Here is a 47,177-nt window from a genome sequence, read left to right on the forward strand (position 1 = left end):
GCGAGATCGAGGGGCAGATGTCGATCGAGGACCTGCTCTACGGGGACGACGACGCCCACGACCACCCGCACGCCGCCTACGAGACCCTCTCCCTGGCCTCCGGCACCGCGCTCCACCCGCGCAGGCTCATGGAGTTCCTCGACTCCCGGCCCGAGGGCCTCTACCGCATCAAGGGCTTCCTCGACTTCGGCGCCGCCGACCCCGCCAACCGCTACACCGTGCACGCCGTCGGCAGGTTCCTGCGTTTCTACCCCGAGCCCTGGGCCCCCGGGCAGGAGCGGCTCACCCAACTCGTCCTGATCGGCTCCGGCATCGACGGCGACGCGCTGCGCAAGGAGCTCGACGGCTGCCGCGTGAACGGCCCGCAGGACGCCCCCGACGAGCACAGCATGTGGGGCGTCCTGCGGTACGTACAGGAGCTGGAGTCGGATCCGCAGCAGTCGGACCCGGACGAGCCGGGGCGGTCGGCCGACGAGGACTGACTCGCCCGGCCGACCGGTCCTAGCTCGCCGGGCCCGCCACCACCGAGACCGGCTTCGGGAGCGGGGTGCCCGAGCCGTCGCGGCGCGGGTCGACCTCGGGCAGGTCCACGGGCGTGCCGTTCTCCTGCGCGGCGTACGCCGGGGTCGCCCCCGCCCACGCCAGGATGAGGACGTCCTCGCCCTTCAGGAATCGCTGGCAGCGCACACCACCGGTCGCACGGCCCTTGCGCGGGTACTGGTCGAAGGGCGTCAGCTTCGCCGACGTACCGGCACCGTCGTCCAGCGTGCCCGTGGAGCCCGCGACCGTGAAGACCGCCGCGTCCGCCGCGGGGTCGACCGCCGTGAACGAGAGCACCTCGGCGCCGTCCGCCAGCTTGATGCCCGCCATGCCGCCCGCCGGCCGGCCCTGGGGCCGTACCTGCGAGGCCTGGTAGCGCAGCAGTTGGGCGTCGGAGGTGATGAAGACCAGGTCCTCCTCGCCCGTCCGCAGCTCGGTTCCGCCGACGATCCGGTCACCCTCCTTGAGGGTGATGACCTCCAGCTCGTCCTTGTTCGCCGGATAGTCCGGGACCACGCGCTTCACCACGCCCTGCAGCGTGCCGAGCGCCAGACCCGGCGAGGACTCGTCGAGCGTGGTCAGACAGACCACCGTCTCGTCGTCCTCCAGGGTCAGGAACTCCGCCAACGGCGCACCGCCCGCCAGGTTCGGCGCGGCGGCCGTGTCCGGCAGCTGGGGCAGGTCGATCACCGCGAGCCGCAGCAGCCGGCCGGCCGAGGTCACCGCGCCGACGTCGCCGCGCTGGGTCGCCGGGACCGCCGAAAGGATCACGTCGTGCTTCGCACGCTTGCCGTCCTCGGCGGGGGCCGGGACCTCCGCCGTCGCCGTACGCGCCAGCAGGCCCGTCGAGGACAGCAGCACCCGGCACGGGTCGTCCGCGACCTCCAGGGACACGGCGGAGACCGGCGCGCCCGCCGACTCCAGCAGGACCGTCCGACGGTCGGAGCCGAACTTCTTGGCCACCGCCGCCAGTTCCGCCGAGACCAGCTTGCGCAGCTCGCTGTCGGAGTCCAGGATCCCGGTCAGCTCGTCGATCTCGCCGTTGAGCCGGTCGCGCTCGGTCTCCAGCTCGATCCGGTCGAACTTGGTGAGCCGGCGCAGCGGGGTGTCCAGGATGTACTGCGTCTGGACCTCGCTCAGCGAGAAGCGCTCGATCAGCCGCTCCTTCGCCTGCGCCGAGTTCTCGCTGGAGCGGATGAGGCGGATGACCTCGTCGATGTCGAGCAGCGCGACGAGGAGGCCCTCGACCAGGTGCAGCCGGTCGCGCTTCTTGGTCCGGCGGAACTCGGAGCGCCTGCGCACCACGTCGAAGCGGTGGTCGAGATAGACCTCCAGGAGCTCCTTGAGGCCCAGCGTGAGCGGCTGGCCGTCGACCAGCGCCACGTTGTTGATGCCGAAGGACTCCTCCATCGGCGTCAGCTTGTACAGCTGCTCAAGGACCGCCTCCGGCACGAAGCCGTTCTTGACCTCGATGACCAGGCGCAGGCCGTGGCTGCGGTCGGTGAGGTCCTTGACGTCCGCGATGCCCTGGAGCTTCTTGGAGCCGACGAGGTCCTTGATCTTGGAGATGACCTTCTCCGGGCCGACCGTGAAGGGGAGCTCGGTGACGACGATGCCCTTGCGGCGCGCCGTCACGTTCTCCACGGTCGCGGTGGCGCGGATCTTGAACGTGCCGCGGCCGTTCTCGTACGCGTCCTTGATGCCGGAGAGGCCGACGATCCGGCCGCCGGTGGGCAGGTCGGGTCCCGGCACGAAGCGCATGAGCGCCTCAAGGTCCGCGTTCGGGTGGCGGATCAGGTGCCGGGCGGCCGCGATGACCTCGCCCAGGTTGTGCGGGGGCATGTTCGTCGCCATGCCGACCGCGATCCCGGAGGCGCCGTTGACCAGCAGGTTCGGATACGCGGCGGGCAGCGCGACCGGTTCCTGCTCCTGGCCGTCGTAGTTCGGCGTGAAGTCGACGGTGTCCTCGTCGATCGACTCCGTCATCATCAGCGCCGCGGCGGCCATCTTCGACTCCGTGTACCGCATGGCGGCCGGCGGGTCGTCGTTGCCCAGGGAGCCGAAGTTGCCGTGGCCGTCGACCAGCGGGAGGCGCATGGAGAAGGGCTGGGCCATGCGCACCATCGCGTCGTAGATCGACGCGTCGCCGTGCGGGTGCAGCTTGCCCATGACCTCGCCGACGACACGGGCGCACTTCACATAGCCGCGGTCGGGGCGGAGTCCCATCTCGTTCATCTGGTACACGATGCGGCGCTGCACCGGCTTCATGCCGTCGCGGGCGTCCGGCAGCGCGCGGGAGTAGATCACCGAGTACGCGTACTCGAGGAAGGAGCCCTGCATCTCGTCGACGACGTCGATGTCGAGGATCCTCTCCTCGAACGCGTCGTCCGGCGGCGGTGTCTTCGTGCTGCGGCGGGCCATCGCGGCTGCGGCTCCTTCACCAACAAGGTTGATCTGACGCGGACCATTGTGGACCGTCCCACCGACAACGCCGACCGCGACCCGGGCGTGAGCGGTTCGCGAGCGGTTCGTGAGCCGTCCGCGACGCCCGCGCGACCCGGAAGAGGGACGCGGGGAAGCTGTGGGAACTTCGCCAGGTGTCAGTGCGCTTGCATAGGGTGGGAAGACTTTTCCATATCGCGATCGAAGGGACGTACATGCCCATGGGTCACACGGCCACGGCAGAGGCCGGCTCAGGCGGCCTGACAGCGACCGAGCACCGGCTGGCCAACGGCCTGCGCGTGGTGCTCTCCGAGGACCACCTGACCCCGGTCGCCGCGGTGTGCCTCTGGTACGACGTCGGCTCCCGCCACGAGGTCGCCGGCCGCACGGGCCTCGCCCACCTCTTCGAGCACCTGATGTTCCAGGGCTCGAAGCAGGTCCACGGCAACGGACACTTCGAGCTGGTGCAGGGCGCGGGTGGCTCGCTCAACGGCACGACGAGCTTCGAGCGCACCAACTACTTCGAGACCATGCCCACCCACCAGCTGGAGCTCGCGCTCTGGCTGGAGGCGGACCGCATGGGCTCGCTGCTCGCCGCCCTGGACGACGAGTCCATGGAAAACCAGCGGGACGTCGTCAAGAACGAGCGCCGTCAGCGGTACGACAACGTGCCCTACGGCACGGCCTTCGAGAAGCTGACCGCCCTCGCCTACCCCGAGGGCCACCCCTACCACCACACGCCGATCGGCTCCATGGCCGACCTGGACGCGGCGACGCTGGAGGACGCGCGGACCTTCTTCCGTACGTACTACGCGCCGAACAACGCGGTCCTCTCGGTCGTCGGCGACATCGACCCGGCGCAGACCCTTGCCTGGATCGAGAAGTACTTCGGCTCCATCCCGTCCCACGACGGCAAGCTGCCCCCGCGCGACGGCGCGCTGCCCGACACCATCGGGGAGCAGCTGCGTGAGGTCGTCGAGGAGGAGGTCCCGGCCCGCGCGCTGATGGCCGCGTACCGCCTCCCGCACGACGGCACGCGCGCGTGCGACGCCGCCGACCTCGCCCTGACCGTCCTCGGTGGCGGCGAGTCCTCCCGGCTCCACAACCGGCTCGTGCGCCGTGACCGCACGGCCGTAGCCGCCGGCTTCGGCCTGCTGCGTCTGGCCGGCGCGCCGTCGCTGGGCTGGCTGGACGTCAAGACGTCCGGTGGCGTCGAGGTCCCCGAGATCGAGACGGCCGTCGACGAGGAGCTGGCCCGGTTCGCCGCCGAGGGCCCGACGCCCGAGGAGATGGAGCGCGCCCAGGCCCAGTTGGAGCGCGAGTGGCTCGACCGGCTCGGCACGGTCGCCGGCCGCGCCGACGAACTGTGCCGCTTCGCGGTCCTGTTCGGCGACCCGCAGCTCGCCCTGACCGCCGTCAACCGGGTCCTGGACGTCACCGCCGAGGAGGTGCGGGAGGTCGCCGCGGCCCGGCTGCGCCCGGACAACCGCGCGGTGCTGGTCTACGAGCCCACCGGTGCCGAACAGAGCGACGCCGAGCAGAGCGACAGCGACGAGGAAGAGGGAGCGGACCAGTGACCGACGCTGCCGCGTCTTTGACGAGCATGACGTTCCACCCGCAGCCGGAGCCGGGTACGGCCAAGCCCTGGGCCTTCCCCGCCCCGGAGCGCGGAGCCCTGGACAACGGCATGACGGTGCTGCGCTGCCACCGCCCCGGCCAGCAGGTCGTGGCCGTCGAGATCTTCTTCGACGCCCCGCTGGAGGCAGAGCCCGCAGGCCTCGACGGGGTCGCCACGATCATGGCCCGTGCCCTCTCCGAAGGCACCGACCAGCACACCGCCGAGGAGTTCGCGGCCGAGCTGGAGCGCTGCGGCGCCACGCTCGACGCGCACGCCGACCACCCGGGCGTACGGGTCTCCCTCGAGGTTCCCGTCTCCCGGCTGCCCAAGGCGCTCGGGCTGCTCTCCGAGGCCCTCATCGCGCCGGCGTTCCTCGACACCGAGGTCGAGCGCCTGGTGCGCAACCGGCTCGACGAGATCCCGCACGAGACGGCCAACCCGGCCCGCCGGGCGGCCAAGCAGCTCTCCAAGGAGCTGTTCCCGGCCGAGTCCCGTATGTCCCGGCCGCGTCAGGGCACCGAGGAGACGGTCGAGGCGATCGACGCCGACGCCGTCCGCGCCTTCTTCCAGGCGCACATCCGGCCGTCCACGGCCACCGCCGTGGTCGTCGGCGACCTGACCGACGTGGACCTGGACAAGGTCCTCGCCGAGTCGCTGGGCGCCTGGACGGGGAACAGCGCGGAGCCCCGGCCCGTCCCGCCGATCACGGCCGACGACACCGGCCGTGTGGTCATCGTCGACCGCCCGGGCGCCGTCCAGACCCAGCTGCTCATCGGCCGCGTGGGCGCCGACCGGCACGACCGCGTCTGGCCCGCCCAGGTCCTCGGCACGTACTGCCTCGGCGGCACGCTCACCTCCCGCCTGGACCGCGTCCTGCGCGAGGAGAAGGGCTACACCTACGGTGTCAGGGCCTTCGGCCAGGTCCTGCGCTCCGACGGCCAGGGCCACGGCGCCTCGATGCTCGCCATCAGCGGCTCCTTCGACACCCCCAACACCGGTCCTGCACTTGACGACCTGTGGAAGGTGCTGCGCACCCTCGCCGCCGAGGGCCTGACGGACGCCGAGCGCGACGTCGCCGTGCAGAACCTGGTGGGCGTGGCGCCGCTCAAGTACGAGACCGCCGCCTCCGTCGCGGGGACGCTCGCCGACCAGGTCGAGCAGCACCTCCCGGACGACTTCCAGGCGCAGTTGTACGCGCGCCTGGCCGAGACCGGCACGGTGGAGGCGACGGCGGCCGTCGTCAACGCCTTCCCGGTGGACCGGCTCGTCACCGTGCTCGTGGGTGACGCGGCGGAGATCGAGGAGCCGGTGCGCGCCCTCGGCATCGGTGAAGTGACCGTCGTCACCGGCTGATTGGGCCGACCGCCGCCGCGCTCCGGTGGCATGCGAGGACCCCGACGTCACAGTACGTCGGGGTCCTCCTCTTTGTCCGTATTGCCAGAGAGGGTGGCCGTATGCCCTGTGGCATGTCTTACAAACTGGCGTGTCTGTTTGGTGATTGAAAGACGGTCCGCATAGCGTCGGTCCGGCTGTTCGCCAGTTGCACCCGCCACATCCGTGGCATCGGACAGTCATCGCCGAGTCCCCGTCAGGCGCGAGCCTGGGGAGCCGGGGACCCACACGAAGTCCCTGGGGTGAATCGGACGCCTTCGCACCCGTGCGGAGGGGCCCGTAGGAGACCTTCCTGCTCCGAACCCGTCAGCTAACCCGGTAGGCGAGAAGGAAGGAAAGGATCAGCCACTACATGGCGTTCACCCGTGCCACCGGGAAGCATCGTGGTCCGAGCCGTTTGGCGCGCCGCAGCGCCGGCCTCGCCGGCGTCGCGACCCTCGCCACCACCGGCGTCATCGGCACCCTCGCCTCCCCGGCGCTCGCCGTCGACACGGACGCCCCCTCCCTGGAGGACACCGGCCTGACCCAGGTCGTCGTCGCCGACAACGCCCTCGCCGACACCATCGACGCCCAGGCCGCCGCCCAGGAGCGCGAGGCCGCCGAGGCCGAGGCGAAGCGCGTGGCCGAGGCCCGTGCCAAGGCGGAGGCCAAGCGCAAGGCGGAGGCCCGCGCCAAGGAGATCCGCGAGGCCAAGGAGCGCGCCGCCCGTGAGGCCGAGCGCAAGCGCCTGAACTCCTTCCAGCTCCCCGTGGCCGGCTCGTACGTCTCCACCGGCTACAAGACCGGCGGTTCCCTCTGGTCCTCCGGCAGCCACTCCGGCGTCGACTTCCACGCCGCCTACGGCACCAAGGTCGTCTCCGTCGGCTCCGGCACCGTCGTCGAGGCCGGCTGGGGCGGCGCGTACGGCAACAACATCGTCATCCGGATGAACGACGGCACGTACACCCAGTACGGGCACCTCTCGGCCATCAGTGTCTCCGTCGGTCAGACCGTCACCCCGGGCCGGCAGATAGGGATCTCGGGCTCGACCGGCAACTCGACCGGCCCGCACCTCCACTTCGAGGCCCGCACCACCGCCGAGTACGGCTCCGACATCAACCCGGTCGCGTACCTGCGCGCCCGCGGCGTGAACGTCTGACCGTCCGGCGAGGTCCCCCACCGCACGTCAGAAAAGCCCCGGCTCGTACTGAGCCGGGGCTTTTCGCTGACCAAAAGATATCCATGGTTCCTGAGGAGCCGTCGGAAATACCGCCCCGCTGCAATAGAGTCACCGGAGAACCGGTTTCGCGCGTATTAAGGCGGAGGTCGATCATGCGCATTCCCGCGCACTCGGTGTGCACGGCGATTCGGGACGACATCGTCACCGGCGTCTACGAGCGCGGCAGCCGGCTGACCGAGGAGCAGCTGGCCCGCCGGTACGGAGTCTCCCGCGTCCCGGTCCGCGAGGCGCTGCGCACCCTGGAGTCCGAGGGCTTCGTGATCACCCGCCGTCACGCGGGAGCCCACGTGGCCGAGCCGACCGAGCAGGAGGCGGCGGACCTCCTCGACATGCGGTCGCTGCTGGAGCCGCTCGGTGCGGCCCGCGCCGCCCAACGTCGCACCGAGGCGCACCTCAAGGTGCTGCGCGGCCTGGTCAGACTCGGTCAGGAGCGGGCCAGGCGCGGCCAGGGGGACGATCTGCGCTCGCTGGGCGGCTGGTTCCACGAGACCCTGGCGCAGGCCTCGGGCAGCCCGACGCTCACCGCCCTGCTCACCCAGCTGCGGCACAAGATCGCCTGGATGTACGCGGTCGAGGCCCCCGCCCAGCCCGTCGAGGCCTGGGCGGAGCACGGTGCGATCGTGGACGCGGTGGCACGCGGCGACGCCGAACGGGCCCGCGCCCTGACCGCGCTGCACGCCGAACGCTCCCTGCTGCTGCACCGGCTGAAGCGCCCCGACCGGGACGAGCGGCCGCGGCGCGGAGGGCGCGTGAGGAGTTCGCAACACGTCGTCAACATCGCGAGCGGCCGGAATTAACGAGCGGGCCGTATACAAAGAGCTGGAATTCGACGGGCTTTGTTTGCGCTGCCCCGGCGGAGTTGTGCGGACCGTGCCGTCCCGATGGCAGCGGAATGGTTCGGAAAAGGAAAAAGCCGCACCCGCCGTCATTTCGGCGTGTGCGGCTTCCCGCGAATTCGCCCGGACGTCGATCCGGCCGGAAATCCGTCAGACGGTCTCGGGGAGCTCCTCGAGCCCCTCGGCAACCAGCTTCGCCAGACGGTCGAGCGCGACCTCGGCACCCTCGGCGTCCGAAGCGAGCACGATCTCCTCGCCGCCCTGCGCGCCCAGACCGAGCACCGCGAGCATCGACGCGGCGTTCACCGGGTTGCCATCGGCCTTGGCGATCGTCACGGGGACGCCGGAGGCCGTGGCGGCACGGACGAAGATGGAGGCGGGGCGGGCGTGCAGGCCCTCGGCCCAACCGACGTTGACGCGGCGCTCAGCCATGGTGTTGCCCTTCAAGTCTCAAGCGGGTTGTCTAGACCAGTCTCTCACGGGTTGCGGTGTGCTCGACGCCGACCTTCGGCCCCTGTTCCAGGGCCGATCGGTCCTCCCTACCTTGCATGGTGCACACGTGCCGCGCGACCGGTGCTCGTGTCGTACCCCGGCCGTACGCTTGCCCCATGCAGAGCGCGTCGGAACGGCCGGAACAACCGGAACACGACTACCCCGACCACTGGGAAGCGGACGTGGTCCTCCGCGACGGCGGCACCGCGCGCATCCGCCCCATCACCGCCGACGACGCCGACCGGTTGGTCAGCTTCTACGAGCAGGTCTCGGACGAGTCGAAGTACTACCGGTTCTTCGCTCCCTACCCCCGGCTCTCCGCCAAGGACGTGCACCGCTTCACCCATCACGACTTCGTGGACCGGGTGGGCCTCGCCGCGGCGGTCGGCGACGACTTCATCGCCACCGTCCGGTACGACCGGATCGACGACCGGGGGATGCCCGCCCCCGCGCCCGCCGACGAGGCCGAGGTCGCCTTCCTGGTCCAGGACGCCCACCAGGGGCGCGGCGTGGCCTCCGCGCTGCTCGAACACATCGCGGCGGTGGCGCGCGAGCGGGACATCCGGCGGTTCGCGGCGGAGGTGCTGCCCGCCAACACCAAGATGATCAAGGTCTTCACGGACGCCGGGTACACCCAGAAGCGGAGCTTCGAGGACGGTTCCGTACGGCTCCACCTCGACCTGGAGCCCACCGACCGCTCCCTCGCCGTGCAGCGCGCCCGGGAGCAGCGGGCGGAGGCCCGCTCCGTGCAGCGGCTCCTCACCCCCGGCTCGGTCGCCGTCGTCGGAGCCGGCCGCACCCCGGGCGGGGTCGGCCGGACGGTCCTGCGCAACCTCCTGGAGGGCGGGTTCACCGGACGGACGTACGCGGTGAACCGCGCGCTCCCCGAGGAGACCGGCACGCTCGACGGGGTGCCGGCCTTCCGCTCCGTCGGGGACATCGGCGAACCGGTGGACCTCGCGATCGTGGCCGTACCCGCCGAGCGCGTGCCGGAGGCGGTCGCCGACTGCGGGGAGCACGGGGTGCGGGGCCTCGTCGTGCTCTCGGCCGGGTACGCGGAGACCGGGTCGGGGGAGGGGCGGGACCGGCAGCGGGAACTGGTGCGGCAGGCCCGCTCGTACGGGATGCGGATCATCGGGCCCAACGCGTTCGGGATCATCAACACCTCGGCCGACGCCCGGCTGAACGCCTCGCTCGCGCCGCAGTCGCCGGCCACCGGGCGGATCGGGCTCTTCACCCAGTCCGGCGCGATCGGAATCGCGCTCCTGGCCGGGCTGCACCGGCACGGCGCCGGGATCTCCTCCTTCATCTCCGCGGGCAACCGGGCGGACGTCTCGGGCAACGACTTCCTCCAGTACTGGTACGACGACCCGGAGACGGACGTCGTCCTGCTGTACCTGGAGTCCATCGGGAACCCGCGCAAGTTCACCCGGCTGGCCCGGCGCACGGCGGCGGTGAAGCCCGTCGTCGTGGTCAAGGGCGCGCGCCACAGCGGGAGCGCGCCGCCGGGACACCGGGTGCCGGTCACCCGGATCCCGCACGCCACGGTCTCCGCGCTGCTCCGGCAGGCCGGAGTCATCCGCGTCGACACGGTCACCGAGCTCGTCGACGCGGGACTGCTCCTCGCGGGCCAGCCGCTGCCGACCGGGCCGCGCGTGGCGATCCTCGGCAACTCCGAGTCGCTCGGGCTGCTCACGTACGACGCCTGCCTGACGGAGGGGCTCCGTCCGCTGCGCCCGCTGGACCTGACGACGGGCGCGACCCCCGCGGACTTCCGCGCCGCGCTGGCGGCGGCCCTCGCGGACGACGCGTGCGACGCGGTCGTCGTGACCGCGATCCCCTGGGTCGGCGAGAACGGCGCGGTGGAGTCCGGTGACGGCGAGGTCCTCGCGGCCCAGCTCCGCGAGGCGGTCGCCTCCGCGCCACCGCCGGCGAAGCCGGTGGTCGTCGTCCACGTCGAGATGGGCGGCCTGGCGGAGGCCCTCTCGGCGGCCACCAGCACGAGGCCGCCCGCACGACGCACACCCCGCGACACCCCGGCGGCGGCCCCGGCCCCGGCCCCTGCCCCGAGCTCGCCCATGTCCCAGGCCACCCCGACGGACGCGGCGACCCCGAGCACCACGCCCGGCACCGGACCCGCCTCCTCCACCCCCGCCGCCGGACCCACCTCCACCCCCGCCCCCACCGCCCTCCGCCCCGGCGCGATCCCCGCCTACCCCGCCGCCGAGCGGGCCGTGCGGGCCCTCGCCGAGGCCGTCCGGTACGGGCAGTGGCGGCGGCAGGCCGCCGAGCCCGGGCGGGTGCCCGAGTTCGAGGAGATCGACGAGGCAGAGGCCGCCGCGCAGATCGAGCGCGCGCTCGGCGCCCACGCGAACGCCGAGGGGAACGCGGTCGCGGACGCCCGAGGCGTGACCCTCGGCGTCGAGGCGGCGCGCGAGCTGCTCGGGCGGTACGGCATCGAGGTGCTCCCCACCCTGCCCGCGCCCACCCCCGACGCCGCCGTCCAGGCCGCCGCCCGGCTCGGCTACCCGGTCGCCCTCAAGACGACCGCCCCCCACCTGCGCCACCGCCCCGATCTCGGAGGCGTACGCCTCGACCTCGCCGGTGAGGAACAACTCCGCACCGCGTACGCCGAATTGACCGAGGCCCTCGGCAAGCCCGTCGAGCTGCAGCCGGTCGTCCAGGCGATGGTGCCGCGCGGCGTCGACACCGTCGTGCGCTCGGCCATCGACCCGGCCGTCGGCGCCGTGCTCTCCTTCGGCCTGGCCGGCGCCGCCTCCGAGCTGCTCGGCGACATGTCCCACCGCCTCGTCCCCGCCACCGACCGGGACGTCTCCGAGCTGGTCCGCTCCATCCGCACCGCCCCCCTCCTCTTCGGCTGGCGCGGCTCCGCCCCCGTCGACACCCCCGCCCTCGAGGAGCTGCTGCTGCGCGTCTCGCGGCTCGTCGACGACCATCCCGAGGTCGTCGCGATCGCCCTGGAGCCCGTCGTCGTCGCCCCGCACGGCCTCTCGGTGCTCGGCGCGACGGTCCGGCTCGCCCCGCCACCGCCCCGCACGGACCTCGGCCCGCGCAGTCTTCCGAGCTACTAGGGCCTGCGCGGCGGACAGGCCCTAGGGCAGCCTCGACGAGACGGCCGGACCGTCCCGGAGTGCCCCTTCCGACGGATTAGGATGGAGTCCATGGCGAAGACCGGTACGACGACCCAGGGGCTGCGCGCGGCGATCGAGCGCAGCGGCTATTACCCGGCCCTCGTGGCCGAGGCGGTGGAGGCCGCCGTCGGCGGCGAGCCGATCGCGTCGTACCTCGTGCACCAGGAGACCACCTTCGACTCCAACGAGGTCCGTCGCCACGTCACGGTCCTCGTCCTGACGGCCAACCGTTTCATCGTCAGCCACACCGACGAGCAGGCCGCCGACAGCAGCTCCCCGACCCCGTACGCCACGACCTCCACGGAGTCGGTCAAGCTCGACCGGATCTCCTCCGTCGTCGTCAGCCGGGTCGTCGCCAACCCGGAGTCGTACACCGTCGGCACCCTGCCCCGTGAGGTCGTCCTCACCATCGGCTGGGGCGCCGTCTCGCGGATCGACCTGGAGCCCGCCGCCTGCGGCGACCCCAACTGCGACGCCGACCACGGCTACACCGGCAACGCCACCGCCGACGACCTCAGCCTGCGCGTCAGCGACGCCGGCGACGGACCGGACACCGTCCGCCAGACGCTCGCCTTCGCCCAGGCGCTCTCCGAAGCCACCGCGGCGACCCGCTGATGGTCCAGCCCACGGCAGTCGCTTCCGGCTGGCCGGACGATCCCGTCCCGCTCGATCTCGCCACGGCGCCGATCCCCGAGTACGGCACAGGCTCGCTGGCCGACGTCCTCCCGACGCTCGTCGCCGGTCAGGGCGCCCCGGGGTTCGACGCCCGGATCGCCGAGCTCAGCCCCGCCGACCGGAACTGCCTCTTCCTGATCGACGGGCTCGGCTGGGAGCAGATCAAGGCCCACCCGGACGAGGCCCCGTACCTCACCTCCCTCCTCGGCTCCTCCCGCGGCTCCACGGGACGCCCGATCACCGCCGGCTTCCCCGCCACCACCGCGACCTCGCTCGCCTCGGTCGGTACGGGACGATTCCCCGGCGCGCACGGGCTGCCCGGCTACACCGTGCGCAACCCGGAGACCGGCGAGCTGATGAACCAGCTCCGCTGGAAGCCGTGGACCTCGCCCAGCGTCTGGCAGCCGTACCCCACGGTCTTCCAGCTCGCCCACGAGGCCGGCATCCACACCGCCCAGGTCTCGTCGCCGATCTTCCAGGACACCCCGCTGACCAAGATCGCGCTCAGCGGCGGAATGTTCCACGGCCGGCTCTCCGGCGAGGAGCGGATGGACTTCGCCGCCGAGCAGCTCGCCGGCGGCGACCGCTCGCTGGTGTACACGTACTACAGCGAACTCGACGGGGCCGGACACCGCTTCGGCATCGACTCCGACGCCTGGCGCGGCCAGCTGATGTTCGTGGACCGGCTCGTCCAGCGCCTCGCGGAACAACTGCCGCCCCGCTCGGCCCTGTACGTCACGGCCGACCACGGCATGGTCGACATCCCCTTCGACGACCAGCACCGGATCGACTTCGACGAGGACTGGGAGCTGCGCGCCGGCGTCGCCCTCCTCGGCGGCGAGGGCCGTGCCCGGCACGTCTACGCGGTGCCGGGGGCCGAGGCCGACGTGCTCACGTGCTGGCGGGAGGTGCTCGGCGAGCAGTTCTGGGTGGCGAGCCGCGACGAGGCGATCGAGCTCGGCTGGTTCGGCGACGCGGTCGACGAGCGGGTCCTCGGGCGGATCGGCGACGTCGTCGCCGCGGCCCACGACGACGTCATCATCACCGCATCCGTCAACGAGCCCCACGAGTCGGCGATGGTCGGTGTGCACGGATCGATGACGCCCGCGGAGCAGCTGGTACCGCTCTTCGAAGTCCGCTCCTGACCCGTCCCCGTACGCCCGCACTCCCTCCACCCACCCCGACCTGAAAGGTCCTCGACTTCCCATGCCCGAGCTGGTGTTCTTCTCCGGAACGATGGACTGCGGAAAGAGCACCCTGGCGCTCCAGATCGCCCACAACCGCGATGCGCGGGGCCTGCAGGGTGTGATCTTCACCCGTGACGACCGGGCGGGGGAGGGCAAGCTGTCCTCCCGCCTCGGCCTGGTGACGGAGGCGGTGGAGGCGCCGGAGGGCATGGACCTGTACGCGTACCTGGTCGCCCAGCTCTCCAAGGGCGGCAAGGCGGACTACGTCATCGTGGACGAGGCGCAGTTCCTCGCTCCCACCCAGATCGACCAGTTGGCCCGCATCGTGGACGACCTCGGCCTGGACGTCTTCGCCTTCGGCATCACGACCGACTTCCGCACCAAGCTCTTTCCCGGCTCGCAGCGCCTGATCGAACTGGCGGACCGCCTGGAGCAGCTCCAGGTGGAGGCCCTGTGCTGGTGCGGGGCCCGCGCCACCCACAACGCCCGCACGATAGGGGGCGAGATGGTGGTCGAGGGCGCCCAGGTGGTGGTCGGTGATGTGAACCGTCCGGCCGGGGAGGTCGGTTACGAGGTCCTCTGCCGCCGCCATCACCGCAAGCGCGTGACCTCGGCCACGGCCCACGCGGGCGCCCTCTCCCCGGACGTCCTCCCGGTCAACCACGCCTGACGACCACGTCTGACGACCACGTCTGACGACCATCGCCTGACGACCACGTCTGACGACTCACGCCTGATGGTGGTCCAGCCCTGGGCCGGGAATCGTCGAGTCCGGAAAAGGCCCCCGCCGGACGGCGGGGGTCGATCCGGCGAGGTGCGGGGGAGGCTCCGGTCAGTTCGCCTCGGCGGCGAGCGCTTCGGCCGTGAGCGCCTCGACGGCCGTGGTGGCGAAGCCGTGGTCCTGGTCGGGGGCGCCGCCGCCGACGCCGACGGCGCCGATGAGACGGCCGTCCCGGTGGACCGGCAGGCCGCCGGCGATGAAGAGCAGCGGGCGGTCGAGGGCCGTCGTGAGGCTGTGGAACGGCCCGTCGGGCTTCACCAGGTCGACCAGGTCGGCGGTGGGGGCGTTCAGCTGGAGGGCCGTGTACGCCTTGCGGGTGCTGGTCTCGCCGGAGATCAGCACGGCGCGGTCGTCGCGGCGGAAGGCCAGCAGGTGGCCGCCCGCGTCCAGGACGGTGACGCTGACGGTGACTCCGGCGTCCTCGGCGGCGCGGCGCGCGGCGGAGAGCAGGATCTCGGCGTCCTGAGTGGTCAGCGGGGTGACGGCGGTGGTGGGGGTGCTCATGGTGCTGTCTTCCTTCGTTGGCGGTCGTGCGTAGGGGGTACGGGGGGAGTTACGGGGGTCAGCGCAGCCCGGCCGGTACGGGCTCGGTGGCCCGGGCCTGGTCGGACTCGGACCCGGGCTCGGAGCCGGACCCGGACTCGGAGCCGGCCCTGGACTCGGCGCCGGACCCCGCGGAGGCCGTCCGGCGGCGCCTGTCCAGGAAGGCGGCCAGGAAGGCCAGGAGCAGGGCCGTGCCGGAGAGCAGCGCGCCGACCCAGTTCGGGGCGGTGAAGCCGAGGCCCGCGGCGATGACGACACCGCCGAGCCAGGCGGCCAGGGCGTTGCCGAGGTTGAAGGCGCCGATGTTGGCGGCAGAGGCGAGGGTCGGGGCCTGCTTGGCCTGGTCGAGGACCCACTTCTGCAGCGGCGGCACGGTGGCGAAGCCGAGCGCGCCGATCAGGGTGAGGGTGATCGCGGCGAGCACCTTGTTGTGGGCGGTGGTCGTGAAGACCAGCAGGGTGAGGGACAGGGCGCCGAGCGACACGAACAGCATGGGCATCAGGGCGCGGTCGGCGAACTTCCCGCCGAGAAGGTTGCCGAGGAACATGCCGATGCCGAAGAGGACGAGCAGCCAGGTCACGGCGCCCTCGGTGTAGCCGGCGACCTCGGTCATCATCGGCGTGATGTACGTGATGGCCGCGAAGACACCGCCGTACCCGAGGACGGTCATCGCCATGGCCAGCCAGACCTGCACGTTCTTGAAGGCGGCGAACTCGGTGCGGACGTTCTCCGTCCTGGCCCGGCCCGTCTCGGGGATGAGCCTGGCCACGCCGAGGAAGCCGACCACGCCGAGCGCGGCGACGATGGCGAAGGTGACGCGCCAGCCGGCGGCCTGGCCGATGTAGGTGCCGAGCGGGACGCCGACGATGTTGGCGACGGTCAGGCCCATGAACATCAGGGAGATCGCGGAGGCCTTCTTCTCCGGGGCGACCAGGTCCGCGGCGACGACCGAGCCGATGCCGAAGAACGCGCCGTGGGCGAGCGAGGCCACGATCCGGCCGACCAGCATCATGCCGAAGGACGGGGCGACGGCGGAGATCAGGTTGCCGACGACGAAGAGCCCCATCAGGAAGAGGAGCATCTTCTTCCGGGACACCTTGGTGCCGAGCACCGTCAGGAGCGGGGCGCCGAACACGACACCGAGGGCGTAGCCGGTCACCAGCCAGCCGGCCGTGGGGATGGAGACACCGAAATCGCCTGCGACCTGGGGGAGCACACCCATGATCACGAACTCGGTGGTGCCGATCCCGAAGGCCCCGATGGCCAGGGCCAGGAGCGCGAGAGGCATGGCGAAGCACCTTCCAGAATGTTTGCAGGGGGGTCTTGCGTGCTTCGACAATAGTTGCAGACGCTGGTTAAGTGCAAGCGGAGGGTATTGCGTGGGGTGGCTACCGCCGTGTGCAGTTTTCCCTGTGCGCAGGTCTCCGCAAGGGGTCCCGTCCGCCCGGATCCGGGCGGCCCCGGTCGTCCCGTCCGCCCGGATCGCGGCGGCCCCGGTCGCAACATCTCGTGTTCACCTCCGGTGTGCCGGAAGCCCGCCTGCTGATCGGATTCGAGTCGTCCGGCTCGGCGGTAATGGCCCTCTGCCCGTGACGTGAACGTGAACACCGGGCCTACGCGACCGCGCAGCGCCCGAGAGACCCCGGAGGACGTGTGCCGCCTGCTGCCGAGACCGTGCCCGATCAGGGCGAAGGTGCGCGCACCGAGGGCGAGCGGCCGGGCGCCGCGGAAGGTGCGGGCGGCCACCCCCGCGAGCAGCGGTTCCTCGTGCGGGCCCGGCGCAGCATCCGCGTGCGGGCGGCCGCCGCGGCCGCCCTGCTGACCTTCCTCGTCCTCTGCCTCGCCGGTCTCATCGCCGGCAGCCATCCCTTCGGGCCCACGACCCGCAACACCGTCGACCTCGGCCAGCAGTACCTGCCCTTCCACGCCCACTGGCGGAAGGTCCTCCTCGGCCAGGCCGACGGCGACCTCTTCCTCAACTGGAGCGCGGGCTTCGGCACGAACTTCCTCGGCGACTACGGCACCTACCTGAGCAGCCCGTTCGACCTGCTGGTCGTGGTCTTCCCGGCCGACCGCATCGAACTCGCCCTCTACGTCATCACCGCGGCCAAGATCACCGCCGCCGGCGCCGCCATGGCCGTCCTGCTCCTCCGGCTCCGCCGGGGCCCCTGGCAGGTCGCCGCCGTCCTCGGCGCGGCGTACGCGCTGTGCGGCTGGACCCTCAACTACGGCACCACCGTGCCGATGTGGCTCGACGGGCTGCTCGCCTTCCCCCTTCTCTGCCTGGTGGGGGAGTGGGCCCGCACCGGGCGCCGCCCGGTCCTCGGACCGCTCGTCGTCGCCCTGGCCTGGTACGCCAACTTCTACACCGCGTACATGGCGACCCTCGGCGCCGCCGTCGTCCTGACGGTCCGCCTGCTCACCACCGAAGGACCGGCCCGCCGGCGCCTGGCCGGGCTGCTGCGCGCCTCCCGGTCCGTGCTCCTCGGCATCGCCCTCGCGGCCCCGCTCGTCCTGGTGATCTACCTCGCCACCAAGGTCGCCGACCCGACCCCCGAGGTGACGTTCACCGCCGTCGCCTGGACCGAGGTGTTCGCCCGGCTCCTCCCCGCCACGGCCGGCGTCGCCAGCCCCGCGCTCTTCATCGGCACCCCGGCGCTCGCCCTCGCGCTCACCCTGCCGTTCAACAGCACGGTGGCGGCCCGCACACGCATCGCCTGGACGGCCGCGATCATCCTGGTCACGCTCTCCCTGCAGTGGGGCCCCACCCACCTGCTCTGGCACGCGGGCGCCTCGCCGAACGGCATTCCGTACCGCCAGACCTTCGTGCTCTGCGGGCTGCTGCTGATCGCGGCCTGGCTCTCCACCGCCCGCGGACTGCCCCCGCTGCCCGCCCTCCTCGGTGGCGCGGCCGCCCTCGCCGCCCTCGCCTTCGGCGCCCGGGGCAGCCTGGTCGTCGACCGCTGGACCTACCCGGCCTTCGCCGCCGCCCTGGCCCTCGCGGCGCTCGCCGCCGTGGCCGTCCTGCTCGCCCGGCGGTACGCGGTCGGCGTCAATGTCCTGCCCGCCCTCGCCGTCGTCCTCCTCGTCGTCGCCCAGGTCGGCGAGGCCGCCGTCACGGGCGGCAGGATCGCCGAGCAGTCGCTGGCCCAGGTCCACTGGTCCCCGCGCGTCGGACCCTGGCAGGAGGACATGCGGCGGGCCGTCGCCGAGAACGACGCCTGGCCACGCCACCGTACGGACCCCGGCGAACTGCCGGGTGGCAACGACGTCCTGCTCGTCGGCGGCCAGGGCTCCGAGTACTACTCCAGCCTCACCGCGGAGTCGTACAACCGCACCCTCTCCGCGCTCGGCTTCGGCTTCTGGGCCAAGGGCCGCCACCTGACCACGCTCGACAACCCGGTGACCGACGCGATCTTCTCCATCGGTACCCGGATGCGGTCCCAACCCACCGCGCCCGTGACGGCCGACACCCTCCCCGAGGCGGACATCACCGTCACCGACACGCCCGTGCCGCCGCTCGTGACGGTCCGCCCGGACGTACGGCTGCCCGCGCGCGGGGCCGACTTCGGGGATTCCGCCTTCGCCAACCAGGAGTTGCTGCTCGGATCGAAGGTGTACACCGTGCCGCGGCAGGTCCGGCGCACGGACGGCCCCGGCGGTGTCACCACACTGACGGCCTCCTGCCCGGCAGGCTCCGGCCTCTGGTTCTGGGCGCCCGAACTCCAGGGCAGCGCGGCCCTGTCCGGTGAGCGGCCCGTCTCCTTCTTCGGCGGACTCCCGTCCGTCCAGGGCCCGATGCGGACGCTCGGCACCGTCCCGGCGTCCGGATCCGTACGCGTCGAACTGCGCGGCGACGAGCCGCCGTCCCTGCCGCGGCAGCCCCTCGGCTGCCTGGACCAGGAGCGACTCGCCACCGCCGTACGGGGGTTGACGGCCACCGGCGCCACCGACATACACGTCTCCGGCCACACACTGACCGCCCGACTCCCGGCCGGCAGCACGGGCACCGCCGTCATCGCCGTACCGCGCATCTCCGGCTGGAGCTGCGCCGCCGGAGACGCCGCCCCGGCGCCCGCCCAGCGGTACCTCGGCCTCCTCGCCGTCCCGCTCGACTCCACGACGACCTCGGTCAGTTGCACCTTCCGGCCGCCGGGGCTGCGGGTCGGCGGTGCGATCGGCGCCCTGGCGCTGCTCGCCCTGCTCGCGCTCGGACTCCGGACCCGGTTCGCCCGGAGGGCGACAAGAGTTCACCTGGAGTCCGCGTCGGGCTCGTCCGGCGGGAAATGACGGTGGTTACGCTGCCCGTCCGACCGGCGTTCGCCCATGTGAACGCCGCCGCGAGCGCGCTCGCGCGCCGAGCGACGCTCGCTCGTCCGCCGGCCCGTTCGCCTGCCGGTCCGAGTTCATCTGCTGGTCCGTTCGTCTGCTCTTCTGTTCGTCCGGCTTGAGTGTGGGGATGTCCGAGTGCCCAAGTTGTCCGTCATCGTGCCGTTCCACAACGTCGGGATCTACGCCTCCGACACCATGCGCAGCCTCGCGAGCAACGCGGACCCGGATTTCGAGTTCCTGTTGATCGACGACTGCTCGACGGACGAGACGCCCCACGTCCTGGACCGCCGGCAGAGCCGGATCCCGAACGCCACCGTGATCCGCCACGAGACCAACCTCGGCGTGGCCCAGGCGCGCAACACCGGCCTCGACGCGGCCACCGGCGACTACGTCACCTTCCTCGACGGCGACGACTGGTACGCCCCCGGCCACCTGCGCGCCATGGTCGACGGCATCGAGGCACTCGGCTGCGACTTCGCCCGTACCGACCACGTCCTCTCGACCGGCACCAAGCGCGCCATCCGCTACGCGCCCGCGAAGGAGCGCGAGACGGTGATGGACCCGCGCGACGGCATCGCACCCGCCAGCATGGTCACGATGGTCGACTACCCCTTCGTCCCCTTCGGCATCTACAGCGGCCGGCTCTTCGAGAACGGCGGCTCGCGCTTCGAGACGAAGCTGCGCACCGCAGAGGACAGGCTCTGGATCTGGCGCCTCCACCTGAACGCCACCACCTACGCCTCCCTCAGCATCCACGGGGTCTTCTACCGGCGCGGCGTCACCACCTCGCTCACCCAGATCACCGACAACCGCCAGCTCGACTTCATCCCCTCGTACGACCTCCTCCTGGAGGAGGTCTCCGCGGACCGCGACGCCGACCGCTTCCTGCCGAAGGCCGTGCGCACCTACTGCGCCATGATCGCCTTCCACATGGGCAAGGCCGACCAGTACGAACCGGCCGTGACCAAGCAGCTCAAGCAGAACGTGACGGACGCCCTGCGCCGGATGCCGCAGCAGGTGCTCGACGAGACCCTCGCGACGATGGACACCGCGCGCAGCACCCTGCTCCGCGGCCTGCGCGCCACCGGAAGGACCGCCTGATCATGACCGCGACGCCCGCCCACTCCCGTACGACGACGGCGAAGCCGCGCACCCAGATCTTCGAGGTGTCCACGCTCTACGGCGCCGCCACGCTCGCCGCGGCGATCGACGCCGGTCGGTTCGGCGCCTCCGAGGACGCCCGGCGGATCCTGCTGATCTCCAACAACGCCGCGATCCCGGAGACCGCGCTGCGCCTGGAGACGATGACCGGGTACGACCGGATCGCCACCCGCTTCGACGACGTGATCGACTGGAACGAGGCGATCCAGCCGCACCACCCCGCCACCTGGTCGCCGCGCACGGAGGAGGCCCCGCTCTGGCAGCGGGTGTTCCGCACGGCATGGGACCTGGGCAGCGCCCCGGTCGAGCTGATCGTCGAGTCCATCCAGGTCAACCCCGCCAAGGCGCTCGCCTTCGTCTTCGCCGAGAGCACCGTCCAGGTCTACGCCGACGGCCTGATGAGCTACGGCCCGACGCGCGAGGAGCTGCCGCAGTCGATCGCCTGCCGGATCGGGCGGCTGCTCCACCTCGACCTGGTGCCCGGCCTGCGCCCGCTGCTGCTCTCCGAGTACGGCGTCGAGCCCGAACTCGTCCCCGACGAGGCCTTCCGCGGGGTCCTCGCGGAGATCGCCGAGGCCGCCGAGGGCGACCGGATGGTGACCGAGGCGGTCGAGGCCGAGCCCACCGCCCTCCTCCTCGGCCAGTACCTCGCGGCGCTCGACATCCTCACCGCCGACGAGGAGGAGGAGCTGCACATCCGGATGATGCGCGGAGCCGCGGCGGCCGGACACACGTCGGTGATCTTCAAGCCGCACCCGACCGCGCCCGCCCGCTATTCGACGGCGCTCGACGAGGCCGCCGAGGAGGCCGGCGTACGGCTGACGGTCCTGGACGGCCCGCTGCTCGCCGAGACCTTCTACGAGCGGTGCAGGCCGCGTCTCGTCGTCGGCTGCTTCTCCACCGCGATGGTCACCGCCTCCGTCTACTACGGCGTGCCGATCGCCCGCGTGGGCACCGACACCGTCCTGGAGCGGCTCAAGCCGGTCGAGAACAGCAACCGGGTGCCGCTGACCGTCGTGGACCACATGGTGCCGGACCTGGAGACCGGCACAGGACCGGCCGTCCCCGGCGCGGGCCCGGAGACGCTCACCCCGCTCGTCCGCGCCGTGGGCTTCTGCATGCAGCCCAAGCTCTACCCACTGCTCCGCGACGAGACGGCCCGCTTTCTCGAAACCCACGGGGGCGACGCGGACATGGCGCGCTACTTCGACGTCGAACGTCTCACGAAGCTCGCCCTGCCCGGCGGAGGCCCGGCCCCCCGCAGCGGCGCGTCCCGGCTCCTCCGCCGGAGCCTGACCCGGAGCGGCAGGGGCTGAGGGGCCGGGGGCGGCCTCGGAGGTCGCGTCGTCAGTCGCGGTCGCCCGCCGAGTGGACGATCGTGAAGACCGCCCCCTCCGGGTCCGCCACCTGCGCGATCCGACCCGTCGCGCCCTCCCTCGGCGGCCGCAGGACCTGGCCGCCGAGCTCGGTGACCAGCCGGGCGGCCCCGTCGGTGTCGGCGACCTCGAAGTACGTCATCCAGTGCGCGCCCCGGTCACGGGGGAGCGCGGTGCCGAGGCCGTGCAGGGCCGCCACCGGGCGTCCGTCCAGGTGAAGGGTCAGATAGTCGAAGTCGGCGGAGACGACCGGCTCGGCCTCGTAGCGGAACACCGTCTGGTAGAACTTCGCGACCGCCGACGTCTCGTACGTCAGGAGCTCGTTCCAGACCGGCGTCCCGGGCGGTCCCGCGGTCGCCGTGCCGTGGTGCAGCTCGGCCTGCCAGACGCCGAAGACGGCGCCGACCGGATCCGAGCAGATGACGAGCCGGCCCGCCTCGCCCGCGTCGAGCGGGCCGACGGCGACCGTGCCGCCGCAGCAGCGGATGGTCTCCGCGGCCTCGTCGGCGTCGTCGGTGGCCAGATAGGTGGTCCAGGCGACCGGCAGGTGCCGGTCGGGCGGCAGCTGGCCGATGCCCGCCACTTCCTTGCCGTCGAGCAGGGCGCGGACGTACGGCCCGAGCTGCTGCGGACCGGGGACGAACTCCCAGCCGAAGAGCGCGCCGTAGAACTCCTGCGTCGCGTCAAGTCCATGCACCATCAAGCTCACCCAAGAGGGTGTACCGGGTGTGCGCCGAGTCGCCTCGGTCATCGTCACTCTCTCCTCGGACCATCGTCGTGGCCGTGCGGGGGACCCGGGCGTACGAGCTCGTACGGGCGGGTGGAGCGGGGGCCCTCGGCTTCCGCAGCGGGTTACTGCCCGCCGCACACGTGCCGTACACGCGCCTCGGGGCGCGCCCGTGCACGATGCTCGCACCAACGGGCGCCGTACGTGCCGCGGCCGCGCCGACTTTCCGTCGCCAGGCTGTCCTGGCGGATCGCCCCTGGCGCCTCTCGTTCGGATCAGGCCCTAGGGCGTGTCCGGCGGATCATGGCCGGGGCCGCGACGCCTGGCACGGCCCCTCGCCGCGTTGCCGAAACGCCCCGATAGCTCCGCTATCGAGACGCTCCGGCGCCTTGCGACGGACCGCACCAGACGCCGCGCCCTATCCGACCCTGATCCGCCGGACAGGCCCTAGGGCGTGGTCCGGTCCGGCGCGTGCTGCGCGAGGATGGCACCCATGAAGCCCATCATCTCCGCAAGCGATCTCGCGAGCGACCTGGCCGGGACGCGGCGCCCGGTCCTGCTGGACGTCCGGTGGCAGCTCGGCGGCCCGCCCGGACTGCCCGAGTACGAGGCCGGGCACGTGCCCGGCGCGGTCTACGTCGACCTGGACACGGAGCTGGCCGCTCCGCCCGGCCGCGGCGGCCGGCACCCGCTGCCGGACCTGGAGGTCTTCGGCGCGGCGATGCGCCGGGCGGGTGTCTCCGCGGGCACGCCGGTCGTCGTCCACGACGGCGGGCTCGGCTGGGGTGCCGCCCGCGCCTGGTGGCTGCTGCGCTGGACCGGGCACACGGACGTACGGGTCCTGGACGGGGGCCTCGCGGCCTGGACGGCGGCAGGGCACGAGCTGTCGAAGGAGACCCCCAGCCCGGAGCCGGGCGACTTCACGCCACACCCGAGCGACGTCGGGCTGCTGGACGCGGACGGGGCCGCGGCCCTGGCCCGCTCGGGCCTGCTGCTCGACGCGCGTGCGGCGGAGCGCTACCGGGGCGACGTGGAGCCGATCGACCCGGTCGGCGGCCACATCCCGGGCGCGGTCTCGGCCCCGACGGCGGAGAACGTGGACGAGCAGGGCCGCTTCCTCCCGGCGCGCACCCTCGCGGCCCGCTTCGCCGGCCTCGGCGCCCAGGGGGAGAGCGCGGTCGGCGTCTACTGCGGCTCGGGGGTCTCGGGCGCGCACCAGGTCCTCGCCCTGGCGATCGCGGGCATCCCGTCCGCCCTGTACGCCGGCTCCTGGTCGGAGTGGTCCAACGACTCCGCCCGCCCGGTGGCCAAGGGCGCGGACCCGCAGTAGCCCCGCCGGCCCCGCGTATACGGATGGGGCCCGCACCGATCCCGGTGCGGGCCCCACCCGTATACCTACGTGCGTCAGTCCTGCTTCTTCCGCCGCGTGCCGAAGACGATCTCGTCCCAGCTCGGGACCGCCGCGCGGCGGCCCGGGCGGACGCCGTCCGCTTCGGCCTGACGGTCCGTGGTGCCCGTCAGCCGATCGCGGTGGCCGGAGACCGCGCGGGGCATCAGGACGTCGGCGTAGGCCGAGCCCGCGCCGGCCGAGGCCGCGGGAGCCGGGGGCTCCTCCGCCTCGGGCTCCTCGCCGGGCTCGGTCGATGACGGCTCGGTGTTCCGGTCAGGGACGACCATGTCGCCGCGGAAGCTGGGCACCGCTTCCAGCAGGCTGGTCAGCGAGTCCCGTTCGTCCTCCGGCTCGGGAACCGGAGCCGGACGCTCCATCTGGCGGTCGAGCGCACGGTCCAGCGGCCGGTCGCGCGGCAGCCGGGCGATCCGGGGCACGAACGGGAAGCTCGGCTCCGGCGCTGCGGCGATCGTGTCGTCCGTCTCGCCGATCAGCGCGCGCGCCTCGTCGTCCACGGCCTGGACGAGCCGCCGGGGCGGGTCGTACGTCCAGCTCGCGGTGTGCACCTCGCCGGCGACGCGGTAGACCAGCAGGACTTCCCACGTGCCGTCGTCACGGCGCCAGGAGTCCCACTGCACGGTGTCCTTCTCGGCGCCGCGCAGCAGCAGTCGCTCCTGCACCGCCTCGCCGAGCTGGGGTCCGGTGTTCTCGCCGGGTCGGCGCACGGGCGTCTTGCGGGCCCGCTCGGCCATGAACGCCCGCTCCGCGAGTACGGGGCCCTCGAAGCGCCGTACGCGGTCGACGGGGATCCCGGCGAGCTGGGCGACCTCCTCGGCGGAGGCACCGGCACGTATCCGCGCCTGGATGTCACGGGGGCGGAGGTGGCTCTCCACCTCGATCTCGATCTGACCGAGCCGCGCGCGGTCGTTGCGCACGGCGGCGCGCAGCCGCTCGTCGATCGGAAGCGTGTACTCCGTGCTGTCAGCAGCCTTCAGCACCAGTCGTGTGCCGTCGTTGGAGACGGCCACGACACGCAGTTCGGGCATGGGGACCTCCCGGGTGGTGCCTGCCGACGTCACGTGCGTCGCTGCTTCCGCTAGTCGAGTGTGGCCTGCCCGGGTGCAGCCTGCCACAACCTTGCCGAGTTGCCCGGCGTGTCGGGCATGGATCTTGGATCGCCGTTATGGCACGGTTACCCTTTTACGACGCAGAGTGACTGACCGTCACGCTCCGCAGTGGATAGCCGTGCGGTGCCTCGGCGCCGCCGGTTCGAGTGCCACGTTCGGCCCCCTCCCCGTGACCCGACACCCATGAGGGAGCCCGGACCCGGGGATCGCCACAGTACTCCATTCGGGCCACCTGGGTGGACCGGCACGCCGCCCAACTTCACCGGGGGTACGGGAGTTGAGTCTCCGTGATCTCCGCGCTCGCGTGTCGCTCTTCACAGAAAACCCAGAAGTGGAACTTTTCCCTTCGCCCATTTGTCCCTTGTGGGTATGGAGCAGGAGAAGAACGGTGAGAAGAAGAAGCTCGACCTGAGCGTCGCTCAGGTCTCGGGCTCCGCCATCGCCGCCGTCGTGGCGGCGAAGCTCGCCTCCACGCTCGGTGTGTACGGCACGATCCTGGGCGCCGGTGTGATCAGCGTCATCGCCACCTGCGGCGGCTCGATCTTCCAGCACGTCTTCAAGCGCACGGGGGAGCAGATACGGGAGGTCGCGGTCCACGCCGAGCCGGCGAAGACCCCGGCGGGCCTGACCGCCCCGAACCGCACCCAGGTGCTCACGACCTTCGGCGGGCCCGCAGCGCCCCCGTACGACGAGGAGTTCGGCGAGGCGACCACGCACGGCACGCGCGTCCGGGGCTGGAAGCGATCCGCCGTCGGCGCCGCGCTCGTCTTCCTGGTCGCCATGGGAGGCATCACCACCTACGAACTGATCTCCGATCAGGACTTCAGCGGCACGAAGGGGACCACGACCTTCGGCTCGGTCGTCGGACACGGCGGCGACGCGAAGAACGAGCAGCCGTCCGACGACGCGCCCCACGGGCAGCAGCAACAGCGGCAGCAGGAGAAGGGCGACGACGGCACCCCCTCCGACAACGGGACGCCCGGCACGGGGAAGAGCACCCCCGACCCCACGCCGACCCCCTCGGGTTCCGCGGGCGGCGACCCGACGCCCACGCCGACCCCGCCGCCGACCTCCACACCGACCCCGACGCCCACCGGTTCGACGCCCACGCCGCCTCCGACGAGCACCCCGCCCACCGGCGCGGGCGCCCCGAACACCGGAACGCCCGCCGAGTGACCGGTGGCAGAGTGCCTCGCCGTACGAGCGGCGGAACGGTCTCCGTACGAGCAGCCGAGTGACCGTCAGTCGCCCAGCACGCGGCGCAGATAGTCGTTGGCGAACAGCCGGTCGGGGTCGAGCCGGTCGCGCAGCTCCGTGAACTCGGCGAAGCGCGGGTAGACCTCGGAGAAGTACGCCGCGTCCCGGGTGTGCACCTTGCCCCAGTGCGGCCGGCCGCCGTGCGCGGTCATGATGCGCTCCACCGCGGTGAAGTACGCGCGGTGGGGCGTGCCCTTGTAGAGGTGCACCGCGATGTACGCGGTCTCCCGCCCCGAGGCCGTCGAGAGCGCGATGTCGTCCGCGGGCGCCGTCCGTACCTCCACCGGGAAGCTCACCTTCAGCGGCGAACGCTCGACCATCGCCTTCACCTCGCGCAGTGCCGCGACGGCCGCCTCGCGCGGAAGGGCGTACTCCATCTCCAGGAAGCGCACCCGGCGGGGCGAGGTGAAGACCTTGTACGGGATGTCGGTGTACGTACGGGCCGACAGGGCGCGGCTGGAGACCTTGGCGATCGACGGGATCACCGGCGGGACCGCGCGGCCGACGGAGCAGGCGAGCTGGAAGACGCCGTTCGAGAGCAACTCGTCGTCGATCCAGGCGCTGACCCGACCGGGCGGGGCGGCGGGGCCCGCGCTGCGGTTGTTCCGCTTGGTGTTGCAGTTGTCCGTGTGGGGGAACCAGTAGAACTCGAAGTGCTCGTTCTCCGCGTGCAGTGCGTCGAACTCCGAGGTGACCCGGTCGAAGGTCATCGGCTCCTCGCGCGCGGTGAGCAGGAAGACCGGCTCCACGGCGAAGGTGATCGCCGTGACCACGCCCAGCGCGCCGAGCCCGATCCGGGCGGCCGCGAAGAGCTCCGGATTCTCCTTCCGCGAACAGGTCAACAGCCGCCCGTCCGCCGTGACCAGCTCCAGCTCCCGGATCTGCGCGGCTATCGAGGCGGAGTCGCGTCCGGTGCCGTGCGTCCCGGTGGAGGTGGCCCCGGCGACCGTCTGCTCCATGATGTCGCCCATGTTCGTGAGCGACAGGCCCTCCCGGGCCAGCGCCACGTTGAGCCGCTTGAGCGGAGTGCCGGACTCGACGGTCACGGTCATCTCCTCGCGGTCGATCCGCCGGATGCCCGTCAGCAGGTCCGGGCGGATCAGCACGCCGTCCGTGGCGGCGATCGAGGTGAAGGAGTGGCCGGTTCCGACCGTCTTCACCCGCAGCCCGTCCTCGGCGGCCGTCCTGATGACGTCGGCCAGCTCCTCGACCGAAGCCGGGCGCACCTCCCGCGCGGGACGGGAGGTGACGTTCCCGGCCCAGTTACGCCACGGGCTGCTCGCCGCCCTCGTGCTCGTCCACCGCTCCGTCTGCCCGCTCACGCTGCCCCTCCCGCGTCGGCACCGGCTTGCCCAGCCGGCGATACCCCAGGAGACCCACCGCGACCGCGAGCGCGCCCGAGACGACGGGCACCACGTACCCCGCCTCCGCACCCGAGGCGTCGACCACCCAGCCGGCGGCCGAGGAGCCGAGCGCCACGCCGACGGCGAGCCCGGTCCCTGTCCAGGTCATGCCCTCGGTCAGTTTGGTGCGCGGTACGTGCGCTTCGACGAGGGCCATCGTGGTCACCATCGTCGGTGCGATGGAGAGGCCCGCGACAAAGAGCGCCACGGCCAGCAACGGCAGGTTCCCGGCCAGTAGGAGGGGGATCATACTCACGGCCATCGCGCAGACGCCCAGCAGCCACCTGCGGGACGGATCCCCCTTGAGGTGCAGCAGCCCGAACACGGCGCCGGCCAGGCAGGAGCCCAGCGCGTAGACCGCGAGGACCAGGCTGGCGGCGGCCTTGTGACCCTGCTCCTCCGCGAAGGCGACCGTGACCACGTCGATCGAGCCGAAGATCGCGCCGGTGGCGACGAAGGCGAGCGTGAGGACCTGCAGGCCGGGGGAGCGCAGCGCCGAACCGCCCGAGTGGCCGTCGTGCGGGTGCGGCTCGGGCTCGGTGGCGCGCAGCGAGGTCAGCCAGAAGACGCCGACGGCCAGGAAGACGGCGGCGAAGAGCGGGCCCGCCTCGGGGAACCAGATCGTCGACAGACCGATGGAGATGATCGGACCGAAGATGAAGCAGACCTCGTCGACGATCGACTCCCAGGAGTACGCGGTGTGCAGCCGACGCGCCTCCCCCCGGTAGATGGCCGCCCAGCGGGCGCGGGTCATCGCGCCGAGGCTCGGCACGCAGCCGATCACGGCGGTGAAGACGAACAGCGTCCAGTCCGGGGCCTTCTGCTGCACGCAGAGCAGCAGCCCGGCCGCCGCGACGAGCGAGACGAGGGTGACCGGGCGCAGCACCCGGCGCTGGCCGTACCGGTCGACCATGCGCGAGACCTGCGGGCCGAGGACGGCCGCCGACATGGCCATGGTCGCGGAGAGCGCGCCCGCGAGGCCGTACCGCCCGGTGACCTGGGAGATCATCGTGACGATGCCGATGCCCATCATGGACAGCGGCATCCGGCCGATGAAACCGGCGACCGAGAACGATCTGGTGCCGGGCGCCGCGAAGATCGCGCGGTAGGGACTGGGCAAGGGGATCTCCGGCATCAGCGTCAACACGTGTAATTAATAGCTAAAGCCTACGGTGTTGAACTGGATGTCGCAGCCACTTTTTCGGTCGGGCGGCCGTCGACCGTCAGTGGCGGGTGGGAGGATCGGTGCCATGTCCGATCAGCACGATCCCGCCCCGTACGACGCCCTTCTGCTGCTCTCCTTCGGCGGCCCCGAGGGCCCGGACGACGTCGTCCCGTTCCTCGAGAACGTCACCCGCGGCCGAGGCATTCCCAAGGAGCGGCTCAAGGAAGTGGGGCAGCACTACTTCCTCTTCGGTGGCGTCAGCCCGATCAACGACCAGAACCGCGCGCTGCTCGACGCGCTGCGCGAGGACTTCGCGCGCGCCGGCCTCGACCTGCCGGTCTACTGGGGAAACCGGAACTGGGCGCCGTACCTCACCGACACCCTCCGGGAGATGGTCACTGACGGCCGGCGCCACATCGCCGTCCTCACGACCAGCGCGTACGCCTCGTACTCCGGCTGCCGGCAGTACCGCGAGAACCTCGCCGACGCGCTCTCGGAGCTGGAGGCAGAGGGGCTCCCGCTGCCCCGGGTCGACAAGCTCCGGCACTACTTCAACCACCCCGGCTTCGTCCGACCCATGGTCGAGGGCGTCCTGGCCTCCCTCGCCGAGCTGGACGAGTCCGTCCGGGCCGAGGCCCACCTCGCCTTCACCACCCACTCCATCCCCGACTCGGCCGCCGACTCCTCCGGCCCCGTCGAGGACCACGGCGAGGGCGGCGCCTACGTCCGGCAGCACCTGGACGTGGCCCGGGTGATCGTGGACGCCGTCCGCGAGGAGACCGGCGTCGCCCACCCCTGGAAGCTCGTCTACCAGTCCCGCAGCGGCGCCCCGCACATCCCGTGGCTGGAGCCGGACATCTGTGATCACCTGGAGGAGCTGCACGACGGCGGCGCCCCGGCCGCGGTGATGGTCCCCATCGGCTTCGTCTCGGACCACATGGAGGTCCTCTACGACCTCGACACCGAGGCCACCGCCAAGGCCGCAGAGCTGGGCCTCCCGGTGCGGCGCTCGGCGACCGTCGGGTCCGACCCCCGGTTCGCCGCGGCCGTACGGGACCTCGTCCTGGAGCGCGCTGCGGGCGAGCGCGGCGCCCGCGTCGAGCGCTGCGCCCTCGGCACCCTCGGTGCCTCCCACGACCTCTGCCCGATCGGCTGCTGCCCCGCACGGGCGGAGCGGCCCGCGGCGGCCGGCGCCGACAGTTCGTACGCCTGAGGAGCCCTGGTGACCCAGCCCGAGAACCCCGCACAGCCCGACCCCGCACAGACCGACCCCGCCTCTGCTTCGACCGACCCTCTGGCGGCCGAACTGCTCGGCCTCGCCCTGGAGGCGGGGCGCCGGGCCGGCGCGCTGCTGCGCGACGGCAGGCCGGACGACCTGACGGTCGCCAAGACCAAGTCCAGCCCCATCGACGTCGTCACGGAGATGGACATCGCCGCCGAGAAGCTGATCACCGGCTTCCTCGCCGAGCACCGGCCGGACGACGGCTTCCTCGGCGAGGAGGGCGCCGCCAGCCCCGGCACCAGCGGCATCCGCTGGGTCATCGACCCCCTCGACGGGACGGTGAACTACCTCTACGGGCTGCCGACGTGGGCCGTCTCCATCGCGGCCGAGCGCGACGGCGAGACGGTCGTCGGCGTGGTCGTGGCGCCGATGCGGAACGAGACGTACCGGGCGGTGCTCGGCGGCGGCGCGTACGTGGACACGGCAGACGGTGAGCGCCGCCTCGCGGTCCGCCCCGCGCCCCCGATGGACCAGGCACTGATCTCCACCGGCTTCGCCTACGTCCAGACCCGCCGCGCCCACCAGGCCGACGTCGCCCAGCGGATGATCCCCCGCCTGCGCGACATCCGGCGCGGTGGTTCGGCCGCCATCGACCTCTGCGACGTCGCCGCCGGACGGCTCGACGGCTACTACGAGCGGGGCCTCAACCCCTGGGACCTCGCTGCCGGAGACCTGATCGCCCGCGAGGCGGGCGCCCTGACGGGTGGACGCCCCGGTGAGCGTCCGTCGGGCGAGCTGACCGTCGCGGCCCCGCCCGGCGTCTTCGAGCCCCTCCAGGGACTGCTGGAAGAGCTCGGAGCCTGGCACGACTGAGCGCACCCGGCCATGCGCTCGCGGCCATGTGCCCCGGGCCAGGCGCTCCCGGATACGCGAAGAGGCCCCGGTGTCGTCGACACCGGGGCCTCTCCTGCGAGGTCAGACGCTGGCCGCGCCGACCTCCACGCCGTGCTCGGCGGCCAGGCGGTGCAGGTCGTCGAGCTCGGCCTGCTCGACCTCCGCGAGGAAGTCGTCGCCCGTCTCGCGTGCCCGTGTGAGGTCGGTCTGCGCGGTCCTTATGCGCTGCAGCAGTCCTGCGGTGAAAGCGTCCATGGTGCGCCCCCTCGTCATGGGTCGATGGCACGGGGGTGTGCCGAGGGTGGGTGGATCACACGCTGCAACCTCTGGGGGACAGAGCGGCCTGTGGCGGCCATGTACGCGTGCCACAAAGCAGGGCGTGATCACGGGGTGTGCAGACGTCCTCCCCAACAGCTACCGCGCAGAAACCTCAACTGGCCCGGAAACCAGGTGAATTCTTCGCACGCCCCCCTCTGCCCCCAACCGTGCTTCCACACGCCCCCCACCCCTCGCGACGCCCCGCCCCAGCCTCCCGCAGGCCGTCTTACAGCCGGTTTACGCGCGTACGGGGCAGGATGGACACGCACAGTCAGTGCTCAGAACCGCCCGGTCCGCGTTGAGGGCAGGGGCCCACAGGAAGGAATGACCGACGTGCGCGTACTCGTCGTCGAGGACGAGCAGCTGCTCGCCGATGCGGTGGCCACCGGACTGCGCCGGGAGGCCATGGCCGTCGACGTCGTGTACGACGGCGCCGCCGCCCTGGAGCGGGTCGGGGTGAACGACTACGACGTGGTCGTCCTCGACCGGGACCTTCCGCTGGTCCACGGCGACGACGTCTGCCGCAAGATCGTCGAACTCGGCATGCCCACCCGCGTCCTGATGCTCACCGCGTCCGGCGACGTCAGCGACCGCGTCGAGGGCCTGGAGCTGGGCGCCGACGACTATCTGCCGAAGCCCTTCGCGTTCACCGAGCTCACCGCCCGCGTGCGTGCGCTCGGCCGCCGTACCACCGTGCCGCTGCCGCCCGTCCTGGAGCGCGCCGGCATCAAGCTCGACCCGAACCGCCGCGAGGTGTTCCGCGACGGCAAGGAGGTCCAGCTCGCGCCGAAGGAGTTCGCCGTCCTGGAGGTCCTCATGCGCAGCGAGGGCGCGGTCGTCTCGGCCGAGCAGCTGCTGGAGAAGGCCTGGGACGAGAACACCGACCCGTTCACCAACGTCGTACGGGTCACGGTGATGACCCTGCGCCGGAAGCTGGGCGAGCCGCCGGTCATCGTCACGGTGCCCGGCTCCGGCTACCGGATCTGACCCGGTGGCCGCGACCCCGGCGCACCCACAGGCGCCCCCGAAGCCGACCTGGGACCCCCGAGACCCGGTCAGGCCGCTGCTCCGCCCGACCATCCGGATACGGCTCACGCTGCTGTACGGCGGAATGTTCCTGATCGCCGGCATCCTGCTGCTGTCGATCATCTACCTCTTCACCGCGCAGGCCCTGGGCGACAGCGAGCTGCCGTTCAAGGTCGTCGAGGGCAAGGTCCAGCCGACCACCTCCTGGTGCGAGCTGCCCGTCCAGGGCACCGGAGAGCAGCTCAACGAGGCCGTCTCGGCCTGCCTCCAGTACCAGCGGGACAGGGCTCTGGACGACCTGCTGCGCCGCTCCCTCTTCGCCCTCCTCGGCCTGAGCATCATCGCCTTCGCCTTCGGCTACGCCATGGCCGGCCGCGTGCTCTCCCCGCTGGGGCGGATCACCCGGACCGCCCGCCAGGTGGCCGGCTCCGACCTCGCCCGCCGGATCGAGCTGGACGGCCCCGACGACGAGCTGAAGGAGCTCGCGGACACCTTCGACGAGATGCTGGAGCGCCTGGAGAGAGCCTTCACCGCCCAGCAGCGCTTCGTCGCCAACGCCTCGCACGAGCTGCGGACCCCGCTGGCGATCAACCGCACGCTCCTGGAGGTCCACCTCTCCGACCCCGGGGCGCCGGTCGAGCTCCAGCAGCTCGGCAAGACCCTGCTCGCCACCAACGAGCGCAGCGAGCAGCTGGTCGAGGGCCTGCTGCTGCTCGCCCGCAGCGACAACCAGATCGTCGAGCGCAAGCCGGTCGACCTCGCGGAGGTCGCCTCGCGCGCCATCGACCAGGTGCACGGGGAGGCCGAGTCCAAGGGCGTGGAGATCCGCGGTGAGCGGGCACCCGCCGTCGTCCAGGGCAACGGAGTGCTCCTGGAGCGGATCGCCCTGAACCTGGTCCAGAACGCCGTGCGGTACAACGTGGCCGACGGGGGCTGGGTGGAGGTCACCACCGAGACCGAGCACGGTCAGGCGGTCCTCGTCGTCTCGAACACGGGTCCCGTGGTTCCCGCGTACGAGATCGACAACCTCTTCGAGCCGTTCAGACGGCTGCGGCAGGAGCGGACCGGGAGCGACAAGGGGGTCGGACTCGGCCTGTCGATCGCCCGTTCCGTCGCGCGCGCCCACGGCGGCCGTATCATCGCGGAGCCCCGCGAAGGCGGCGGTCTCGTGATGCGTGTCACTCTGCCGATCTGACACACTTCGAGTACCAGCCGGTTCCGTTCGCTTTGCGCGGAATTACCGGGTCCCGCTCCTGAGACGCACGTGTGTGATCGATCACAGGGACGCGCATCCGGCGCTCTACTCTCCGTGATCGAGAATTCGTGGGAAAACCCGGAAAAGTCCGGGTTTCCAGGGCCCTGGATGACGGGAAGTACACGGGGTGGCGCCCGTGAAGGGCGGCAGGAGGACCGTGTACGGTCCGGTTCGCCACCCAAAGCCGATCACTCGTGAGAGGGCCGGTTGGGTGTCGATTGAGTAACAGACCTTGATGTGAGGCAAAATCTCCGCCTCGGGTCGGGCACAAGTCCGGCCTCTCACGCGTTACGTGCGCTGGAGACACCGCAACCACCCAGAGGGGGAGAGCGACATGGCAACGGATTACGACACCCCACGCAAGACCGACGACGACGTCGATTCGGACAGCCTTGAGGAACTGAAGGCCCGCCGGAACGACAAGTCGACCTCGACGGTCGACGTCGACGAGTTCGAGGCCGCAGAAGGCCTGGAGCTGCCCGGCGCCGACCTGTCGAACGAAGAGCTCGCCGTACGGGTCCTGCCGAAGCAGGCCGACGAGTTCACCTGCATGAGCTGCTTCCTCGTGCACCACCGCAGCCAGCTGGCTCGGGAGAAGAACGGCCAGCCGATCTGCCGCGACTGCGACTGAGATCGGTCGACCGTGGCAGGCGACACACCGTCTCGGAAGCGACGCTTCCGGCTTCCTGGGAAGCCGGAGGCGGATCAGGGCGGCTCGAACCCGGTGGAGGTGGCCAAGGAGGCCCCCGAAGCCGAGCAGACCGCCCTCCTGCCCTCCCTCGGCGCACGTGACGACGAGCGGGGCCCCTCGGCCTCGCTCGAAGCTGCCACGACGCCGGAACCGGAGGAGCGGGACGCCTCACGTGGCGGGCGCCTCGTCAAACGCGTCGCCGAACCGGCGCGCGTCCAGCTGGACCGCATGAAACTCGACCGCGCGCGGATCGACGCCGTCAAACGCGGCGTGAAGCGCGGCGGCGAGAGCGCCAGAGCGGGCATCGGCCATCTCGCCGACCGGATCATCGAGATCGCCCCGCGCGTCCCCGTCCGGGACCTGGCGACCCTCCGCAAGCACTTTCCCGGGCTCGGCCCCGAGCAGATCGCCGACAAACTCGTCATGGGCGCCTGCAACGCCAGCTCGACCGTCGGCGCCGGCATCGGCGCGGCGGCGATGCTGCCCGTACCCCCGGCGATGCCCGCCGAGCTCGCCGCCGAGATCACCGGAGTCGCCGCGATCGAGCTCAAGCTCATCGCCGAACTGCACGAGGTGTACGGCCTCAGGCCGCCCGGCACGCTCACGCAGCGATCGACGGCCTATCTGACCTCCTGGACCGAGGAGCGGGGCATCGACCCCGCCAAGCCGACCACCGTCAACGCGGCCCTCGGCGGCCAGCTCAAGCGCGAGCTGCGCCAGCAGATCATGAAGCGCATGGTGCGCAACCTGCCCAACCTGATGCCGTTCATGGTCGGCGCCGCCGTCGGCGCCGTGATGAACCGCCGTGACACCAGGAAGCTCGCCGAGCACGTCCGCAAGGACCTGCGCGCGCGACAGGTCCCCTGGGACGCCCTGGAGGGGCTGCCCCCGCTGGAGCAGCCCGAGAACCCCAAGGAGATCGGCTTCTAGCGCTCCGTGCCCTCCGCGCGGGCCGCTTCGAGGGCGGCGGCCAGGCCCTCCGGGTCACGGCTGGAGAGGTAGACGTACGGCGTCGGGTCCTCGGGGTCCGTGACCTCGATCCGTACCGCACGCGGCACATAGCTGCGCAGCAGTATGAAGGCCCGCGGATCGGCCTTGAACGTGCGCCAGGCCCGCGCCTCGTCCGCGTCGAGCACCTCCGGCGTCCCCAGCGCCGAGGCCGGGATCCGCGCGTCACCCGCGACCAGCGAACCGGCCACCACCCGGATCCGTACCGAGCCGTACGAGGACACGCCCACGGCCGCCAGCGCGCCCGCGGCGATCACACCGCCCAGCGTCGGGACCGTGCCCAGCGGGAACATGACCAGACCGCCGCTGAGACCCAGCAGAGCCGAGATGACCCACCAGGAACCGGGAGCGGTCAGCCGCTCGTCGAAACGCGGCGCAGCGGCCGCGGCGGCGGCCGGAACGGGGGAGGAGGCGGAAGGCTGCATGCGTCCAAGCTTGGCACGGCGCGACCCGCGCCTGGCCTCGCGGGTAAGGTCTGCGCCTGTGACCGCAACATCTCCCATCCTCACTCCGCCGGCCGACGCCGGACCGCCGGTACGCCACCCCGACGCGCCCGCCCCGGGCGAGCCGCTCGGCGCGCACTACGCGCACTGCTTCGGGTGCGGCGGCGGGCAGCCCCACGGACTCCACCTGGAGGCCAGGGCCGGCGAGGGTGTGACCGTCACCGCCGAGTTCACGGTGACCACCGACCACCAGGGCGCCCCCGGCCTCGCGCACGGCGGCGTCCTCGCCACCGCGCTCGACGAGACCCTCGGCTCCCTGAACTGGCTGCTGCGGGTCATCGCCGTCACCGGACGCCTGGAGACCGACTTCGCCCGGCCCGTCCCCGTCGGCACCGTCCTGCACCTGGAGGCCGAGGTCACTGCCGTGCACGGGCGCAAGATCTACTCGACCGCCGTCGGCCGGATCGGCGGGCCCGAAGGCCCCGTCGCCGTCCGCGCCGACGCCCTCTTCATCGAGGTCAAGGTCGACCACTTCATCGACAACGGCCGCCCGGAGGAGATCCAGGCCGCCATGTCCGACCCCGACCAGGTCCGGCGCGCCCGCGCCTTCGAGGTGAACCCCTGATGACCAACCCCCCTCTCGACGTCCTGATCCGCCGCGTCGACCCCGACGTGCCGATCCCCGCGTACGGCCACCCCGGCGACGCCGGGGCCGATCTCGTGACCACCGAGGCGGCCGTCCTGGCCCCCGGGGAACGGGCCGTGCTGCCCACCGGCGTCTCGATCGCGCTCCCCGACGGCTACGCCGCCTTCGTGCACCCGCGCTCCGGCCTGGCCGCTCGCTGCGGAGTGGCCCTCGTGAATGCCCCAGGGACGGTGGATGCCGGGTACCGTGGAGAGATCAAGGTGATCGTGGTCAATCTGGACCCGCGCGAGAGCGTGCGGTTCGAACGGTTCGACCGGATTGCCCAACTGGTCGTCCAGCAGGTCGAGAAGGTGCGCTTCCACGAGGTGGCGGAGCTTCCCGGCTCGGCGCGGGCCGAGGGGGGCTTCGGGTCCACCGGCGGTCATGCCGCTGTGGACGGCACAACGGGTGGGAATCGATACGCTTCGGTCGTATCCGACCGGGAAGGACAGTGACGTGTTCGGACGTCGCAAGAAGAGCGGTACCGCTGAGGACGCGGCGGGCGAGGCCGAGCAGGTCGTCGACGAGGTCGACACTGACGACACGGCCGGTGCGCCGCGTCGGGTGAACCTTCCGCCGGCGCCCCGGCCCGACGGACCGTGGGACATCTCCGAGGTCTCCAAGCCGGAGGACGGCCGCGTGGACCTCGGCGGAATCTTCGTGCCCGGAGTCGAGGGCATGGAGCTCCGGGTCGAGGTGGCGGGCGACGCGATCGTCGCGGCCACCGTCGTGCTGCAGAACAGCGCCGTACAGCTGCAGGCCTTCGCCGCGCCGAAGAAGGAAGGCATCTGGGGCGAGGTCCGCGAGGAGATCGCCTCCGGCATCACCCAGCAGGGCGGTGTCATCGACGAGGTCGAGGGGCCGCTGGGCTGGGAGCTGCGGGCCCAGGTCCCGGTGCAGCTGCCGGACGGCACCGGCGGTGTGCAGCTGGTGCGTTTCGTGGGCGTCGACGGGCCCCGCTGGTTCCTGCGCGGAGTCATCTCCGGCCAGGGAGCCGTGCAGCCGGAGGCCGCCGGCCTGCTGGAGCAGATCGTCCGGGACACCGTGGTGGTCCGGGGCGAGGGCCCGATGGCCCCGCGCGACCCGATCGTCCTCAAGCTGCCCAACGACGCACAGATGGTGCCGGACGGCGTGCAGCAGGACGAGCAGGAGGGCTCCCGCTTCTCCGGAGGCATGGGCCAGCTCCAGCGCGGACCGGAGATCACCGAGGTCCGCTGACCCCGTTCCGTTCCACCCCATGATCGAGCCCGGTGGGCCGTATTCCGAACAGCTTGTCCGGAATACGGCCCACCGGTGCGTTCCGGACCCTGGCCGGGCGGGCCCTCGGCGGCCCATACTGACGGGCGCACACGTTCGACGAGGGGGAACACAGCGATGAGTGAGAGCAGCGCCCGGTCCGGCACGGCGGTCGCCGAGGACCCGACCGGCGGACCCATGGTCCGCGTCGAGAACCTGCGCCGCTCGTACGGTACGGGCGAGGCCGCCGTCCACGCGCTGCGCGGGGTCTCCTTCGACCTCCCGCGCGGGGAGCTCATCGCGCTGAAGGGCCGCTCGGGCTCCGGCAAGACCACGCTGCTCAATCTGGTCGGCGGCCTGGACAGCCCCGACGGCGGCCGGATCATCATCGACGGGACGGACCTCGCGGAGCTCGGCGAGAACGGACTCCTGGAGCTGCGCCGGGACCGCATCGGCTTCATCTTCCAGTCCTTCGGGCTCATCCCGATCCTGACCGCCGCCGAGAACGTGGGCGTGCCGCTGCGGCTGCGCAAGGCGGACCCCAGGGAGCGCGAGGAGCGGGTCGCCCTTCTGCTCGCCCTGGTCGGGCTCGCCGACCACGCGGCGCAGCGTCCCGGCGAGCTCTCCGGCGGCCAGCAGCAGCGCGTCGCCATCGCCCGGGCCCTCGCCAACAAGCCGGCCCTGCTGATCGCCGACGAGCCGACCGGCCAGCTCGACGCGGAGACCGGACTCGCGGTGATGCACCTGCTGCGCGCGGTGGTCCGCAGCGAGGGGGTCACGGCCCTGGTCGCCACCCACGACGCCCAGCTCCTGGGCCTCGCGGACCGGGTGCTGGAACTGAACGACGGCGAGATCATCGAGCACTGACGGGCCGGCGGTCCGGAGCCGTGGAGCGTCCGCGCCGGACGCCGGCCACCTTTCCGCCGCATCGCTGCCGAGCCCATAAGGATCGCGTCAATACGGCTTGTCGGGCTTGCTCCTGGTGCGGAATGTCCGATTCTCTGGACGTAAGGTCAGGGCATGGGACGCGGCAAGCTACGGATCTACCTCGGCGCGGCACCGGGCGTCGGCAAGACGTACGCGATGCTCTCCGAGGGGCACCGCCGTGTCGAGCGTGGCACCGACTGCGTCGTCGGCCTGGTCGAGCACCACGGCCGGCCGCGTACGGAGGTGATGCTGCACGGTCTGGAGCAGGTCCCGCGCCGGACGATCGCGTACCGCGACACCACCTTCACCGAGATGGACGTCGACGCCGTCCTGGCCAGGAAGCCGGCCGTCGCCCTCGTCGACGAGCTGGCCCACACCAACGTGCCGGGTTCCCGGAACTCCAAGCGATGGCAGGACGTCGAGGAGCTCCTCGCCGCCGGGATCGACGTCATATCCACCGTCAACATCCAGCACCTGGAATCGCTGGGCGACGTCGTCGAGTCGATCACGGGCGTGCGCCAGCAGGAGACCGTTCCGGACGAGGTCGTGCGGCGGGCGGACCAGATCGAGCTGGTCGACATGTCGCCACAGGCCCTCCGTCGCCGGATGGCCCACGGCAACATCTACAAGCCGGACCGGATCGACGCGTCCCTCGCCAACTACTTCCGCCCCGGCAACCTCACGGCCCTGCGTGAGCTGGCCCTGCTCTGGACCGCCGACCGGGTCGACGAGTACCTCCAGCAGTACCGGGGCGAGCACGGCATCCGCTCCACGTGGCAGGCCCGCGAGCGGATCGTCGTCGGCCTCACCGGCGGCCCCGAGGGCCGTACGCTCATCCGGCGCGCCGCCCGGCTGGCGGAGAAGGGCGCGGGCGGCGAGGTGCTCGCCGTCTACATCGCCCGCAGCGACGGCCTCACGGCCGCCTCGCCCAAGGAGCTCGCCGTCCAGCGCACGCTGGTCGAGGACCTGGGCGGAACGTTCCACCACGTCATCGGCGACGACATCCCCTCCGGCCTCCTGGAGTTCGCCCGGGGCGTCAACGCCACGCAGATCGTCCTCGGCTCGAGCCGCCGCAAGACCTGGCAGTACATGTTCGGGCCAGGCGTCGGCCAGACCGTCGCCCGCGAGTCAGGGCCCGACCTCGACGTCCACATCGTCACCCACGAAGAGGTCGCCAAGGGCCGCGGCCTGCCCGTCGCCCGCGGTGCCCGGCTCGGCCGCTCCCGGATCATCTGGGGCTGGCTGGTCGGCGTCGGGGGCCCCGCGCTGCTCACCCTGCTCCTCACACACATCGACGCCGACCTCGGCCTCGCCAACGACATGCTGCTCTTCCTGGCGCTGACCGTCGCATCGGCGCTGCTCGGCGGGCTCCTGCCGGCCCTCGCGTCGGCTGCCTTCGGATCGTTCCTGCTGAACTGGTTCTTCACCCCGCCCCTGCACCGGCTGACCATCGCCGACCCCAAGAACATCGTCGCGATCGCCGTCTTCTTCGGCGTCGCCGTGGCCGTGGCCTCGGTGGTCGACCTCGCCGCCCGGCGCACCCACCAGGCCGCCCGGCTGCGCGCCGAGTCCGAGGTGCTGTCCTATCTCGCCGGGAGCGTCCTGCGCGGCGAGACCAGCCTGGACGCCCTGCTCGAACGGGTCCGGGAGACCTTCTCCATGGAGTCGGTCACCCTCCTCGAACGCGAGAGCGACGTCGAGCCGTGGACCCGCGCGGCGAGCGTCGGGCACCACCCCGTCGCCCGCCCCGAGGACGCGGACGTGGACATGCCGGTCGGCGACCACCTGGCGCTCGCCCTGACCGGCCGCGTCCTGCCGGCCGAGGACCGGCGCGTGCTCGGCGCCTTCGCCGCCCAGGCCGCCGTCGTACTGGACCGGCAGCGGCTCGTCGACGAGGCGGAGCAGGCCCGCAAACAGGCCGAGGGCAACAAGATCCGTACCTCGCTCCTCGCGGCCGTCAGCCATGACCTGCGTACCCCCCTCGCCGGCATCAAGGCCGCCGTCTCCTCCCTGCGCGCCGACGACGTCGACTGGTCGGAGGAGGACCAGGCGGAACTCCTGGCCGGCATCGAGGACGGCGCGGACCGGCTCGACCTCCTGGTCGGCAACCTCCTCGACATGTCCAGGCTCCAGACCGGTACCGTCACCCCACTGATCCGCCCCATCGACCTGGACGAGGTGGTTCCCATGGCGCTCGGAGGCGTGCCCGACGGGAGCGCCGAGCTGGACATCCCCGAGACCCTGCCGATGGTGGAGGTCGACAAGGGGCTCCTGGAGCGGGTCGTCGCCAACGTCGTCGAGAACGCCGTCAAGTACAGCCCCGACGGCACGCCGGTGACCGTCTCCGCCAGCGCGCTGGGCGAGCGGGTCGAGCTCCGCGTCGTCGACCGGGGCCCCGGGGTGCCGGACGAGAGCAAGGAGCGCATCTTCGAGCCGTTCCAGCGCTTCGGGGACGCCCCGCGCGGCTCCGGCGTCGGCCTCGGCCTCGCCGTCGCCCGCGGCTTCGTCGAGGCCATGGGAGGCACGATCACCGCGGAGGACACCCCCGGCGGCGGCCTGACGATGACGCTGACCCTCAAGGCCGTGACTGGGCAGCTGCCGCCGTCGGACTCCGACCTGCCCGCCGCCCGGATCACCACGTGACCGCAGACCTTTCCCGTCCTTCGGGACGCCCCCGCACCACCCCGTCCTCCCGGACGACCCCGTTCTTCCGGACGTACGAAGCAGAGAGAGAAGGAAGCCTTCGATGACCCGGGTTCTCGTCGTCGACGACGAGCCGCAGATCGTCCGCGCGCTGGTGATCAACCTCAAGGCGCGCAAGTACGAGGTGGACGCGGCCCCCGACGGTGCCACCGCGCTTCGGCTCGCCGCCGAACGCCACCCCGACGTGGTCGTCCTCGACCTCGGCCTGCCTGACCTCGACGGTGTCGAGGTCATCAAGGGCCTGCGAGGCTGGACCCGCGTGCCGATCCTGGTGCTCTCGGCGCGCCAGACCTCCGACGAGAAGGTCGAGGCCCTCGACGCGGGCGCCGACGACTACGTCACCAAGCCCTTCGGCATGGACGAGCTGCTGGCCCGGCTGCGCGCCGCCGTGCGCAGGGCCGAGCCGGTCGGTGGTGGGGACGACGGCGTCGTGACCGTCGAGACGGACGACTTCACGGTCGACCTGGCCGCCAAGAAGGTCCACCGGGACGGGCGGGACGTCCGCCTCACGCCCACCGAGTGGCACCTGCTCGAAGTGCTCGTCCGCAACAGCGGGCGCCTGGTGAGCCAGAAGCAGCTCCTGCAGGAGGTCTGGGGCCCGTCGTACGGCACCGAGACCAACTATCTGCGGGTGTACATGGCGCAGCTGCGGCGCAAGCTGGAGGCCGACCCCTCGCACCCGAGGCACTTCGTCACGGAGCCGGGGATGGGCTACCGCTTCGAGCACTGATGCGGGACGTCCTCGGGGCGCGCATGGAGCGCTCAAGGGTCGGGGCCGCACGCGGCGAACGGGGCCGGTTCCGCTGTCGGCGGGGGCCGGTACGCTTTCTGTATGAGTGCCGCACCCCGTACAGAGAAGCCGGCCGGACGGTTCCGCCGGATGCTCGACCGGCTGTCCACCTCGCAGGAGGAACTGGAGTCCGAAGAGCTCCAGGAGGACGCCGAGGCGTCGGGCTGCACGCGCATCTCCGACTGCTCCGACCGCCAGATAGTCAAGGTGACTGGTACCTTGCGCACGGTCACGCTGCGCCCCCGGGCCGGTGTGCCCGCCCTTGAGGCCGAGCTGTTCGACGGCACGGCCCCGCTGGACGTGGTGTGGCTGGGCAGGCGGTCCATCGTGGGCATAGAGCCAGGCCGCAAGCTGATCGCCTCCGGCCGGATCTCCATGAGCCACGGCCGGCGGGTCCTCTTCAACCCCAAATACGAGCTCCGACCGCTCGGACAGGAGTAGCCGGTGACGTCGCTCGACAAGCCGACGACGGATCAGGACGCAACGGACGGCCTGGGCGGCAAGAACGCCGAGGAGTCCCAGGAGTCCCAGGGCGCTCAGGAACGCCAAGCATCGAAGGAGGTCACCGAGGCCGCGCTCTTCGAGGCCTTCGGCGGCCTGCGCGGCATGATCGAAACGGTCGTGCCGGGTCTGCTCTTCGTCACGATCTTCACGATCAACAAGGACCTGCACATCTCGGCGATCGCCGCGCTCGCGGTCTCCCTGGTCCTGGTCGCCGTCCGGCTGATCCGCCGGGACACCGTCAAGCACGCCTTCAGCGGCGTCTTCGGCGTGGCGTTCGGCGTGGTCTTCGCGATGATGACCGGCAACGCCAAGGACTTCTACCTGCCGGGCATGCTGTACACCCTGGGCCTCGCCCTCGCGTACATCATCACGACGATCGCCGGTGTGCCCCTGATCGGCCTCATCCTGGGCCCGGTCTTCAAGGAGAACCTCTCCTGGCGGACCCGTAACCCCGGCCGGAAGAAGGCGTACGCCAAGGCGAGCATGGCGTGGGGCCTGATCCTGCTCGCCAAGTGCGCGATCCTCTTCCCGCTGTACTGGTGGGCCGACACGACCCAGTTCGGCTGGGTCCTGGTCGCGCTGAAGATCCCGCCGTTCCTGCTCGCGGTGTACCTGACCTGGGTCTTCCTGGCGAAGGCCCCGCCGCCGATCGACGTCTTCGCCGAGATGGAGGCGGAGGAGGAGGCCGAGAAGGCCCGCAAGGAGGCGGCCGCCAGGCAGCCGGAGGCGTAACGCCTACGCGTACTGCCGGAGCCGGAGCCGGAGGCGCGGCACGTCCCTACGCGTACATCGAGAAGGGCCCGGGACCTCGCAAGGTCCCGGGCCCTTCTCGTACGTCCGGCTCCGTACCGTCCGCGCGTCCGTACCGTCCGTGCGTCCCTACGCGACGTACGTCCGTACGCGACGTCAGCTCGTCGAGGCGCCCTCGTCGCGGCGGACCGAGAGGAGGTCCTCCAGCTGCTCCTCGCGGGCCTGGGCGGCCACGAAGAGGAGCTCGTCGCCGGCCTCCAGCGTCTCCTCCGCGGTCGGCGTCAGCACGCGCGAGCCGCGGATGATCGTCACCAGGGAGGTGTCCTGCGGCCACGCCACGTCGCCCACCGCCGTGCCCGCGATCGCCGACTCCGGCGGCAGCGTCAGCTCCACCAGGTTGGCGTCGCCGTGGCTGAAGCGGAGCAGCCGGACCAGGTCGCCGACGCTCACCGCCTCCTCCACCAGGGCCGACATCAGACGCGGCGTCGAGACGGCGACGTCCACGCCCCACGACTCGTTGAAGAGCCACTCGTTCTTCGGGTTGTTCACCCGGGCGACGACGCGCGGCACGCCGTACTCGGTCTTCGCGAGCAGCGAGACGACCAGGTTGACCTTGTCGTCGCCGGTGGCCGCGATGACCACGTTGCAGCGCTGCAGCGCCGCCTCGTCCAGCGAGGTGATCTCACAGGCGTCGGCCAGCAGCCACTCCGCCTGCGGCACCCGCTCCACCGAGATGGCGGTGGGCGCCTTGTCGATCAGCAGGACCTCGTGGCCGTTCTCCAGGAGCTCGCCCGCGATGGAACGGCCCACCGCACCCGCGCCCGCGATTGCGACACGCATCAGTGACCGCCCTCCTCAGGACCCTCGGCGAAGGCCGCCTCGACCTTGCCGATCTCGTCGATACGCATCATCACGTGCACGAGGTCGCCCTCCTGCAGCACGGTCTGCGAGGACGGGATGACCGCCTCGCCCAGCCGGGTGAGGAACGCCACGCGCACACCCGTCTCGTCCTGCAGCTTGCTGATCTTGTGGCCGATCCACGCCGCGGAGGTGTGCACCTCCGCCAGCTGCACGCCACCGCTGGGGTCGCTCCACAGCGGCTCGGCGCCGGACGGCAGCAGCCGCCGCAGCATCTGGTCGGCGGTCCAGCGGACCGTCGCGACCGTCGGGATGCCGAGCCGCTGGTAGACCTCGGCGCGCCGCGGGTCGTAGATCCGGGCCGCCACGTTCTCGATGCCGAACATCTCGCGCGCGACCCGCGCCGCGATGATGTTCGAGTTGTCGCCGCTGCTCACGGCCGCGAAGGCGCCGGCCTCCTCGATCCCCGCCTCACGCAGCGTGTCCTGGTCGAAGCCGACGCCCGTGACACGGCGTCCGCCGAAGCCGGAGCCGAGGCGGCGGAAAGCCGTCGGGTCCTGGTCGACGACCGCGACGGTGTGCCCCTGCTGCTCCAGGGTCTGCGCGAGAGCGGCTCCCACTCGCCCGCAGCCCATGATGACGATGTGCACGTCCCCTTACCCCGCACTCCTGATCGCCCTACTGACCTGCGAAAACACCCTGCTCACAACTTTCCTCACCCGACTGGCCCGGGCCATGGCGGACAGCGCCCTGCCGTGCTGCCCGATCCGAGCTTATGCGGCAACGCCTGACGGGACCGCATCCGAGGTGCCTGCCAGGGAGATTCCGTGCTGATTGGGGGTCGCGGTGAGCATGGCCGTTTTCGAACGCTTACGATCCTCTCCGTGTCCAAACTGACCGACCTGCCCAAACGGATCTTGATCGGACGGGCTCTGCGCAGCGACAAGCTCGGGGAGACCCTGCTCCCCAAGCGCATCGCCCTCCCCGTCTTCGCCTCCGACCCGCTGTCCTCGGTGGCGTACGCACCCGGCGAGGTGCTGCTCGTCCTGTCGATCGCGGGTCTGTCGGCCTACCACTTCAGCCCGTGGATCGCGCTGGCCGTCGTCGTGCTGATGTTCACGGTCGTCGCCTCCTACCGGCAGAACGTGCACGCCTACCCGAGCGGCGGCGGCGACTACGAGGTCGCCAACACCAACCTCGGCCCGAAGGCCGGCCTGACCGTCGCCAGCGCCCTGCTCGTCGACTACGTCCTGACGGTCGCCGTCTCGATCTCCTCGGGAATCGAGAACCTCGGCTCGGCCATCCCGTTCGTCGTCGAGCACAAGGTCCTCTGCGCGGTCGGCGTCATCCTTCTGCTGACGCTGATGAACCTGCGCGGCGTCAAGGAGTCGGGCAGCCTCTTCGCCATCCCGACGTACGTCTTCGTCGCCGGCGTCTTCATCATGATCGCCTGGGGCGCGTACAAGGGGCTCGTCCTCGACGACACCATGAAGGCGCCCACCGCCGACTTCGAGATCAAGCCCGAGCACGAGGGGCTCGCCGGCTTCGCGCTGGTCTTCCTGCTGCTCCGCGCCTTCTCCTCCGGCTGTGCCGCCCTCACCGGCGTCGAGGCGATCTCCAACGGCGTCCCCGCCTTCCGCAAGCCGAAGTCGAAGAACGCGGCCACCACGCTCGCCCTGATGGGCGGCCTGGCCGTCACCATGTTCTGCGGCATCATCTTCCTGGCGATGGCCACCGACGTACGGATGGCCGAGAACCCGGCCCACGACCTGCTGAGCAACGGCCAACCGGTCGGCGAGGGCTACGTCCAGGACCCGGTCATCTCCCAGGTCGCCGCGGCCGTCTTCGGCGACGGAACGTTCTTCTTCGTCCTCCTCGCCGCCGCCACGGCGCTCGTCCTCTTCCTGGCCGCCAACACGGCGTACAACGGCTTCCCGCTCCTCGGCTCGATCCTCGCCCAGGACCGGTACCTGCCGCGCCAGCTGCACACCCGCGGCGACCGGCTCACCTTCTCCAACGGCATCGTGCTCCTCGCCGGCGCCGCCATGCTGCTGGTCTGGGTCTACGGAGCCGACTCGACGAAGCTGATCCAGCTGTACATCGTCGGCGTCTTCGTCTCCTTCACCCTCAGCCAGACCGGCATGGTCCGGCACTGGAACCGGCACCTGAAGACCGAGCGGGACCCGGCCAAGCGCCGCCACATGATCCGCTCCCGCGCGATCAACACCTTCGGCGCGTTCTTCACCGGCCTCGTCCTCGTCGTCGTCCTCGCCACGAAGTTCACGCACGGCGCCTGGGTCGCGCTGCTCGGCATGGTGATCTTCTACGGGACGATGTCGGCGATCCGGCGGCACTACGACTCGGTGGCGGAGGAGATCGCCGCGGCCGAGGAGCGCCCCGACGAGTACGTCCGCCCCTCCCGCGTCCGCTCCGTCGTCCTCGTCTCCAAGCTGCACAAGCCGACGCTGCGCGCCCTCGCGTACGCGAAGCTGCTGCACGCCAACGAGCTGGAGGCGCTGAGCGTCAACGTCGACCCGGCCGAGACCAAGGCGCTGCGGGAGGAGTGGGACCGGCGCGGGATCAACGTACCGCTCAAGATCCTCGACTCGCCGTACCGCGAGATCACCCGGCCGGTCATCGAGTACGTGAAGAACATCCGCCGCGAGAGCCCGCGGGACGCCGTCTCCGTCTACATCCCGGAGTACGTCGTCGGCCACTGGTACGAGCACCTGCTGCACAACCAGAGCGCCCTGCGGCTCAAGGGCCGACTGCTCTTCACCCCGGGCGTGATGGTCACCTCCGTCCCGTACCAGCTCCAGTCGTCGGAGGTCGCGAAGAAGCGGGCCAGGAAGCGGCAGGACTGGAACGCGCCGGGATCGGTGCGACGCGGTCCGGTCGAGAAGCGCACGAAGGAACCGGCCGGAAAGGACACGTAGACTGGTGGGGGGGGGGGGGGGGGGGGGGGGGGCCCGCCGCGGGCACCCCCAAGCCCAACAACCAAAAAAAAAACACACTCAAGAAAAGGTAGAGGGTTGAGTCGAGGTGGGGGGGT

At 71.7% G+C, this 47,177-nt stretch carries 41 protein-coding genes and 1 riboswitch (1 of these 42 cut by a window edge); of the genes, 29 read left to right on the forward strand and 12 right to left on the reverse strand.

Going from position 1 to position 47,177, the window contains the following annotated elements:
• Nucleotides 1–482 carry the 3' portion of a CobW family GTP-binding protein gene (locus ACGFYP_RS31900; RefSeq protein WP_393501060.1) on the forward strand. 604 nt of this gene lie to the left of the window's left edge, so the window shows 482 of its 1,086 coding nt (coding positions 605–1,086); the start codon falls outside the window, past its left edge; the stop codon is at nt 480–482.
• A gap of 19 nt (nt 483–501) precedes the next feature.
• On the opposite strand, the gene ACGFYP_RS31905 is transcribed toward ACGFYP_RS31900, so the two are convergent.
• A complete protein-coding gene (locus tag ACGFYP_RS31905) occupies nt 502–2,961 on the reverse strand; it encodes a DNA topoisomerase (ATP-hydrolyzing) subunit A (RefSeq protein ID WP_393501063.1) in 2,460 nt (819 codons plus the stop codon).
• 242 nt (nt 2,962–3,203) lie between these two features.
• On the opposite strand from ACGFYP_RS31905, the gene ACGFYP_RS31910 reads away from it, so the two are divergent.
• The 4 genes from ACGFYP_RS31910 (at nt 3,204) to ACGFYP_RS31925 (ending at nt 8,008) form a co-directional block, all read left to right on the forward strand.
• Nucleotides 3,204–4,559 carry a pitrilysin family protein gene (locus ACGFYP_RS31910; protein WP_361968700.1) on the forward strand — a complete coding sequence of 452 codons (1,356 nt, stop codon included), beginning with the start codon at nt 3,204–3,206 and terminating at the stop codon, nt 4,557–4,559.
• Between the two features lie 26 nt (nt 4,560–4,585).
• Nucleotides 4,586–5,953, forward strand: a complete 1,368-nt coding sequence (locus tag ACGFYP_RS31915) for a M16 family metallopeptidase (protein WP_393501152.1) — start codon at nt 4,586–4,588, stop codon at nt 5,951–5,953.
• A gap of 212 nt (nt 5,954–6,165) precedes the next feature.
• A riboswitch (cyclic di-AMP (ydaO/yuaA leader) is annotated at nt 6,166–6,332 on the forward strand.
• A 12-nt stretch (nt 6,333–6,344) separates the two neighbouring features.
• The gene (locus tag ACGFYP_RS31920; protein WP_393501066.1) at nt 6,345–7,130 is read left to right on the forward strand and encodes a M23 family metallopeptidase; all 786 of its coding nucleotides are present in this window, start codon (nt 6,345–6,347) and stop codon (nt 7,128–7,130) included.
• A gap of 173 nt (nt 7,131–7,303) precedes the next feature.
• Nucleotides 7,304–8,008 carry a GntR family transcriptional regulator gene (locus ACGFYP_RS31925; protein ID WP_393501069.1) on the forward strand — a complete coding sequence of 235 codons (705 nt, stop codon included), beginning with the start codon at nt 7,304–7,306 and terminating at the stop codon, nt 8,006–8,008.
• A 189-nt stretch (nt 8,009–8,197) separates the two neighbouring features.
• Here ACGFYP_RS31925 and ACGFYP_RS31930 read toward each other — a convergent pair whose 3' ends face one another.
• Entirely contained in the window at nt 8,198–8,479 is a 282-nt protein-coding gene (locus ACGFYP_RS31930) for an HPr family phosphocarrier protein (protein ID WP_361767649.1), read from the reverse strand.
• A gap of 176 nt (nt 8,480–8,655) precedes the next feature.
• Between ACGFYP_RS31930 and ACGFYP_RS31935 the strand changes: the two genes are divergently transcribed.
• From ACGFYP_RS31935 to ACGFYP_RS31950, 4 genes are all read left to right on the forward strand, one after another.
• A complete protein-coding gene (locus ACGFYP_RS31935; RefSeq protein WP_393501074.1) occupies nt 8,656–11,631 on the forward strand; it encodes a GNAT family N-acetyltransferase in 2,976 nt (991 codons plus the stop codon).
• 90 nt (nt 11,632–11,721) lie between these two features.
• The gene (locus ACGFYP_RS31940; protein ID WP_361967415.1) at nt 11,722–12,306 is read left to right on the forward strand and encodes a DUF5998 family protein; all 585 of its coding nucleotides are present in this window, start codon (nt 11,722–11,724) and stop codon (nt 12,304–12,306) included.
• Nucleotides 12,306–13,511 carry an alkaline phosphatase family protein gene (locus ACGFYP_RS31945; RefSeq protein WP_393501078.1) on the forward strand — a complete coding sequence of 402 codons (1,206 nt, stop codon included), beginning with the start codon at nt 12,306–12,308 and terminating at the stop codon, nt 13,509–13,511. Before ACGFYP_RS31940 ends, ACGFYP_RS31945 begins: the two co-directional genes overlap by 1 nt.
• A 61-nt stretch (nt 13,512–13,572) precedes the next feature.
• On the forward strand, nt 13,573–14,223 hold the full coding sequence (locus tag ACGFYP_RS31950) for a thymidine kinase (protein WP_393501081.1): 651 nt from the start codon (nt 13,573–13,575) through the stop codon (nt 14,221–14,223).
• Nucleotides 14,224–14,385: 162 nt separating this feature from the next.
• On the opposite strand, the gene ACGFYP_RS31955 is transcribed toward ACGFYP_RS31950, so the two are convergent.
• Together ACGFYP_RS31955 and ACGFYP_RS31960 are read right to left on the reverse strand one after the other, a co-directional pair.
• Complete coding sequence (locus ACGFYP_RS31955; RefSeq protein WP_393501084.1) at nt 14,386–14,838, reverse strand: heme-binding protein; 453 nt, start codon at nt 14,836–14,838, stop codon at nt 14,386–14,388.
• Nucleotides 14,839–14,896: 58 nt separating this feature from the next.
• Complete coding sequence (locus tag ACGFYP_RS31960; RefSeq protein WP_393501087.1) at nt 14,897–16,165, reverse strand: MFS transporter; 1,269 nt, start codon at nt 16,163–16,165, stop codon at nt 14,897–14,899.
• Nucleotides 16,166–16,530: 365 nt separating this feature from the next.
• On the opposite strand from ACGFYP_RS31960, the gene ACGFYP_RS31965 reads away from it, so the two are divergent.
• The 3 genes from ACGFYP_RS31965 to ACGFYP_RS31975 all read left to right on the forward strand — a co-directional run bounded on the left by ACGFYP_RS31965 (nt 16,531) and on the right by ACGFYP_RS31975 (nt 21,686).
• Nucleotides 16,531–19,167 (forward strand): YfhO family protein, encoded by a 2,637-nt coding sequence (locus tag ACGFYP_RS31965; RefSeq protein ID WP_393501090.1) that lies wholly within the window; start codon nt 16,531–16,533, stop codon nt 19,165–19,167.
• A 177-nt stretch (nt 19,168–19,344) separates the two neighbouring features.
• Nucleotides 19,345–20,310 carry a glycosyltransferase family 2 protein gene (locus ACGFYP_RS31970; RefSeq protein WP_393501093.1) on the forward strand — a complete coding sequence of 322 codons (966 nt, stop codon included), beginning with the start codon at nt 19,345–19,347 and terminating at the stop codon, nt 20,308–20,310.
• A 2-nt stretch (nt 20,311–20,312) separates the two neighbouring features.
• Nucleotides 20,313–21,686, forward strand: coding sequence for a polysialyltransferase family glycosyltransferase (locus tag ACGFYP_RS31975; RefSeq protein WP_393501096.1), 1,374 nt, complete (start codon nt 20,313–20,315; stop codon nt 21,684–21,686).
• A 31-nt stretch (nt 21,687–21,717) separates the two neighbouring features.
• On the opposite strand, the gene ACGFYP_RS31980 is transcribed toward ACGFYP_RS31975, so the two are convergent.
• Nucleotides 21,718–22,497, reverse strand: a complete 780-nt coding sequence (locus ACGFYP_RS31980) for a VOC family protein (RefSeq protein WP_393501099.1) — start codon at nt 22,495–22,497, stop codon at nt 21,718–21,720.
• Between the two features lie 469 nt (nt 22,498–22,966).
• On the opposite strand from ACGFYP_RS31980, the gene ACGFYP_RS31985 reads away from it, so the two are divergent.
• Entirely contained in the window at nt 22,967–23,803 is an 837-nt protein-coding gene (locus ACGFYP_RS31985; protein ID WP_393501102.1) for a sulfurtransferase, read from the forward strand.
• A 74-nt stretch (nt 23,804–23,877) separates the two neighbouring features.
• Here ACGFYP_RS31985 and sepH read toward each other — a convergent pair whose 3' ends face one another.
• Complete coding sequence (sepH, locus tag ACGFYP_RS31990) at nt 23,878–24,942, reverse strand: septation protein SepH (protein WP_361967387.1); 1,065 nt, start codon at nt 24,940–24,942, stop codon at nt 23,878–23,880.
• Nucleotides 24,943–25,359: 417 nt separating this feature from the next.
• On the opposite strand from sepH, the gene ACGFYP_RS31995 reads away from it, so the two are divergent.
• Nucleotides 25,360–26,166, forward strand: a complete 807-nt coding sequence (locus ACGFYP_RS31995; protein WP_393501106.1) for a hypothetical protein — start codon at nt 25,360–25,362, stop codon at nt 26,164–26,166.
• A gap of 65 nt (nt 26,167–26,231) precedes the next feature.
• Here the strand turns inward: ACGFYP_RS31995 and ACGFYP_RS32000 are convergent, their stop codons facing one another.
• Nucleotides 26,232–27,569 carry a D-arabinono-1,4-lactone oxidase gene (locus ACGFYP_RS32000; protein WP_393501109.1) on the reverse strand — a complete coding sequence of 446 codons (1,338 nt, stop codon included), beginning with the start codon at nt 27,567–27,569 and terminating at the stop codon, nt 26,232–26,234.
• The gene (locus tag ACGFYP_RS32005; RefSeq protein ID WP_361967381.1) at nt 27,511–28,770 is read right to left on the reverse strand and encodes an MFS transporter; all 1,260 of its coding nucleotides are present in this window, start codon (nt 28,768–28,770) and stop codon (nt 27,511–27,513) included. The genes ACGFYP_RS32000 and ACGFYP_RS32005 overlap by 59 nt, the downstream gene beginning before the upstream one ends.
• Before the next feature lie 130 nt (nt 28,771–28,900).
• On the opposite strand from ACGFYP_RS32005, the gene ACGFYP_RS32010 reads away from it, so the two are divergent.
• Both ACGFYP_RS32010 and ACGFYP_RS32015 read left to right on the forward strand, forming a co-directional pair.
• The gene (locus tag ACGFYP_RS32010; protein WP_393501113.1) at nt 28,901–30,028 is read left to right on the forward strand and encodes a ferrochelatase; all 1,128 of its coding nucleotides are present in this window, start codon (nt 28,901–28,903) and stop codon (nt 30,026–30,028) included.
• Between the two features lie 81 nt (nt 30,029–30,109).
• Entirely contained in the window at nt 30,110–30,910 is an 801-nt protein-coding gene (locus ACGFYP_RS32015; RefSeq protein WP_393501155.1) for an inositol monophosphatase family protein, read from the forward strand.
• Between the two features lie 102 nt (nt 30,911–31,012).
• Here ACGFYP_RS32015 and ACGFYP_RS32020 read toward each other — a convergent pair whose 3' ends face one another.
• On the reverse strand, nt 31,013–31,186 hold the full coding sequence (locus ACGFYP_RS32020) for a hypothetical protein (protein WP_361967377.1): 174 nt from the start codon (nt 31,184–31,186) through the stop codon (nt 31,013–31,015).
• A gap of 396 nt (nt 31,187–31,582) precedes the next feature.
• Between ACGFYP_RS32020 and ACGFYP_RS32025 the strand changes: the two genes are divergently transcribed.
• From ACGFYP_RS32025 to ACGFYP_RS32040, 4 genes are all read left to right on the forward strand, one after another.
• Complete coding sequence (locus tag ACGFYP_RS32025; RefSeq protein ID WP_158991339.1) at nt 31,583–32,236, forward strand: response regulator transcription factor; 654 nt, start codon at nt 31,583–31,585, stop codon at nt 32,234–32,236.
• Between the two features lie 4 nt (nt 32,237–32,240).
• Nucleotides 32,241–33,470 (forward strand): sensor histidine kinase, encoded by a 1,230-nt coding sequence (locus ACGFYP_RS32030; protein ID WP_393501118.1) that lies wholly within the window; start codon nt 32,241–32,243, stop codon nt 33,468–33,470.
• Between the two features lie 394 nt (nt 33,471–33,864).
• Nucleotides 33,865–34,161: a DUF4193 domain-containing protein gene (locus ACGFYP_RS32035; protein WP_003955561.1), complete on the forward strand. Its 297-nt coding sequence runs from the start codon at nt 33,865–33,867 to the stop codon at nt 34,159–34,161.
• A gap of 12 nt (nt 34,162–34,173) precedes the next feature.
• On the forward strand, nt 34,174–35,151 hold the full coding sequence (locus ACGFYP_RS32040) for a hypothetical protein (RefSeq protein ID WP_393501121.1): 978 nt from the start codon (nt 34,174–34,176) through the stop codon (nt 35,149–35,151).
• On the opposite strand, the gene ACGFYP_RS32045 is transcribed toward ACGFYP_RS32040, so the two are convergent.
• Complete coding sequence (locus tag ACGFYP_RS32045; protein WP_393501124.1) at nt 35,148–35,654, reverse strand: DUF3093 domain-containing protein; 507 nt, start codon at nt 35,652–35,654, stop codon at nt 35,148–35,150. The two genes, ACGFYP_RS32040 and ACGFYP_RS32045, sit on opposite strands and share 4 nt — an antisense overlap.
• Before the next feature lie 58 nt (nt 35,655–35,712).
• Here ACGFYP_RS32045 and ACGFYP_RS32050 point away from each other — a divergent pair, with 58 nt between their 5' ends.
• From ACGFYP_RS32050 to ACGFYP_RS32085, 8 genes are all read left to right on the forward strand, one after another.
• Nucleotides 35,713–36,297: a PaaI family thioesterase gene (locus ACGFYP_RS32050; protein ID WP_393501127.1), complete on the forward strand. Its 585-nt coding sequence runs from the start codon at nt 35,713–35,715 to the stop codon at nt 36,295–36,297.
• Nucleotides 36,297–36,812, forward strand: coding sequence for a dUTP diphosphatase (gene dut / locus ACGFYP_RS32055; RefSeq protein WP_361967365.1), 516 nt, complete (start codon nt 36,297–36,299; stop codon nt 36,810–36,812). The genes ACGFYP_RS32050 and dut overlap by 1 nt, the downstream gene beginning before the upstream one ends.
• 1 nt (nt 36,813) lies before the next feature.
• Nucleotides 36,814–37,575 (forward strand): DUF3710 domain-containing protein, encoded by a 762-nt coding sequence (locus tag ACGFYP_RS32060; protein ID WP_361967363.1) that lies wholly within the window; start codon nt 36,814–36,816, stop codon nt 37,573–37,575.
• A gap of 156 nt (nt 37,576–37,731) precedes the next feature.
• Nucleotides 37,732–38,460, forward strand: a complete 729-nt coding sequence (locus tag ACGFYP_RS32065) for an ABC transporter ATP-binding protein (protein WP_393501131.1) — start codon at nt 37,732–37,734, stop codon at nt 38,458–38,460.
• Nucleotides 38,461–38,613: 153 nt separating this feature from the next.
• On the forward strand, nt 38,614–41,163 hold the full coding sequence (locus tag ACGFYP_RS32070) for an ATP-binding protein (RefSeq protein ID WP_393501134.1): 2,550 nt from the start codon (nt 38,614–38,616) through the stop codon (nt 41,161–41,163).
• Nucleotides 41,164–41,266: 103 nt separating this feature from the next.
• Nucleotides 41,267–41,953 carry a response regulator gene (locus tag ACGFYP_RS32075; protein ID WP_361967357.1) on the forward strand — a complete coding sequence of 229 codons (687 nt, stop codon included), beginning with the start codon at nt 41,267–41,269 and terminating at the stop codon, nt 41,951–41,953.
• Between the two features lie 102 nt (nt 41,954–42,055).
• A complete protein-coding gene (locus tag ACGFYP_RS32080) occupies nt 42,056–42,454 on the forward strand; it encodes an OB-fold nucleic acid binding domain-containing protein (RefSeq protein WP_361967355.1) in 399 nt (132 codons plus the stop codon).
• Nucleotides 42,455–42,457: 3 nt separating this feature from the next.
• On the forward strand, nt 42,458–43,249 hold the full coding sequence (locus ACGFYP_RS32085) for a DUF3159 domain-containing protein (RefSeq protein ID WP_393501138.1): 792 nt from the start codon (nt 42,458–42,460) through the stop codon (nt 43,247–43,249).
• 174 nt (nt 43,250–43,423) lie between these two features.
• On the opposite strand, the gene ACGFYP_RS32090 is transcribed toward ACGFYP_RS32085, so the two are convergent.
• Nucleotides 43,424–44,107, reverse strand: coding sequence for a TrkA family potassium uptake protein (locus tag ACGFYP_RS32090; protein ID WP_361967351.1), 684 nt, complete (start codon nt 44,105–44,107; stop codon nt 43,424–43,426).
• Nucleotides 44,107–44,775 carry a TrkA family potassium uptake protein gene (locus ACGFYP_RS32095; protein ID WP_315893327.1) on the reverse strand — a complete coding sequence of 223 codons (669 nt, stop codon included), beginning with the start codon at nt 44,773–44,775 and terminating at the stop codon, nt 44,107–44,109. The genes ACGFYP_RS32090 and ACGFYP_RS32095 overlap by 1 nt, the downstream gene beginning before the upstream one ends.
• Nucleotides 44,776–45,009: 234 nt before the next feature.
• Between ACGFYP_RS32095 and ACGFYP_RS32100 the strand changes: the two genes are divergently transcribed.
• Nucleotides 45,010–47,061, forward strand: coding sequence for an APC family permease (locus tag ACGFYP_RS32100; RefSeq protein WP_393501143.1), 2,052 nt, complete (start codon nt 45,010–45,012; stop codon nt 47,059–47,061).
• The last annotated feature ends 116 nt before the right edge of the window (nt 47,062–47,177 follow it).

This window comes from Streptomyces sp. NPDC048370 (assembly GCF_043200825.1).
GTDB lineage: Bacteria > Actinomycetota > Actinomycetes > Streptomycetales > Streptomycetaceae > Streptomyces.

Excerpts from the sequence above, each read along its gene's own strand:
- ACGFYP_RS31920 (WP_393501066.1), top strand. The coding sequence starts at position 6,345 with ATGGCGTTCACCCGTGCCACCGGGAAGCATCGTGGTCCGAGCCGTTTG.
- ACGFYP_RS31935 (WP_393501074.1), top strand. The coding sequence starts at position 8,656 with ATGCAGAGCGCGTCGGAACGGCCGGAACAACCGGAACACGACTACCCC.
- ACGFYP_RS32010 (WP_393501113.1), top strand. The coding sequence starts at position 28,901 with ATGTCCGATCAGCACGATCCCGCCCCGTACGACGCCCTTCTGCTGCTC.
- ACGFYP_RS32080 (WP_361967355.1), top strand. The coding sequence starts at position 42,056 with ATGAGTGCCGCACCCCGTACAGAGAAGCCGGCCGGACGGTTCCGCCGG.
- ACGFYP_RS31910 (WP_361968700.1), top strand. The coding sequence starts at position 3,204 with ATGGGTCACACGGCCACGGCAGAGGCCGGCTCAGGCGGCCTGACAGCG.
- ACGFYP_RS31940 (WP_361967415.1), top strand. The coding sequence starts at position 11,722 with ATGGCGAAGACCGGTACGACGACCCAGGGGCTGCGCGCGGCGATCGAG.
- ACGFYP_RS31945 (WP_393501078.1), top strand. The coding sequence starts at position 12,306 with ATGGTCCAGCCCACGGCAGTCGCTTCCGGCTGGCCGGACGATCCCGTC.
- ACGFYP_RS31980 (WP_393501099.1), bottom strand. The coding sequence starts at position 22,497 with ATGACCGAGGCGACTCGGCGCACACCCGGTACACCCTCTTGGGTGAGC.
- ACGFYP_RS32065 (WP_393501131.1), top strand. The coding sequence starts at position 37,732 with ATGAGTGAGAGCAGCGCCCGGTCCGGCACGGCGGTCGCCGAGGACCCG.
- ACGFYP_RS31955 (WP_393501084.1), bottom strand. The coding sequence starts at position 14,838 with ATGAGCACCCCCACCACCGCCGTCACCCCGCTGACCACTCAGGACGCC.
- ACGFYP_RS32090 (WP_361967351.1), bottom strand. The coding sequence starts at position 44,107 with ATGCGTGTCGCAATCGCGGGCGCGGGTGCGGTGGGCCGTTCCATCGCG.
- ACGFYP_RS31975 (WP_393501096.1), top strand. The coding sequence starts at position 20,313 with ATGACCGCGACGCCCGCCCACTCCCGTACGACGACGGCGAAGCCGCGC.
- ACGFYP_RS32045 (WP_393501124.1), bottom strand. The coding sequence starts at position 35,654 with ATGCAGCCTTCCGCCTCCTCCCCCGTTCCGGCCGCCGCCGCGGCCGCT.
- ACGFYP_RS32020 (WP_361967377.1), bottom strand. The coding sequence starts at position 31,186 with ATGGACGCTTTCACCGCAGGACTGCTGCAGCGCATAAGGACCGCGCAG.
- dut (WP_361967365.1), top strand. The coding sequence starts at position 36,297 with ATGACCAACCCCCCTCTCGACGTCCTGATCCGCCGCGTCGACCCCGAC.
- ACGFYP_RS31985 (WP_393501102.1), top strand. The coding sequence starts at position 22,967 with ATGAAGCCCATCATCTCCGCAAGCGATCTCGCGAGCGACCTGGCCGGG.
- ACGFYP_RS31905 (WP_393501063.1), bottom strand. The coding sequence starts at position 2,961 with ATGGCCCGCCGCAGCACGAAGACACCGCCGCCGGACGACGCGTTCGAG.
- ACGFYP_RS32035 (WP_003955561.1), top strand. The coding sequence starts at position 33,865 with ATGGCAACGGATTACGACACCCCACGCAAGACCGACGACGACGTCGAT.
- ACGFYP_RS32075 (WP_361967357.1), top strand. The coding sequence starts at position 41,267 with ATGACCCGGGTTCTCGTCGTCGACGACGAGCCGCAGATCGTCCGCGCG.
- ACGFYP_RS31995 (WP_393501106.1), top strand. The coding sequence starts at position 25,360 with ATGGAGCAGGAGAAGAACGGTGAGAAGAAGAAGCTCGACCTGAGCGTC.
- ACGFYP_RS31915 (WP_393501152.1), top strand. The coding sequence starts at position 4,586 with ATGACGTTCCACCCGCAGCCGGAGCCGGGTACGGCCAAGCCCTGGGCC.
- ACGFYP_RS31930 (WP_361767649.1), bottom strand. The coding sequence starts at position 8,479 with ATGGCTGAGCGCCGCGTCAACGTCGGTTGGGCCGAGGGCCTGCACGCC.
- ACGFYP_RS31960 (WP_393501087.1), bottom strand. The coding sequence starts at position 16,165 with ATGCCTCTCGCGCTCCTGGCCCTGGCCATCGGGGCCTTCGGGATCGGC.
- ACGFYP_RS31950 (WP_393501081.1), top strand. The coding sequence starts at position 13,573 with ATGCCCGAGCTGGTGTTCTTCTCCGGAACGATGGACTGCGGAAAGAGC.
- ACGFYP_RS32070 (WP_393501134.1), top strand. The coding sequence starts at position 38,614 with ATGGGACGCGGCAAGCTACGGATCTACCTCGGCGCGGCACCGGGCGTC.
- ACGFYP_RS31925 (WP_393501069.1), top strand. The coding sequence starts at position 7,304 with ATGCGCATTCCCGCGCACTCGGTGTGCACGGCGATTCGGGACGACATC.